This is a genomic window from Blastococcus sp. VKM Ac-2987 (assembly GCF_026967805.1).
Classification (GTDB): Bacteria; Actinomycetota; Actinomycetes; order Mycobacteriales; family Geodermatophilaceae; genus Blastococcus.
In genome coordinates this window covers 623556-679785 of record NZ_JAPVBG010000003.1, presented here as the reverse complement: position 1 = coordinate 679785, position 56230 = coordinate 623556, and the positions used below count along the sequence as shown (strand labels likewise).

Below are 56230 nucleotides of genomic sequence, written 5' to 3'. Positions count from 1 at the left end.
CAGGTCGTCCGCGGTGACGGCGGCGGGGTCGGCGGCCAGCCGGGTGGCGACCGCGAGCACCGCGTGCATCCGCGGCGACAGCGGCGCCTTGCGCCAGTCGACGGCGACGTGGTCGGCGATGTGCGGGTCCTTGGTGCGGACGCGGGCCACCGCACCGTGCGCCACGACGCAGTACAGGCAGTCGTTGCCGGCGCTGGTGGCGACCACGATCAGCTCCCGGTCGGCCTTGGACAGCCCCGGGGTGTCCTTGTCCATGAGGGCGTCGTGCATCGCGAAGAACGCACGGGCCTCGTCCGGCCGCCAGGCCAGCGCGGCGAAGACGTTGGGCAGGAAGCCGGACTTCTCCTGGACCTCCGCGTAGCGCTCGGCGAGGTCGGCCGGCAGCTCGTCCGCCGGCCGGAGGGGGAAACGGCTGATCGGGATCTGGGTCACCGCCCCACTCTGGCAGCGACGCCCCCGGTGCGCGACGTCCCCGGGCCCTCGACGTGCGCGCGCCTCCGCCCCGTGGTGACCTTGACGGCAGGAGCGGTACCCGCGCCGGACCCGCCGGTGCGCCGGCGGACCGGGAGGGCGCATGCGACGGGTCCATCTCGTGGCCACGGGTGGCACCATCGCCAGCCGGCAGGGGCCGGACGGCCTCGCCGCCACGACCCCCGCCGTCGAGCTGCTCGCCGCGGCCGGACGCCCGGACGGCGTCGAGGTCACCGTCAGCGACCTGAGCACCGTCGGCAGCTACGCGCTGTCCGGAGCCGACCTCCGGCGGCTGGTCGCGGAGGTGCGCCGGTGCCTGGCCGACGACGTCGACGGCGTCGTGGTCACGCACGGCACCGACACCATGGAGGAGTCGGCCTACCTCGCCGACCTGGTCCACGACGACCCGCGCCCGGTGGTGTTCACCGGCTCCCAGCGCCCGTTCGACTCCCCCGCCCCCGACGGCCCGGGCAACCTGGGCGCCGCCCTGCGGGTGGCCGCCGCACCGGCGGCCCGCGACCTGGGCGTGCTGCTCTGCTTCGACGGGCAGGTCTTCCCCGCCCGGGGGGTGCGCAAGGTCGAGACCCTGCGCAGCGCCGCCTTCGCCGCGCCCGGCCGGGGCCCCGTGCTGCAGGTGGCCGACGGGCCCCCGGTGCCGCTGGCCCGCCCGGTGCGGCCGACGCCGCTGCCGCTGGACCTGGACCGGGAGCTGCCGCGCGTCGACGTCGTCGCCTGCTACCTGGGTGCCGACGCCGCGCTGCTGCGCGCCGCGGTCGCGGCCGGCGCGCAGGGCGTCGTGCTGGAGGCCTTCGGGGCGGGCAACGTCCCGCCCGACGTGGCGGCGGAGGCCGGCCGGCTCGTCGCCCGCGGCATCCCGGTGCTGGTCTGCTCCCGGGTGCCCTCGGGACCGGTCGCGCCGCTCTACGCCGGTGGCGGCGCCGGGCTGGCCAGGGCCGGGGCGCTGTTCGCCGGTGACCTGAGCCCGTGGCAGGGCCGGCTGCTGCTGGCCGCGGCGCTCTCCCTCGACCCGACCGAGCCGCACCGGTGGCTGGCCGACCGGCTGCCCCCCGGCCCCCCGACCCCGCCCGAGGCCGCGCGCGGCCACCCGGAGAGGAACGAACAGGCATGAGCAAGGAGATCTACGTGGCCTTCGGCGTCGACATCGACGCGGTGGCCGGCTGGCTCGGGTCCTACGGCGGCGAGGACTCGCCCGACGACATCTCCCGCGGGCTCTTCGCCGGTGAGGTCGGCGTGCCCCGCATCCTCGAGCTGTTCCGGCGCCACGGGCTCACCCAGACCTTCTTCTGGCCGGGGCACTCCATCGAGACGTTCCCGGAGCAGTTCGACGCCTGCGTCGCGGCCGGCCACGAGATCGGGGTGCACGGCTACAGCCACGAGAACCCGATCGCGATGAGCCGGGAGCAGGAGCAGGCGGTGCTCGACCGCTGCATCGACCTCATCGAGCAGCGCACCGGGCGGCGCCCCACCGGCTACGTCGCGCCGTGGTGGGAGTTCAGCCAGGTCACCAACGAGCTGCTGCTCGAACGCGGCATCACCTACGACCACTCGCTCATGCACCGGGACTTCGAGCCCTACTACGTGCGGGTGGGCGACAGCTGGACGAAGATCGACTACTCGCAGCCGGCGGAGAGCTGGATGAAGCCCCTGGTGCGCGGCGAGGAGACCGACCTGGTCGAGATCCCGGCGAACTGGTACCTCGACGACCTGCCGCCGATGATGTTCATCAAGTCCAGCCCCAACAGCCACGGGTTCGTCAGCCCCCGGGACATCGAGCAGTCGTGGCGCGACCAGTTCGACTGGGTGTACCGCGAGCAGGACTACGCCGTCTACACGATGACGATCCACCCCGACGTGGCCGGTCGGCCCCAGGTGCTCCTCGCGCTGGAGCGGCTCATCGAGCACATCAACACCCACGACGGCGTCACCTGGGCCACGTTCGACCAGATCGCGCAGGACTTCCTCCGGCGCCGCCCCCGGCCGGGCGGGGGTTCGTGAGGTCAGGGCGCGCCTGATGTGCGGCGCCTGCGGCACCGCCGCGGTCACGTCCGCGGAGGACCTGCTCGCCGGGGCCGGCCCGGCGCAGCGGGCCGCGCGCGCGGCGGCGGCCGGCCGGCTGCTGACCGGCCGGCCGGTGCGGGTCTCGACCTGGCGCGGCGGTTACCTGGTCACGGCCGCGACCGGGCGGGCCCGGGTGGCCGCGGACCTCGACCAGCTGTGGGACGCCGCCGGGCTGCCGCGCGCGGCGCCCGGCCGTGCCTGCGCCCGCGCGGGGTGGGCCTGGTCCGCGCGCCCGGCCGGGTGGGATCTCCAGGCGGCCGTCGTCTGGCTCTCCGCGGCCGTCCGCCGCGGCGACGTGATCGGCTCCGCCCTGCCCGACGGGCCGACCGACCGGATCGGCGTCCGCGCGCCCGATCCCGGCCGGGCGCTCGCCGGCCTGCTCGCCTTCGCGTCCGGGGCCGACCCGGCTTGCCCGCCCGCGCCGCCGTCCGTCGCGTCGGACGCGTCCGGCCGGAACGGCGCCTAGCCTCGCAGACGTGGGTTTCACCGTTCCCGACGCGCACCTGCTCGCGCTCGACGCGCACGACGGGCAGGTCGACCAGCACGGGGACGACCACTACCTCGCCCACCTGCGGCCGCTCGGCGCCGCCCTGCGCCGGTACGGTCCGGACGCCGAGATGGCCGGCCTGCTCTCCGACATCGTCGCGACCACCCGCGACCACCCCGATCCCGAGCGCCGCTACGACCTCGACCGGCTGCGCGGCCTCGGCGTCCCCGAGGTCGTCGTCGAGGCGGTCGACGCGGTGACCCAGCGCCCCGGCGAGGCCTACATGTCCGGCCTCGTCCGGCGGGCGGCCGCCCATCCCCTCGGCCGCCTGGTCATGCTGGTCGGCAACAGCCGTGATCTTGCCGCCGGCGCCGCCCTGGCCGCCACCGACCCGGACAAGGCCCGCACCCTGCGCGAGGGCCGCTACCGACCGGCGCGCCGGATCCTGCTCGCCGCCGAGGCCGCCGACCGCCGGTACGGGTGCCGCGTCCTCGTCTGAGGTCGCGGGGCGGCCGGGCCCCCGGGGGCCGGCCGGGATCAGCCCGGGAGGACGTCCAGCCGGATGGTCTCGGGCAGCCCGCGCAGCCGGTCGGCCACGTCCGCGCCGAGCGTCCCCCGCACGTCGGTGACCGCGTACCCGACCGTGCCGGTGGTGGTGAGCAGCTGCTGCTCGACGTTCATCCCGCCCTCGGCGAGCACCCCGGCCAGGTGGGCCAGGGCACCGGGCTGGTTCCGGTGCAGCAGCAGCAGCCGGGTGGCGCCGTCCAGCCGCGGCAGCTGCACCTCGGGGAGGTTCACCGACAGCCCGGTCACCCCGGCCCGCAGGTAGCCGACCAGCTTGCCGGCGACGAAGTCGCCGATGTCCTGCTGCGCCTCCTCGGTGGAGCCGCCGATGTGCGGGGTGAGGATGACGTTCGGCAGCCCGCGCAGCTCGGACTCGAACGGGTCACCCGCGCCGGCCGGCTCCTTCGGGAAGACGTCGACGGCCGCGCCCGCCAGGTGACCGCTGACGATGCGCTCCCGCAGCGCCCCGTGGTCGACCAGGAACCCGCGGGAGAGGTTGAGGAAGATCGCGCCCTGCGGCATCAGCCCGAACTGGGCGTCGCCGAACATCCCGCTGTTGCCCGGGCGGCCGTCGACGTGCAGCGAGACGACGTCGGAGTCGCCGAGGAGCTCCTCGAGGGTGGCGCACCGGCGGGCGTTGCCGAGCGCCAGCCGGTCGGCGGTGTCGAAGAAGCGCACGTGCATGCCGAGCGCCTCGGCGAGCACCGAGAGCTGGCTGCCGATCTTCCCGTAGCCCACGATGCCCAGCCGCCGGCCGCGCAGCTCGTGGCTGCCCTTGGCCGACTTGCGCCACTCCCCGGCGTGCATGGCGTCGTCCTGGACGGTGAGCCGGCGGGTCAGCGCGATGATCTCGGCGACGGCGAGCTCGACGACGCTGCGGGTGTTGGAGAAGGGCGCGTTGAACACCGCGATCCCGCGCTCGGTGGCGGCCTGCAGGTCGATCTGGTTGGTGCCGATGCAGAAGGCGCCGATCACCCGGAGGTCGGGGGCCTGCTCGAGCACCTCGGCGGTGACGTGCGTGCCCGAGCGCAGACCCAGCACCTGCACGCCCGCCAGGCGGGCGGCCAGCTCTCCGCCGCCCAGGGCCCGGTTCTCCCGCTCGACCTCGATGCCGGAGAGGTCGAGCACCTCGGCCGCCACCGGGTGGATCCCCTCGACCAACAGTGCCTTCAGGTCGTTCACGCGCTCTCCCCTGCTCCTCCGCACCGACGTCGACGGCGCCGCCCCGCCGTCCGTGCGGGACGGGCACCAGCATGCCTGCCCGCCTCCGCCGCCGACCGGCCGGGGATCAGCCCAGCAGCGGACGGACGTTCTCCGTCCACACGTCCCAGCCGACCCGGCCGATCAGCGCGGTGACCACCACGAGGAAGACCACCCGGATGAAGCCGCTCCCCCGGGCGGTCGCCGTCCGGGAGCCGATGTAGCCGCCGAGCATGTTCGCCGCGCCCAGGACCAGCCCCAGCCCCCAGAAGACCGCCCCGGCGGGGGCGAAGAACAGCAGCGCGCCCAGGTTCGTGGCGACGTTGACGATCTTGGCCTTGGCGCTGGCGTTGAGGAAGTCGTAGCCGAGCAGGGAGACCATGGCGAAGACGAGGAACGACCCGGTCCCCGGGCCGAGGATGCCGTCGTAGAACCCGATCACCGCCCCCACTCCCCCGGCGACGACGTGGTGCCGCCGCCCGGTGTGCCGCAGCGCCGTCACCTCGCCCAGGTCCGGCCGCAGCACGGTGAACGCGGCGATGGCGATCAGCGCGACCACGATGACCGGCTTGAACACCGCGGCCGGCAGCGCGGCGGCGACCGACGCCCCGGCGAAGCTGCCGCCCAGCGCGATCGCGGCCATGGGCAGCGCGGTCCGCAGGTCGGGGTGCACCCGGCGGTAGAAGGTGACCGCGCTGGTGGTGGTGCCGAAGATCGAGGCCAGCTTGTTGGTGGCCAGCGCCTGCACCGGGCTCATCCCCGGGACGAGGAGGAGCGCGGGGAGCTGGACGAGCCCGCCCCCGCCCACGACGGCGTCGATCCACCCGGCGGTGAGGGCGGCGAGCAGGAGCAGCAGCAGGATCCCCGGGGTCACCCCCTCGGGCAGCAGGTCGGCCGGGACGGCGTCCAGCATTCCGCCGTCGACCTCCTCGTACCCCGCCCCCTCGTCCCCGGGCGCCTGACGCAGAACGGTAGGGCCCGTCCCCCGCCGACCCGACCGCGGGGTGCCGACGGCGGTCCCGCGCGCGGACCGGCGGGCGCGCGGACCGGGATCAGGTGCGCGGGGAGCCGGCTCCGCGGGACGCCGCGAGGCGCCGGTTCACCACGGCCACCTGCTCCGGGGAGCCGATCAGCCCACCGATGGCCTCCTGCTCGGCCTGCAGCCCCTCGGCGAGGCCGACCCGGCCGGCGAGGTCGACCAGGCGCTTCACGTGCCGGGTGGCGGTCCGGCTGTGCCCGGCGATCTCGCGGGCCAGCGCGCCGGCGGCCTCGAGCGGGTCGTCGGCCAGCCGGGTGGCCAGGCCGAGGCGCACCGCCTCCGCGCCGTCGACCTGCCGGCCGGTCAGCGCCAGGTCCTTGGCGACGTCGCGGCCCACGAGCTCGGGCAGGAGCTGGGTGCCCATCATGTCCGGCACCAACCCCCAGTGGACCTCCATCACCGCCAGCCGGGTGTCCGGGGCGACGATTCGGATGTCGGCCCCGAGGGCGATCTGCAGCCCCCCGCCGAGCGCCACGCCGTGCACCGCGGCGATCACCGGGGCCGGCACGAGCGACCACACGTGCACCGCCTGCTGCGCCAGGGCACGCGCCGCCCCGAGCGGCTCCCGGGGCGCCGCGGCACCCGACCGGCGGCCGTCGCCCATCGCGGCGAACTGGGCGAAGTCCAGCCCGGCGCAGAAGGCGCGGCCGTTCCCGGCGAGCACCACGGCACCGACGTCGTCGCGCGTCATCAGCTCGGTCCCCGCGGCGACCAGCGCCTCGAACATGGCGGGGTCCAGCGCGTTGAGCTTCTCCGGCCGGTCGAGCCGCACGGAGGCGACCCCGTCGGTCACGTCGAGGGTCACGCGTCGGTCCTGGTCGCTCACGGCTGCCTCCGGGAGGTCGTCGGCCGCACCGTCGCGGCCGGGACGGATGCTAGTGAGCGCCTGGCCGCGCCCGCCGCCGTCCCTGGCCGGTCAGCCGGTGAACGCGCGGATCTCCGCCAGCCGGGCGGGGGTCACGGTCTTGAGCCGGGCGACGGCGCGGGCCAGCGGCACCAGCTCGATCTCCGTCCCGCGCAGCGCGACCATCTGCCCGGTGTGCCCCTCGTGCGCGGCGATCGTGGCGTGCAGGCCGAAGCGGGTGGCCAGCACCCGGTCGAAGGAGGTCGGCGTCCCGCCGCGCTGCACGTGGCCCAGCACGGTGGCCCGCACCTCCTTGCCGGTCCGCCGCTCCAGCTCCTCCCCGAGCTGCTGGGTCACGCCGGTGAAGCGGCGGTGCCCGAACTCGTCGACGCCGCCCCGCCGGAAGGCCATCTGCCCCGGCAGCGGCTCCGCCCCCTCGGCGACGACGCCGATGACGTGCGAGTCGCCGCGGGCGAAGCGCTCGCAGACCAGCCGGACGACCTCGTCGACGTCGAAGGGCTCCTCGGGCACCAGGGTGAGGTGCGCGCCGGCGGCCAGGCCCGCGTGCAGCGCGATCCACCCGGCGTGCCGGCCCATCACCTCGACCAGCAGCACCCGCTGGTGGGACTCGGCGGTCGTGTGCAGCCGGTCGATGAGCTCGGTGGCGATGCTCACCGCGGTGTCGAAGCCGAAGGTCAGGTCGGTGCCGTCGATGTCGTTGTCGATGGTCTTGGGGATGCCCACCACCGGCACGCCCGCCTCCGACAGCAGGTGGGCCGCGGTCAGGGTGCCCTCGCCGCCGATCGGGATGAGCACGTCGATCCGGTGCTCGTCGAGGGTGCCGATCATCTCGTCGATGCCGGCGTTCAGCTTCTCCGGCGCCACCCGGGCCGAGCCGAGGGTGGTGCCGCCGCGGGTCAGCAACCCGTCGACGGCGGCGACGTCCAGCGGCGTCGTCCGGTTCTCCAGCAGCCCGCGCCAGCCGTCGCGGAAACCGACCACCTCGCTGCCGTAGTGGGTGCCCGCGGTGCGGACCACCGAGCGGATCACGGCGTTGAGGCCGGGGCAGTCCCCGCCTCCGGTCAGTACTCCGATGCGCACCGGCTGGCTCCTCGCGGTCGTGGGCCGGGACACGACCGACCATACGTCATGACGTCTAGACGACACGGCGACGCGCGGGCCCGCCCGCCGCCGTCGCCGCGTGCCGGGACCGGGCCGTCAGCGGCCGGGGCGGAAGGGGTTGCGGCCCGGGCGGAACAGCGTCTCCTGCGTGAAGCTGGCCGCCAGCACCCCGCCCGGCGTGGTGATCGAGCCGGTGTACCAGCCGCGGCCGCCGGAGACGGTGCGCGGGACCATGTCCATGAGCACCCAGTCGTCGAGCCGGGCGTGCCGGTGGAACCAGACCGCGTGGTCCAGGCTCGGCCCGGGCGCGGCCTCGTCCTCGGGCAGCGCGGAGAGCCCGGTGCCGATGTCGGACAGGTAGGCCAGGACGCAGGCGTGCACCAGCGGGTCGTCGGGCAGCGCGACGGTGGCCCGCGCCCAGAAGCGGGTGGGCAGGTGCGCCGACGGGAACGGCTGCGCGGGCCGGCGGGCGGCCATGGAGAACAACCGGGGCAGGTCGAACGACGGCAGCGTGCCGGGCACCTCGACCGTGGGCGTCTCCTGCACCTGCTGGTCGGGCCCGGGCCCGGGCACCGCGAAGGAGGAGGACATGCTGAAGATGACCTCGCCGCCCTGGATGGCGACCACCCGGCGGGCCGAGAAAGAGCCGCCGTCCCGGTCCCGGTCGACCCGGAAGATCGTCGGGCGGGCGGCGTCGCCGCTGCGCAGGAAGTACCCGTGCAGCGAGTGCGGCAGCCGGTCGGCGGCCACCGTGCGGCCCGCGGCGAGCAGCGCCTGCGCGGCCACCTGGCCGCCGTAGAGCGGGAACGGGTCGGTGAACAGCAGCGTGCTGCGGTACAGGTCCCGGTCGAGCTCCTCCAGGGCCAGGACGTCGAGCACGCTCGGCTCGGCTCCGGATCGGTCCTCGCCGGTGCCGGCCGCCACGGTTCCCACGCCGGGACAGTAGCCGCCGCCCCCTGGTCCGCCCGACGGGTTCCCGGTACGCCCACCGGCCGCCCCGACCGGGCCGGGAGGTGCACCGAGGGCGCGCGGTGGCCGCGGAACGCGCCACGGGCGCACACCGCCCGACGGGAGCGCCGCCCGGGGCGGGCCGACCGGGGGCGGTGATCACCGGGCTCTGTAGCGTCGTCCGCCAGGTGGTGAGCGGCCGCCGGCGCGACCAGGAGCGGAGCAGCGATGAGCGAGCCACGGCGGAACGGCGACGGGCGCCCGGGTCGCAGGCGGACCCCGTGGATCGGCGAGGTCGTCCGGACCTCGTGGACCACCCCGCACATGGTCCGCGTCGTGCTCGGCGGCGAGGGCCTGGCCGGGTTCCCCGAGGGCGAGTTCACCGACCGCTACGTGAAGCTGCTGTTCCCGCCCCGAGACGCCGCCTACGCCGTCCCCTACGACGTCGAGCAGGTGCGCGCCGAGCTGCCGGCCGACCGGTGGCCGGTCACCCGCACCTACACCGTGCGCGCCTGGGACGCCGGCGCCGGTGAGCTGACCATCGACTTCGTGCACCACGGCGACGAGGGGCTCGCCGGGCCCTGGGCCGCCGCGGCGCGCCCCGGCGACCGGATCCAGTTCATGGGCCCGGGCGGCGCGTACGCGCCCCGGCCGGACGCCGACTGGCACCTGCTGGCCGGCGACGAGGCCGCGCTGCCCGCGATCGCGGCGACCCTCGACCGGCTGCCCACCGGCGCACCGGCGCGGGTGCTCGTCGAGGTGGCCGGGCCCGAGGAGGAGCAGCCCGACCTGGCGGTGCGGCCCGGCGTGGAGCTGCGCTGGCTGCACCGCCACGGCGCCGAGCCCGGCGAACTGCTGGTCGACGCCGTGCGGGCTGTCCCGCTGCCACCGGGGTGCGGGCACGTCTTCGTGCACGGCGAGGCCTACGCCGTCCGGGAGCTGCGCCGGCACCTGCGGGCCGAGCGGGGCCTCGACCCGGCGTGGACGTCGATCTCCGGCTACTGGCGGCGGGGCGACACCGAGGACCGCTGGCAGTCGGGCAAGCGCGAGTGGAACGCCGCCATCGAGGCCGAGGACGCCGTCGGCCGCTGACCGTCAGCCCCCCAGCGGCGGGGCGAGCTCCCCCGCGCCGGGCGCCTCCGGGCCGACGACGGGGTGCACCACCCCGGCGCTCCCGCCGCCGCGGCGCTCCACCTCCGCGGCGGCCAGCACCAGCCCGCCCGGCAGGTACTCGATGCCCGTGGCCGCCCCGAGCTCCTCCACCACGGTGAACTCGTGCCCGAGCGCGGTCAGCGCCTCGCCGTACGCGTCGACGAACGCCGGCTCCGCGCTGACCGCGGACGTGTTGCGCTGGCTGGCCCGCGGAGCGCCGATCGCCTCCGCGAGGTCCATGTTCCGGTCGATGCGGTTCACCAGCGTCTGCAGGACCGTGGTGATGATCGTGCTGCCGCCCGGGGAGCCGAGGGCGAGGACCGGCTCGCCGTCGTCCAGCACGATCGTCGGCGCCATGCTGCTGCGCGGGCGCTTGCCCGGAGCCGGCAGGTTCGGCTCGGGACGGGTGGGGTCGGCGGCCTGGAAGGTGAAGTCGGTCAGCTCGTTGTTGAGCAGGAACCCGCGGCCGGGCACCGTGATCCCGCTGCCACCGGTCTGCTCGATGGTCAGCGTGTAGCTGGCGATGTTGCCGGCGGCGTCGCCGACCGTGAGGTGGGTGGTGGACGGCCCTTCCGTGCCCTCCTCCGCCGTGGGCCCCTCGCCGGCCGGGCACGGGGCGTACTCGCCGTCCGGGCTGCCCGCGGGGACCGGCTTGGGCAGCGCGGTGTCCGGGGCGACGAGGCAGGCCCGCTCCCGGGCGAACTCGTCCGAGAGCAGCTCGGCCAGCGGCACCTGGTTGTACGCCGGGTCGCCCACGTAGGCGTTCCGGTCGGCGAACGCCAGCGCGCTGGCCTCCAGGTAGGCGTGCAGCACCGGCACGTCGGGCAGCGAGGCGAGCGGGAAGGGCTCCAGGATGTTCAGCGACTCCCCGACGGTCGAGCCGCCGCTGGACGGCGGGGCCATCCCGTAGACCTCGAGCCCCCGGTAGTCGACCCGGGTCGGCTCCCGCAGCGGCGCCTCGTACAGCGCCAGGTCGACGGCCTCCAGCAGACCCGGCCGGACCTCCGCGACGCCCTCCGCCTCGGGTGGGTCCTGCACCGTCGCCACGATCTCCTCGGCCAGCTCCCCGGTGTAGAGCGGGTCCACCCCCTTGCCCGCCAGCAGCCGGTAGGTCTCGGCGAGGTCGGGGTTGCGGAACACCGAGCCCACCTCGGGCAGCGCGCCGCCGGGGAGGAACAGCTCGATGGTGGGCGCGAACAGGCGGAACCTCTCCTCGTTCTCCGCCGTCTGCTGCCGGAACGTCTCGTCCACGACGAAGCCCTCGTCGGCGAGCCGGGTCGCGCCGCCGAGCGCGTCGGCCAGCGACCAGGTGCCGAACTCCTCCAGCGCCGTCACCCAGGTGGCCGGGGTGCCCGGCGTGCCCACCGACAGGCCGCTCGAGACGGCCTCGGCGAACGGGATCGGGTCACCCGCCTCGTCGAGGAAGGCGTCCGCCCCCATGGCCAGCGGTGCGGTCTCCCGGCCGTCGATCGTGGTGACCTCTCCGGTGGCGGCGTCGTAGTAGACGAAGAAGCCGCCCCCGCCGATGCCGGCCGAGTAGGGCTCGGTCACCCCCAGCGCGGCGGCCGCGGCCACCGCGGCGTCGGCGGCGTTGCCGCCGGCGGCCAGGACGTCCAGCCCCACCTGCGTCGCGTCGGGGTCGACGGTGGCGACCGCACCTCCGGTGCCCACGGCCAGCGCGCGCCGCTCCGGTGGAGCGGCCCCCGGGGCATCGCCCGGCGCTGCGCTGGCGGGGCCACCGGCCACCAGGGAGCCGCCGGCGAGCACGGTCAGGGCCAGGAGGGTGGTACGCGGACGCGGCATGGGAACTCCTCGGGGGTGCTCGCTGCGCAGGGGTACATGGGACACCCGCGGGGACGGGCGCGCCAGCCGTCCGGGCACCCCGGTCCGGGCGGGCCGCCGTAACACAACCGTCGTGCCTGCTCAGGCCGCCGGCGGGTAGCCGGGAAGGCATGGACCCCTCCGCGCAGCTGCGCACCGCCGACCGCGACGAGCTCCTGCGCCTGGCCCGGGCACAGGGCATCCCCGGCCGGAGCAGGATGACCAAGGACCAGCTGGTCGCCGAGCTGCGGCAGCGGGAGCGGCAGACGCCGCTGCACGAGACCGACGAGCCCGGGACGGGCCGGCCGCAGATCAGCTCCCGGGTCGACGCGTTCCGCCAGCTCGCCGAGGCACGCGCGGCCGGCGAGATGGTGCTGATCCCCCGCATGCTCACCGGCAACGACCGCCGGGTGCACGTGCGGGAGACCGTGCGCGAGGACCACGAGACCCGCATCGCGACCGGCGACCTGGAGGCGCGGGCCAAGTTCGACAAGCTCGCCGGCTCGGTCTTCCACTTCTTCCGCGGCACCAACCTGCTCTTCTACCGGGACCTGGTCGGCGAGGACGCCCGGCTGCCCACGGTGCTCGCGCTCGGCGACGTCCACCCCGGCAACTTCGGCGTCATGCCCAGCTCCGACAACGTGCCGATCTTCGGCGTCAACGACTTCGACGACGCCTACTACGCGCCGTTCACCTGGGACCTCAAGCGGGGCGCTGTCGGCTTCATGCTCGGCGCGGCCGAGAAGTCCGGGCACGGCCGGAAGAAGCAGCGGGCCATCGCGGAGCGGTTCGTGCGCGGCTACGCGGCCGGCATCGCCTCCTACGCCGCGGATGGCCAGGAGCAGACCGAGCAGCTCCGGATGGACAACGCGCCGCCGCTGATCCGGCAGCTGATCGCCGGCACGCTCGAGACCAGCCGCGCCGACTGGCTGGCCGGTCTGCTGGACGAGACCCGCAGCGGCTTCCGGACCGACGAGGAGCTGGTACCGGTCAGCAGCCGCCGGAAGGAGTTCCAGGAGCTGGTCGACCGCTACGTCGCCGAGAACGGGGTGCCGGTGCCCGAGCGGGCCGGCCGGATGCGGGTCAAGGACGTCGCCGAGCGGCGCGGCGCCGGCACCGCCTCGCTCGGGCTGACCCGGTACTACGTGCTGATCGCGGGCGTGCGCGACGACGGGACCGACGACCTGCTGCTGGAGTTCAAGCGCGCCCGCCGCTCGGCGCTCGCCGGGCTGGTGCCGCCGTCCGGCTACGAGGTGGACGGCCAGGCCGACCGGATAAGACACGCCCAGCGGGTGCACCTGGTCAGCGGGGATGTCTTCTACGGCAGCGTCGACATCGACGGCGAGAGCTTCATGGTGCGCGAGCGGGCGCCCTACCGGGACGACATCGGCCTGGGCTCCCTCTCCCCGCGGGAGTGGAAGCAGTACGCCGGCATCTGCGGCCGGGTGCTGGCGCACACCCACGCGATGTCCGACGAGACCGGGAACGTCGACTACGACGTCGAGCCCGCGATCCTGGATGCCATCGGCAACCGGGACCTGTTCGTGGACGACGTCCTGCGGTTCGCCGAGGAGGCAGCCGACCGGGTGCGCCGGGACCACGGCTACTTCACCGCCGACCACGCGCTCGGCGCCTTCCGCAGCGTGGACGTCGTCTACCGCTGAGCCGGCGCCGTCGCACCCTCCTCCCGGGTGAGATCGCGTCACCGTGCCTCCTCAAGCTCCGCCACCGAAGGCCGATGGAGGAGGCAGAGCCAGAGGAGGCACGGTGACGATCGGTGCACGGAGCAGGACCACGGCGGGGCGGCGGCGCTGGGGGCCCCTCGTGGTCTCCGGGGTGCTCGTCGCCGTCATGGGTGCGCTCGGGCTGCTGTCCACGCAGCAGGCCGGCGAGCTGGCCGTCGACCAGCACCGGGCGGACCGCGTCCAGAACACCAGCTTCGCCGGCCAGCTCACGGCGCAGGTCGTCCGCGACGGTCTCGGCCAGCTGGCCTCCGTACTCGCGGCGCAGGAGGGCGCGGGCGTGCCCGCGTTCGGCGCCACGCCGGGGACCGACGCCGCCGGCCAGGACGAGGAGCGCATCCGCAGCCTGGTGGTGAGCGCGGGCGACGCGATGAACCGCGGCGCGGCCGTCGTCAACCCGCTCGGCCAGGTCGTGGCGTCCTACGCGCCGACGGGAGAGACGGCCTCGCCCTCCGACCCCGGGTTCAGCCCCCTCCTCGCGGCGCTCACCGACGCCGGCGCGGACCGCCTCCCGCTGTCCGGCATCGTCCGGATCGCCGACGAGCCGGCTCTGGCGCTGGGTGTCCCCGTGGCGCTGTCCGACGGGTCCACCGGGCTGTTCATGTGCGCCTGGGCCGCCCGGGAGGCCTCCGGCGACTACGTCACCGGCGGTGCGGGCGAGGGCTGGATCGTCGACGGGGCGGGCCTCGTGGTCGGGACGGCCGACCGGCAGGCGATCGGCTCGCCGTTCCCGTACCCCCGCGCCCTCGCCGCGGTGCGGTCCGGCGGCGACCAGGGCATCGCGGACACGACCGACGACGGGACCGACCACGTCGTCAGCTGGCAGCGGGTCCCCGGGACGACGTGGCTGGCCGTGAACGTCCAGACGAAGGACGCCTTCCAGGGCCACCTGGACCGCGCCTCCCTGCGCACCGGGGCGCTGGTCCTCGCCATGCTGCTCATCACCGGCACCGCGCTCGTCGTCCTGAGCCGCCGCCGCGAACGGGCCATGGCCGTCATCGCCTCGACCGACGAGCTGACCAGGATCCACAACCGTCGGGGCTGGTTCGAGCTGGCCGAGCAGGAGCTGGCCCGGGCCGCCCGGAACGGCGAGCGCCGCCTGGCCGTGTTCATCGACCTCGACGGCCTCAAGCAGGTCAACGACGTCCTCGGGCACGAGGAGGGCGACCGCGCCATCGCGTCCGCCGCGTCGGTCCTGCGGGCCGCATGCCGGTCCGGCGACGTGGTCGGCCGGCTCGGCGGTGACGAGTTCGTCGTCCTGCTCGGCGACGGCACCGACGAGGCGGAGGTCCGGCGGCGGCTGGCCGCGGCCCTCGACGACTTCAACTCCGCGTCCAGCGCCGCCTTCGAGCTCCGGTTCTCCATCGGCGCCGAGTCGTGGGACCCGCACCGGCCGTGCTCGGTGGAGGACCTGGTCCGCCGCGCCGACGAGCGGATGTACGCCGACAAGCAGTCCCGCACCGACCGCTACGTCAACCTGATCCGGATCCCGGCGAAGGCCTGATCCCGGCGGCCTCGGCGTCGTCCTGCGCGACGTCGCCGGGGAAACCCTCGGCGTCGGCCGGCCGCGGCCGCGCCCCCTTCCGGAACGAGGCCTCCACGCGCTGGAAGCCCTTGTAGCGCTCGCTGCGGGCGTAGCCGGTGTAGGCCCGGACGTCGGCCGGGGTCAGCTCGACGTCGTCGGTGAACGGCGTGAGCAGCGACCGGGGGTACAGCCGCCGGTGCCGGACGACGTTGATCTCCGCGGCCAGCACGACGACCAGCGCCTGCAGGTAGATCCAGACCACCAGGCCGAGGATCACGCCGAAGATCCCGTAGACGTCGCTGGACCGCGTCACGTACGTGCCGAAGTAGTACGTGCCCAGCACGTGCAGCAGTTCCCAGAGGACCGCCGCGATGACGGCGCCGACGGCGACGTTGCGCCAGTCCAGCCGGCGCGCGGTGAGCACCTGGTAGACCACCAGGAAGATCGCGACGTTGATCGCCAGGCTGGTCAGCGTGGCCGTGACCGCGACCACCGGCCCCGAGACCGGCAGGGCGCCGGAGAAGGTCTGCACGAAGGCGGTCAGCGCCGTCGAGACCACCGCCCCGAGCCCGAGGGCCAGCACGAGCAGCAGGCTGCGCAGCCGGGACAGCAGCGGGTTGGGCTGGGCGAAGCGCGGCACGGCGTAGATGCGGTTCAGCGCCGCCTGCGCCGCCTGCATGACGCCCAGCCCGCCGTAGAGGCTGCCCAGGATGCCGATGCCCAGCGCGAGGCCGCTCCCCCGGAAGGTGCCGATGTTGTCGACCAGCACCGGGCCGAGCAGCGGGAAGTCCGACAGCGCGGACTCCAGGATCCGCTGCTGCAGCCCCGGGTCGTCCTGCAGCACGAAGCCGAGCACGGAGGTCAGCATCAGCAGCAGCGGGAACAGCGAGACGAAGCCGTAGTAGGTGATCAGCGCGGCGAGGTGCGGCCCGCGGTCGTCGGCGAACTTGTAGACCACCGCCAGCGGGAAGGCCACCGAGGGGTGCCGGGCCTGGAAGGCGTCGAGCCGGTCGGTGACCCCCATCCGTGCCCCCCTCCCTCGTCGGCGGCTACCCGGCCGTCGTCAGTGCGCTCACCACCGCCGGGTAGATCTGCTCGGCGACCGCCTGCAGCTCGGCGTCCGTGCGGTCCTGGACCGGGTGCGGCACCAGGACGTAGGGCGCCGGGAACCCGAGCGCCTCGCCCTGCAGCCGGGAGGCGTCGGCGAACGCCTCGCTGGCGAGGAAGACCCCCACCACGCCGCGCCGCTCCAGGTCTGCGATGTCGTGCACACTGCACGACGTGCAGGAGCCCTAATCGGCGAGGGCCTCGATGACCACCTCGCACTGCTCGGCGATCTCGTGGCGCAGGTCGACCGGGGCGGTCCGGGCGAACGTTGGCTTGCGGTACCGGCGCACCAGCGCGCCGTCCGCGGTCAGCAGCTGCTCGAGCCGGTCCAGGACGACGTCGCCGCGGGCCTTGCTGATGTCGAGCAGCCCGACGCTGCGGCCGCGCAGCGACTCGGGGCGGGGCAGCAGCTCCCGGGCGGCCGCCTGCCGCTCGCCGGTCGGGTCCAGGACGGTTCTCATGCGCGCACCTCTCGTGTCACGGGGACGCTTCCCGTCGCACCGGCCACCCAGCCGCCGACGATCGCGCTGAACAACCCGGCGTCGCCGCCCGCGGAGGCGACGAGCAGCCCGCCGGGGCGGAACTTCGGGAGGGTGCCCTCGAACGGGGCGGGCAGGCCTTCGGCCATGCCGCCGGCGCCGCGCAGCAGCTCGTCGGCCGGCAGCGCGAGCAGCTGCTCCAGCTCGGCCAGCAGGCGGGCCCGGTCCCAGCCCGCCTCGCGGAACACCCGGCCGTGCTCCGGGGAGACGACGAGCATCGCGTCGAAGGCCATCGGCAGCTTGGGGTGCGCGTTGACCCGCAGGCACGCGGCGAACGTCCGGGACAGCGACTCCGGGTCACGGCTGAGCTGGTCCACCACCGGCTGCACGCCCGATCCGGCGAAGACCGTGACGGCGTCGCCCGGGACGCCGCGGTCGGCGGCCAGCGGCGCGAAGGGGCTGGTCTCCTCCCGCTCGGCGAAGCAGAAGGTGTACTTGCCGGGGTTGCCCAGCGTCGCGCGGTCGACCCCGCCCGGTACTCCCCCGCCCACGTTGCGCACCACCAGTTGCAGCGCGCGGCCGATCGTGGCGTTCGCGCGGTTGCCCTGCCCGAGCGCGTTGACGCCGCTGTTCATCCCGATCCGGGCCGCCACCGGGCCGTTGACCACGACGACGGGGCCGGCGAAGTACGTCGTCGCCAGGAGACCGTGCAGCGCGAACTCCTCCGCGGAGGCGGCCTCCAGCGCGGCCAGCACGACCGGCAGGTGCTCCGGCAGGCAGCCGGCCATCACCGCGTTGACGGCGACCTTCTCGACCGTGCACTCCACCAGGTCCGGCGGCACGAGCGCGACCACCTCGGCCGGGTCGCGGGTGGTGCCGCGCAGCATCCGCACCACCCGCTCCGGCGTCGGCGGGACGACGGGCAGCCCGTCGGTCCAGCCGCGGTCGAACAACGCCTCGTGCTCGTCCTCGAGGTCGGCCAGCTCCACCCGCCGGCTGGCCAGGCCGCTGCCGCCGTAGCGCGCCTCCAGGGCGTCGACCCGGAACGGGTCCACCGACAGCGAGCCGCAGCCCGGCCGGTGCTCGGGCAGCTCGGGGCCGAGCCCGGCCACGCCGGTCAGCTCCTCCCACTGCTCCCGGCTCCAGCCCACGACCCGGGCGGTCTCCTCGCCGTCGGTCACCCGCAGGAGCGTGGGGACGGTCTCGATGCCGAGCCGGTAGGACAGCTCCAGCTCGGTGTCGTCCCCGGGGAACCAGCCGGCGTCGTCCTGGCACCACACGGCCGCGCCCAGCCCCCGCAGCACCGGCTCGACCAGCACGCAGGTCGGGCAGTCGCGCTTGACCACGGCGACGAGACCGTCAGGGAGGCGCACTCCCGGACCGTACCGAGGTGCCGCTCCCCCGGCCACCGGCGCTCGGGGGGATCGCTACCGCTCGGCGCGCAGGTCCTCCGGGTCGTGGGGGACGCGTGACCGCGCGGCCAGCAGCTGCTGCCACTCCGCGCGACCGCTCGCCCCGGGGCGGGCCGACAGGGCGAACAGCGCCACCACCGCCAGGACCGCCACCAGACCGACGACGGAGGCGAGGACGTCCCAGTCGAACAGCGGCGGGACCGTCAGGTTGCCGGGGGCCGGCGAGTCGGGAGGCGAGGTCATGACCAAGGGTGTGCCCCCGGCTCGCGGGAGTCGATCCGGCGCGCGCCGTCACTCACCCGCAGGTGGCAGATCACCCAGGGCGATGGCCGGCGACCGCGCCGACCGGACCGGGTGCCCGCCCCACCCGGCCGGGTGAGCCCGGGCTCCGGAGGCGGGCGGGGCGCCGCACCAGCCCCCTACCGTCGGTGCGATGGCAACCAGGCGGGGACACGAGGCGACCTGATGAGCACTGCGACGCAGCACGAGATCCCGACCCGGCTCACCGGCGGCGACCTGCCGGCCGAGCGCGGCCGGCCGAACGTCACGGGCGACCTGCCCACCCTCTTCCGGGCCGAGCCGATGTTCGCCCGGGCGCTGGCCGGTTACGACCGCTTCCAGGTCGACACCTACGTCCAGTGGGCGGAGGACGAGCTGGCGACGGCGGAGCGGGAGCGCGAGCACCTGCTGGCCCGCTGCCTGGACACCCAGGCCGCCCTCACCGAGGCCCGGGAGCTGCTCGACCACTCGGCCGGCGGCGGCGAGTTCCTCCGCCTGTCGGACCGGATGGGGTCAATGCTCGCCGCCGCGGCCGACCAGGCCGCGGGCATCACCGCCGAGGCCGAGGCCGTGCTCGCCGCGGCGCAGGCGGACGCGGAGGAGCTGACCGCCCGTGCCGCCGTGGAGCTGGCCGACGCCGGGCTCCGCGCCCGGCAGACCGTGGCCGCCGCGACCGAGCAGGCCGACGGGATCCTCGCCGCGGCCCGCCGGGCGCTCGCGGACGCCGAGCAGGCCCGCCGGGACGCCGCCGAGGAGGCAGCAGCCCGCGTCGCGCAGGCGCGCGCGGTGGAGCAGGCCGCCGCCGAGCACGCCGCCCTGCTCGCGGAGCAGGCCGCGGCCGACGTCGCGCACCTCCGGCTGCAGGGCCGGGACGAGGTCGTCCGGATGCTGGCGACCGGCCGCGAGGAGCGCCGGCGCGCGGACGCCGCGGCGGAGGCGGAGCGGGAGCGCCTTGACGCCGTGGCCACCGGGCGCCGTGCCGCGCTGCTGGCGGACCTGGCAGCCCTCGAGCACCGGCGGTCCGCGCTCGAGGCGGAGCTCCGGCGCACGGCCGGCTCGATCGCGCTGCCGACGGAGGGCCCTCGGGTTCCGGCGCGCGGGCGCCTCCTCAGCCGCCTCCGCTGACGGCCGACCCGGCGGCGACGCCGGGCCAGGGGGCGGCCGCTACTCGAAGTAGCGCCGCGGGGTGTCGACCAGCATCTGCCTGATCTGCTCCTCGGTCACCCCCCGCTCGCGGAGCATCGGCAGCACGTCCTTGCTGATGTGGGTGTAGTTCCAGTTCGGCGCGATCTGCTGCTTGGCCGCCTGCCCGTCGGCGCCCGGGAAGTAGTCGATGTAGCAGCTCGCGTCGTGGGCCAGCACCATCCGGTCGGCGTAGCCGCGCCCGGCCAGGGCGGCGATCGTGTCGACGCGCGACGAGGTGGGGTTGTAGATGTCGAGGCCGAACCGGTCCATGCCGAGCAGGCAGCCGGCGTCGGCGAGCTCGCTGAGGTAATCCAGGTCGTTGCTGTCGCCGGCGTGGCCGATGACCACCTTGGACAGGTCGACGCCCTCCTCGCCGAACACCTGGACGGCCAGCCGGCCCGCGCCGGTGTGCGAGGAGGTGTGCACGGTGATCGGCGCGCCGGTCTCCCGGTGCGTAGCGGCGACGGCGCGCACGGTGCGCTCGACGCCGGGCGTCAGGCCCTTCGCCTCGATGACGCACTTGAGGAACGCGGCCTTCACGCCGGTGCCGGCGATGCCGTCGCGGATGTCGCCGGTGAAGTCGTCGACCATCGGGTCGCGCGGCAGGTCGAGCAGCAGGCCGGGGCCGCGGTGCTCGTACTGGTGCGGGATCTCGTCGTAGGTGTAGAGCCCGGTGGCCACGATGATGTTGATGTCGGTCTGCTCGGCGACCCGCTGCACCCGCGGGATGTAGCGCCCGAGCCCCCACACGGTCGGGTCGACGATCGTGTCGATGCCCAGCGCCTTGAGCTGGTCCAGCTGGTCGACGGCGTCGGCGACCCGCTCGTCCTCGTCCCACCAGTCGCCGGTGCCGTAGTTCTGCACGTGCTCGGTGGAGAGCACGAACACGTGCTCGTGCATGAGCGTCGCGCCGAGATCGGCGGTGTCGACGGGGCCACGGACGGTCTCGACGGTGGGCACTGCGGGGCCTCCAGGGGTCGGTCGGGGTCGTGCGTCGGTCGGGCGGGGAGGGGAGCCGGGTCAGCGGACGGGCTGCCAGTCGGTCCCCTGGCGCAGCGACGGCTTGAGGACCTTGCCGCCGGGGTTGCGCGGTAGCGGCTCGGCGCGGACCGAGACGAACTGCGGGACCTTGAAGTCGGCGAGCTGCTCCCGGGCGAAGGCCAGCAGGTCCGCCGGGTCGAGCGTGCGCCCGGGCAGCGGGACCACGACGGCGCCGACCTTCTCGCCCATCATCGGGTCGGGCACGCCGACGACCGCCACCTCGCCGACGGCGGGGTGCGCGGCGAGCGCATTCTCGACCTCGACGCAGTACACGTTCTCGCCGCCGCGGTTGATCATGTCCTTCTTCCGGTCGACGACGGACACCAGGCCCTCGTCGTCGATGCGCGCGAGGTCGCCGGTGTGCAGCCAGCCGTCGACGAAGGTCTCCGCTGTCTGCTCGGGCTTGCGCCAGTAGCCGGCGACCACGTTGGGGCCGCGGATCAGCAGCTCGCCGACGCCCGTCGCCGGGTCCGGGTCGGCCACCTCCAGGTTGACGACCGGCGCGGCGAACCCGACCGAGTCGGCGTGCTCGGCGGCGTACTCGTCGGGGAGGAAGGTCGACACCGACGAGGTCTCGGTGAGCCCGAAGCCGTTGCCGACCCGCGCCGTCGGGAAGGCCGCCTGCAACCGGTGGACCAGGTCCGGCGCGATCGGCGCACCCCCGTAGCTGAGCGCCCGCACAGAGGAGGTGTCGACGTCGGCGAAGCCGGGCTGCTGGAGCGCCAGCCAGTAGATGGCCGGCACGGTGGTGAGCACCGAGATGCGCTCGTCCTCGATGGCCCGCAGGAACGCGCCCACCTCGAACGCCGGCATGACCACCGCCGTCCCGGCCACCGCGGTCACGACCAGCAGCTGCGAGTTGCACCCGGTCACGTGGAAGAGCGGCACCGAGATCAGCGTCGACAGCGGCTCGTCGCGGGGCAGCCCGAGGCAGCGCAGGCACGTCTCGACGTTGGACAGGAAGTTCTCGTGGGTGGTCATCGCCCCCTTGGGGAACCCGGTCGTCCCGCTCGTGTAGAAGATCCCGGCCAGGTCGGTGTGCGCCTGGTCGGTGACCGCGAGGGGCTCGCCGTCCGGCAGCGGCGTGCCGGGCTCGAGGACGTGGGCGGCGCCGGAGTCCTCGACGACGTAGCGCAGCTCCGGCTCGGCGAACCGGGTGTTCACCGGGACGACGACGGCGCCGGCGAGCAGGGTCCCCCAGAAGGCGAGGACCCAGTCGTTCCCGTTGGGCAGCCGGTTGGCCACCCGGTCGCCCGGTGCGACGCCGGCGACCCGGAGCCCGCCGGCCACCCGGGTCGCGCGGTCCCACAGCTGCCGGTAGGTGAGCCGGTCGCCGCCCAGCTCGACCAGCGCCTCGGCGTCGGGGCGGGCGTCGACCGCCGTGCGCAGCAGCTGGACCAGGTTCTGCGGCAGGCCGGTGTAGCGGCGGATGCCGTCGGGCCCGACCTCGGTCCCGCTCCGGTCGAAGGGGTAGGGCACTGGCGACCTCCCGCTGACGGCGCTGTCGGCGTTGTCCCGGCAGTCTGTCGGCGCGCGGGTGCGGTGTCCATCAGCGGCATCCGCCGCACCCGGCGCGCGGTGCGCGGTCCTTGCCCCCGCGGCGGCCGGTCGGGAGGGTGGGGGCGTGCAGAGACGGACCTTCCTCGCCGCCGCCGGGACCGCCCTGCTCGCGGCCTGCTCCCGCCCGGCCGACGACGCCGCGCCGACCCCGGCCGGCCGCAGCCCCCGCACCTCCGGGCCGGCGCCGACGTCCGCCGCACCGACGACGTCCAGCGCACCGCCGACCCCCGCGACGGCCGCGGAGGTGCTGGCCCGCGCCACCGTGCCGGTGCTCTGCTTCCACCAGCTGCGCGACTTCCGCCCGGACGACAGCGCCTACGCCCGCACGCTCATCACCCCGCCGCCGGTGTTCCGGGCGCAGCTGCAGGCGCTGCGCGACGGCGGGCGGACGCCGATCGGCGTCCCCGACCTGCTGGACCACCTGCAGTTCGGCGCGCCCCTCCCCGACCGGCCGGTCGTGCTCACCTTCGACGACGGCTCGGTGACCCACCACTCGGTGGCGCTCCCCGTGCTGCAGGAGTTCGGCTTCCCGGCGGCGTTCTTCCCGATGACCGTGGTCCTCGGCAAGACCGACTGGCTGAGCGCCGACCAGCTGCGCGACCTGGACCGGGCCGGCATGACCATCGGCGCCCACTCCTGGGACCACCAGCGGGTCGACCGGCTCACCGGCGACCAGTGGGCGGTCCAGCTGGACCAGCCGCGGGCCGAGCTGGCCGGGATCCTCGGGCACCCGGTCGACGTGATGGCCTACCCGCACGGCATGTGGTCGCCCGAGGCGCTGCCCCGGGTCGAGGCGGCGGGCTACCGGGCGGCCTTCCAGCTCGCCGATCCGCTGGACCCGACGTACCCCCTGCTGACCCTCCGCCGGATCATGCCGCCGCCGACCTGGGACGGCCCGACGCTGCTCGCCCGGGTGGAGGCGTTCTGACCGCCCGGCCCGCTCCGGTGCGGCCGGACGGTAGGAAGGGGGCATGCCTGACGCGTTCCCGTCGCTCGCCGACCTCGCCGCGGAGGAGGCCGAGCTGCAGCTCACCTCCTTCACCAACGACGACGCCTGGGAGCTCGGCTCCGCGCTGGTCGCCGCCGCCCGCCGGGCCGCCGCACCGGTCGCCGTCGAGATCTCCCGCAACTCCCACCGGCTGTTCTCCGCCGCGCTGACCGGCGCAACCCCGGACAACGCGTCCTGGATCGAGCGCAAGTCGCGGGTGGTGCACCGGTTCGGGCACAGCTCGCTGCACGTCCGCCAGGACAGCATCGAGCGGGGCACCACCTTCGAAGCCGAGTTCGGGCTGGACCCGGCCCGCTACGCCGCCCACGGCGGCGCGTTCCCGCTGCTGGTGCGCGACGTCGGCCCGGTCGGCGTCGTCGCGGTCTCCGGGCTGCCGCAGGTGGCCGACCACCGCATGGTCGTCGCGGCGCTCCGGGAGCACCTGGGCCGCTGAGCCGCGCTGCTCCGGTCGCCGGGCGGAGCTCCGTCCGGTTCCCGGGCCTGCGCCGGTGGTATGTCTTGCCGAGGCGCTCGTACCGGATGCCCACAGCCGCGCCCCGCGGCACCGCCGGGCGCCGTGGCGACACGGAGGAGTACGCATGACCGTCCTGGTCGGATACCTGCCCACCCCCGCGGGCGAGGCCGCCTTCACCGCCGGGCTGCAGGAGGCGCGGCGGCGCTCGGAACCGCTGGTGGTGGTCAACACCGCCCGGAGCGGCGCGCCGGTGAGCACCGAGGTCGCCCCCGACGACGCGGTGGGGCAGATGACCCAGCGCGCGGCGGCCGACGACGTGGCGCTGGACCTGCGCCAGACCTCGCACGACGGCGACGCCGGCGACGAGGTGCTCCGGGTCGCGCGTGAGGTCGACGCCTCGGTGATCGTGATCGGGCTGCGCCGCCGCTCCCCCGTCGGCAAGCTCCTGATGGGCAGCAGCGCCCAGCGGATCCTGCTGGAGGCCGACCGCCCTGTGCTCGCCGTCAAGCCCTGACCCGTCGCCGGCCGGCTGCCCCGTCGGCAGCCGGCCGGGAGCGGGGGGCGAGGTCGACCGACGGTCCCGACTGGTGTGACGAAGATCCACCGACCGATCCGGTCGGCTAACCTACCGATCCGGTCGGGCGCGGCCGTACCCTGGTCGCCATGGCGCGACCGTTCCGGCAGCAGGCCGACGACGACATCCTCGACCGCGCCGCCGCGCTCTTCGCCCGCCGCGGGTTCACCAAGACCTCCCTGCAGGACATCGCCGACGCCGTCGGGCTCTCCAAGGCCGGCCTGCTGCACCACTTCCCGAGCAAGGAAGCGCTGTACGACGCAGTGCTCGCCCAGGCGGGCACGCTCGGGCAGCGCGTCCTGGCCCAGGTGCGCGACCTCCCCCTCGGCGCGGACCGCGACCGGCGCGCCATCGACGTCCTGGTCGACATCGCCTTCGACCACCCCGGCGTGGTCGCCCTGCTGCTCACCCCGCTGACCCAGGGCGGCTCCGGCTCAGGCTGCGACGAGTCCGCGATGGACGCCGCCGGCGCCGCGGCGCTCGAGGCGTTCGGCGTCCCGCCGGGGGCGCCGGTCTCCGAGCGGGCCATCCGCGCCATCGGGGCGCTGTCCGCGCTCGCCGTCCTCACCCTGGCGGCGCACGCCCAGGACGAGCCGGCCACCTGGCGGGCCGCCATCGTCGCCACCTGCTTCGACGCACTCGGCCACTCCCGGCCCGGCGCTGCTCTTCCCGTCCCCCACCAGGTAGAGGTCTGATCCCGCATGGCTGTGCTGTTGTCCCGGATCGGTGCCTTCTCGCACCGGCACCGGCTGTCCGTGGTGGCCGTCTGGCTGGTCCTCCTCGTCGGCGGCGGCGTGGGTGCGGTCACCCTGGGCGGGGAGACGTCGAGCAGCTTCTCCATCCCGGGCCAGGAGTCCACCATCGCCCTGGACCGGATCGGCGAGGAGTTCGGCGCCGGCGGTGAGGGCGCCTCCGCCCGCGTGGTCGTGCAGGCCCCGGACGGCCAGACCCTGACCACCCCGGAGAACGCCGGCGCGCTGGGGCAGCTGGTCGCCGAGCTGGCCGAGCTGCCCGGCGTGGTCTCGGCCACGAACCCGCTCGACCCGGCCGCCCCGTCGGTCAACGCGCAGCAGACGACGGCCTACAGCACCGTCACCTACGACGCCGCACCCGGCGAGGTGACCCCCGAGCAGCAGGAGGCGCTGCTCGACGCCGTCGCCGAGGCCCGCGACGGCGGGTGGACGGTCGAGGCCGCCGGCGAGGCGACGCAGGAGGCGCCGCACGTCGGCGGGCCCACGGAGGCCATCGGCGTCGTCGTCGCCCTGGTCGTCCTCGCCGTCACCTACGGCGCGCTGGCGGTCGCCGGCCTGAACCTGCTGACCGCGCTCGTCGGGGTGGGCATCGGCGTCCTGGGCGTCACCATCGCCACCGGGTTCATCGAGCTCTCCTCGACCACCCCGACCCTGGCCGCGATGCTCGGCCTCGCCGTCGGCATCGACTACGCGCTCTTCATCGTCACGCGGTACCGCCAGGAGCTGCGGCACGGCTCCGACGTCGGCACGGCCATCGCCACCGCCGTGGGCACCGCGGGCTCCGCCGTCGTCACCGCGGGCCTGACCGTGGTCATCGCCCTGGCCGGCCTCTTCGTCGTCGGCATCCCGTTCCTGACGCAGATGGGTGTCGCCGCCGCGCTGACCATCGTCGTCGCGGTCCTCGTGGCGCTCACCCTGGTGCCGGCCGTCCTGGGCTTCCTCGGCCACCGCGCCCTCCCCCGCAAGCACCGCGCCGAGGCCCGGTCGGCGACCGCGGCCACCGCCGCGCCGGCCGGCGGGCGGGGCTTCCTCGCCGGGTGGGCCACCACGGTCACCCACCGCCGCGTGCTCTCCCTGCTCCTGACCGTCGTCGTCCTCGGCGTGATCGCCATCCCGTTCTTCTCGATGCAGACGACGCTGGTGCAGACCCCGCCCGAGGACTCCACCCAGGCCCGCGCGCAGGAGCTGCTGTCCGACGGCTTCGGGCCGGGCTTCAACGGCCCGATCACCATCCTGTTCGAGGGCGAGGGTGCCTCCGGCGCCGCCGGCCAGGCCGCCGGCCCGATCGGCGACCTCGGCGACGTCGCGCTGGTCACCCCGCCGGTGCCGAACGCCGACGACACGGCGGCGCTGCTCACCGTCATCCCCGGCTCGGGCCCGACCGACCCGGCGACCGAGCAGCTCGTCGCCGACCTGCGCGGCCAGCTCGCCGGCGTGGACGGCATCGACGCCTACGTCACCGGCCAGACGGCGGTGAGCGTGGACGTCGCCCAGAGCCTGGACGAGGCGCTGCCGGTCTACCTGGCGCTCGTGGTGGGCCTGGCGCTGGTGCTGCTCGTGCTGGTGTTCCGCTCGCTGCTGGTGCCGCTGGTCGGCGTGCTGGGCTTCCTGCTCACCATCGGCGCCGCGCTCGGCGCCACCGTCGCGGTGTTCCAGTGGGGCTGGCTGGCCGACGCGGTCAACCTGGACAGCACCGGCCCGTTGATCAGCCTCACCCCGATCCTGGTGATCGGCATCCTGTTCGGCCTGGCGATGGACTACCAGATCTTCCTGGTGTCCCGGATGCACGAGGCGCACAGCCACGGCACCCGCCCGCTGCAGTCGATCCGCACCGGCTTCGGCCACGCGGCCCCGGTCGTCGTCGCCGCGGCGCTGATCATGTTCTCGGTGTTCGCCGGCTTCGTGCCCGCGGGTGAGGCCACGATCAAGTCGATCGCGTTCGCGCTCGCGGCGGGCATCCTGTTCGACGCCTTCGTCGTCCGGATGGTGCTCGTGCCGGCCGCGCTCGCGCTGCTCGGCGAGCGGGCCTGGTGGCTGCCGCGCTGGCTGCGGTGGCTGCCCGTGCTGGACGTCGAGGGTGCCGCCCTGGAGAAGGGCGCCACCCCCGCCCGGGACCGCGAGCCGGTGGGCGCCACCCGCGCCTGACCGCACCGCACCGGCGCACGGCCCGTCCCCCCGGGGGGCGGGGCGTGCGCCGTCCGTCCGGTGACACCTCAGCGCTCGCCGCTCCCGTCCCCCTCCGGGGCGCCGGCGTCGCGGTCGGGCGGGAACCAGAGCACCCGCTGCGGGAAGGGGATCTCGATCCCGGCCGCGTCCAGCGCCCCCTTGAGCGAGACGGCGACCGCGCTGCGCACCCGCCAGCGGCTGGCGATGTCGGCCGGGTGCCAGTAGCGCACCGCCACGTTGATGGAGGACTCGCCGAACTCCTCCACCCAGACCTCCGGCGGCGGGCTCGACTCGACGCCCTCGGCCTCCGCGCAGGCCTGCAGGAGCACCTGCCGGGCCCGCTCCAGGTCCGCGTCGTAGGGCAGCCCCACGGTGAGCGACGTCCGGCTCACCGGCGTCCGCGTGTAGTTGGTGATCGGGTTCTTCAGCACCTCGGCGTTGGGCAGGTAGACGACGAGGCCGTCGTAGGTGCTGAGCACCGTGGTGCGCAGGTTGACGTCCGCGACCACCCCCTCGTGGTCGCCGCTGCCGATCTGCTCCCCGACGCGGAACGGGCGCCGCACCTGGAGCAGCACGCCGGCGACGAAGTTCTGCAGGATGTCCTGGGCGGCGAAGGCGATGGCGATGCCGCCCACGCCCAGCGCACCCACCAGCGGTCCGATGCTCACGCCGAGCAGGTCCAGGGCGTAGACCGCCGCGACCGCCGCGACGACCACGCTGACGAAGCGCCCGACCACGAGGCCGACGTGGCGGCTGCCCTCGCGGTCGATCGCCCGGACCATCACGCGGCGCACCACGACCGCCGCCACCAGGCCCAGGAGGAAGACCGACAGCGCCAGCACGGCTTCCTGCCAGGTGATGGGGTCGGTCACCAGCGGGGCGTCGTCGGCCGCGAGGACGGTCGGGAACGGCGCTCCGGGCACCTCCGGAGGCTAGGCAGTGTCGGCCGCTCACGCAGGCCGGGCAGCCCCCGGGCGACGCGCGGGCGACCCCGGGGGCATGGATCGACGGCCGTCGGTGTTGGCTGTGCGACGGTCCGTCCACAGGGACGTCGACCGAGCACGCCAGCCTTTCCCCACCGAAGGACGTCGTTTGTCCCAGCAGGACCCGCAGCCCGCCGCCACCTCGCGACGCCGGGAGCGCTCGGCCACCCGCCGTCCGGAGGACCGCCGGCCCGACCGCGCCGCTGCCCGCGAGGAGCGGCGGGCCCAGGAGAGCTGGGTCGAGGGCGCTGCCCCGGCGCTGCCGATCCGCGCCACCCGGCCGGCCGAGGTCGTGTTCCACCTCGGGCCGACCAACTCGGGCAAGACCTACGAGTCGCTGCAGGCCCTCGCGGCGAACGGGTCCGGCGTCTACGCGGCCCCGCTCCGCCAGCTCGCCCACGAGGCCTACGCCAAGCTCTCCGCGGTGCTGCCGCCGGGCACGGTGGGCCTGTCCACCGGCGAGGAGGAGATCGACCCCTTCGCCCCCATCGTCTGCTGCACGGTCGAGAAGGCCCCGATGCGCGGGGAGCTGCTCGTCCTGGACGAGTCGCACTGGATCGCCGATCCCGACCGGGGCCACCACTGGGCGCGGCTGCTGCTCACCGGCGAGTACCGGGAGATGCACCTGATCTCGGCGGCCGAGGCCTACCTGCTCCTCAAGCCGCTGGTCTCCGACGCCGAGCACGTCACGGTCGTCAACCACAAGCGGCTCTCCCGCCTCGACGTCCTGCGCACGCCGGTGCGCCCGGCCGACGTCCGGCCGCAGACGCTGGTCGTCGCGTTCTCCCGCAAGACCGTCTACGCCGCCGCGGCCGAGCTGGACCAGCACCGGCCGGGCAAGGTCGGCGTGCTGTACGGCGCGCTGCCCCCGGCCACCCGGCGCGAGGTCATCGAGCGGTTCACCCAGGGCGAGGTGGACGTGCTGGTCACCACCGACGTCATCGGGCACGGGATCAACGTGCCGGCCACCACCGTGCTGTTCGCCGAGACCACGAAGTTCGACGGCGCCCAGGTGCGGCCGCTGCGGAGCTGGGAGACCGCCCAGATCGCCGGCCGGGCCGGGCGCTACGGGCTCACCGGGCACGGCACCGTCGGGGTCCTCACCGGCGTCACCGGCCTGCGGCCCGATCCGGGCGTCCTGGCCACCGGTGCGGCGGTCGCCCGCGGCGACGCGATGAGCGACCTGCCCAAGCGCGCGCCGCGGCTGCGGCCGGAGCTGGCCGACCTGGGCGCCATGGAGGCCGTCGACCTGCCCGAGGCGCTGACCCGCTGGATGGCGTGGGCGCGCGCCGCCACCCGCGACCACGCGATGACCCCCGATGACGTGACCAGCCTGATCCTGCGGGTGCACGCCCTGCTGCCCCTGCTGCGCGGACCGCTCGGCGCGGCCGGCGACCTGGACACCGTCTGGCGGCTGGTCAACCTGGCCATCGACTACAACCCGCCGCGCCGCACCCGCTGGCTCACCCTCGCCCAGGCGGCGCTCCGGCACTCCGTCGGCCTGCCCGTGCTGCCGGAGACCGTGCTGCCCGACGTCCCGCGCGGCGGCGGGGTCGAGGAGTTCGAGCAGGCAGCCGCCGCCGCCCGCGACGCGCAGACGCTGCTCCGCCAGTTCCCCGGGGTCGCCGGTCTGGACAGCGACGACGCCGCGTGGGTCGAGGAGGAGTGCGCCGAGATGATCACCGAGCTGCTGCCCGACGCCATCTCCCTGGGCAGGTCGGGCAAGTGCGTGGAGTGCGGCAGCGCGATCGCGCCCTGGTTCACCACCTGCCGGCCGTGCAGCGCCCCCGCCGGCCGGCCCGGCGGCGACCGGGACCGCCGCCCCGGTGGCCGGCGGACGGCGGGCCGGGCGGCCGGGCGCGCGCCGGGGAGCCGGCAGGGCGGGCCGCGGGGACGCACCCGCCGGGGCTGACTCCCCCGCCCGGCGGCCGGGTCAGCCGCGCCGGGGGCGGCGCAGCCAGCCGCCACCGAACAGCGCCCAGAGCACGAGCACCGGCTGGAAGAACAACCGGGCCAGGCGCTCGCGATCGGTGTCGAGGCCGAAGGCATCGGTGCCCTCGAGGTACTGGGCGACGTTGCCCGGGAAGACCACCACGAAGAACGCCGCCAGCAGCGCACCGACGGTCCGGCGCCGTCCCGGCAGCGCGATGAACGCCGCCCCCAGCACGATCTCGACGACGCCCGAGACGAGCACCGTCAGGTCCGCGTCGACCGGGAACCATCCCGGCACCTGGGCCTGGAACTCCTGCCGCTGGACCGTCAGGTGCAGCACGCCCGCCCCCACCATGGCCGCGCCGAGCAGCAGGCGGGCAGCGGTCCGGGCGGCCGACGTCATGCCGGCACGGTAGACGGCCGATCCGGTCGGTCGACCCGGTGGACGAGCCGTCCGGCAGAGTGAGCCGACCGCGACCCCGCGGTCCCCGGCAGGGAGGAACGACGCGCCACGTGCCCACCACGGTGCTGCTGGTCCTCGACCTCGTGGGCACGTTCGCCTTCGCCCTCAACGGAGCGCTGATCGCCGTCCGCTCGACCCGGCTGGACATCGTCGGCGTGGTCACGCTCGGCATGACCACCGCGCTCGGTGGCGGCACGATCCGCGACGTCCTCCTCGGCGCCCTCCCACCGGCCACCTTCGTCGACTGGCGGTACCTCGCGGTGGCTGCGGCCGGCGGGTTGATCGCCTTCTCCACCGGCCACTACCTGGAGCGGATCTACGGCGCGATCAACGTGCTCGACGCCGCCGGCCTGAGCCTCTTCGCCGTCACCGGCGCCCTCAAGGCGCTCGACCTCGGCTTCGGCCCGGCCCAGGCGGTCGTCGTCGGCGGGATCACCGCCGTGGGTGGCGGCACGCTGCGCGACGTGCTCATCCGCCAGGTGCCGTCGGTGCTCAGCAGCGGGCTGTACGCGGTACCGGCGATCGTCGGGGCGACCGCCGTCGTCGTTCCGGAGCTGCTCGACGTCCGGGGACCCGCGGCCACCGTGGGAGCGGCCCTGCTGTGCTTCACCATCCGGATGCTCGGGGTCCACTTCGACGTGAACGCGCCGTTCCCGCCAGGCCGCCGGTGGCGCGAGGAGGAGTGACCGGGTGCCGCGCCGACGCCGGCCCCGGCCGTCGACCCGGGCAGATGTCACCAACGAACCGGGCCTGTTTCGTCCGGTTGTTGCCGGTGCCGACCCGCCCGCCGGGTCCGTAACGTCACCCACAGCAGTCGGCCCGTACCGGTCCGTCACCCGTCGTGTCCCACGACCCCCGAGGAGCTTCCCGTGCCTTCCTTCTCCCGCCCCGCCCTGACCCTCGTCCACGACGCCACCGAGCCGTCTCCCGGCTGGGGCGCGCACCCCGCGCCCGAGTGGGCCGCCGCTCCGGAGTGGGAGATCGCGCCGCAGCGGGGCGCCGGCTCCCCGTGGCCCGAGGCGCCCGCCTGGACCGAGGAGGCGGCGGGCGAGGCCGCCTGGCGGCAGGACGCGCTGTGCGCCGAGACCGACCCCGAGGCGTTCTTCCCCGACAAGGGCGGCTCCACCCGGGAGGCCAAGCGGGTGTGCACCGGCTGCCCCGTGCGTGCCGAGTGCCTGGAGTTCGCCCTCGCCAACGACGAGCGGTTCGGCATCTGGGGCGGCCTCTCCGAGCGCGAGCGCCGCCGCCTGCGGCTGCAGCGCCGCAGCTCGATCAGCGCCTGACGCCCCTGCCCGGGCGCCCGGCTCCCGCCGAGACCGTGAGGGCCCGGATCCGCGCATGATTCGATCGACCCGTTACGGGCCCCGGCGGGAAGAGGCAGACGACGAGATGCGGATCGACGACGATCCGCCGGCACCCCTGGGCCGCACCGCCACAGGGACCAGCGGGTTGGTGGACCTGCTCGACCTGGCCGTCGTCGGGCCGGAGCGGTTCCGCGCCGGTCCCCGCAGCGCCGTCCCCGGCCACGCCTTCGGGGGCGCCGTGGCAGCGCAGGCCCTGCACGCCGCCGGGCGCACCGTGCCGCCCGAGCGGGCCGTCCACTCCCTGCACGGCCACTTCCTGCGCCCCGGCGACGTCACCGCGCCCACCGACCTCACCGTCACCCCGGTGCGGGACGGCGGGAGCTACACGACGCGCTCCGTGGTCGCCGAGCAGCACGGCCGGGCGGTCTTCACGCTCACCGCGTCGTTCCAGGTGGCCGAGGAGGGCTGGCAGCACCAGCTGCCGGAGCTCGACGCACCGGCGCCCGAGGACCTCCCGACGCTGGAGGAGGTGACGGACTCGACCGACGGCCCGGCGCAGGAGTGGCTCCGCTGGCTCGCCGCGCGGCACGCGTTCGACTTCCGCTTCGTCGGCGAGCTCCCCCGGCTGACCGCGGTGCGCGGGGAGCGCGCGGCACCGCACCAGCAGATGTGGCTGCGCAGCCGTGCTCCCCTCCCGGACGACCCGCTGACGCACAGCTGCGGGCTCGCCTACGCCTCGGACATGCTCCTCCTCGGCACCGCGCTGGCCCCGCACGGCACCATGATCGGCTCGCCGGGCGTCGCCGCGGCCAGCCTGGACCACGCGGTGTGGTTCCACGAGCCGGCCCGCGTCGACGAGTGGCTCCTCTACGACCAGGAGAGCACCTGGGCCGGCGGTGGCCGGACGCTCTGCCGCGGCCGGCTGTTCGACCGGGCGGGCCGGCTGGTCGCCACCGTCGCGCAGGAGGGCATGATCCGCCGCCGGGTCGGCTGAACCCGGGCGCCGGGTGCGGGGCCCACGTACCCTCGAGCGGGTGAGCGTCGCCCCCCTCCCGACCGTCGTCCTCGGGGACCGCTTCGCCCGCGAGCTCGGCGAGCTGGCCCTCCCCTGGCAGGCGGAGGAGGCACCGGACCCCCGCCTGCTCGTGCTCAACGAGCCGCTCGCCGCCGAGCTCGGTCTCGACCCGGACTCGCTGCGCACGCCCGAGGGTCTCCGGCTGCTGGTGGGGACGTCCGTCCCCGAGGGCGCCACCCCGGTGGCGCAGGCCTACTCCGGGCACCAGTTCGGCAACTTCAGCCCGCGCCTCGGCGACGGGCGCGCGCTGCTGCTCGGCGAGCTCGCCGGAACCGACGGGGTGCCCCGCGACCTCCACCTCAAGGGCTCCGGCCGGACGCCGTTCGCCCGCGGCGGCGACGGTCTGGCCGCGGTCGGCCCGATGCTGCGCGAGTACGTGATCAGCGAGGCGATGCACGCTCTCGGCATCCCGACCACCCGCTCGCTGGCCGTGGTCGCCACCGGGCGCGCGGTGCGCCGGGAGACCCTGCTGCCCGGCGCCGTCCTCGCGCGGGTGGCCAGCAGCCACCTGCGCGTCGGCAGCTTCCAGTACGCACGGGCCACCGGCGACGTCGCCCTGCTGCGCCGGCTGGCCGACCACGCGATCGACCGGCACCACCCCGCCGCCGCCGCGACCGAGCAGCCCTACCTCGCCCTGTTCGACGCGGTCGTGTCGGCCCAGGCGTCGCTGGTCGCGCGGTGGATGCTCGTCGGCTTCGTCCACGGGGTCATGAACACCGACAACACGACGATCTCCGGCGAGACCATCGACTACGGCCCGTGCGCCTTCCTCGACGCCTACGACCCCGCCACGGTCTACAGCTCCATCGACTCCGGCGGGCGCTACGCCTACGGCAACCAGCCCGCGGTGGCCCAGTGGAACCTGGCCCGGCTCGCCGAGGCCCTCCTCCCCCTCCTCGCCGACGACGAGGAGCAGGCCGTCGCCCTGGCGGTGGAGTCCCTGAACCGGTTCGCGCCGCAGTACCAGGCCGCCTGGACCGCCGGGGTCCGGGGCAAGCTCGGGCTGCCCGAGGGGTTGGACGACGCGGTGGTCCGCGCCCTGGCCGAGGACGCCCTGACCCTGCTCCGGCAGGACCACGTCGACCTGACGACGTTCTTCCGCGCCCTCGGTGGCGCCGCGCGCGGCGACGTGGAGCCGGTGCGGCTGCTCTTCCTCGACCTGGCCGGGATCGACGGCTGGCTGGAGCGCTGGCGGGCCCTGGCCCCCGACGCCGCGGGGATGGACCGGGTCAACCCCGTGTACATCCCCCGCAACCACCTGGTCGAGGAGGCCCTCGACGCCGCGACCGAGGGCGATCTCGCTCCCCTGCGCCGGCTCCTGGAGGCCGTGACCGCGCCGTTCGACGAGCGGCCGGGGCTGGAGCGGTACGCCGCGCCGGCGCCGCAGGACTTCGGCGCCTACCGCACCTTCTGCGGCACCTGAGCCGCGCCCGCGCGATCAGCCGGCGGGTCGGTGCCGGCCGGTGCCGGGTTGGGGCCGGCCCGCCCGGGTAGTGCGGGCTGGTGCCGCGCGAGATGGATCCCAAGGACCCCGACACCCTCTACGCCGAGGGGCCGGTGGCCGCCGAGCCCCCGGACGACGACGTCCCCGACGCCTCTCCCCTGGCCGACTCCGGCGGCACCGGTCCGGGTCCCGACGACCTCGACCGGCTGCTCTGAGCCGTCCGGCCCGCCTCCCCGCCGCCACCGCCGCACCCGTCTGAGAGGCTCGCGGCACCCGGTCGTCGTGGCGCCGCGCCGCGCCGGCCTTCCGTCCCCACCGAGCAGGAGGACCTGTGCGCGCCGCCCAGATCAGCTCCCTCGACGGCCCCCGTGCGCTGCGGGCCGTCGACGTCCCCGAGCCAGCCGCCGACGGGAAGGTCCTCGTCGACGTGCACGTCGCCGGGGTGACCTTCCCGGAGGTGCTCCTCAGCCGCGGCCAGTACCAGCTCAAGCCGGAGCTGCCGTTCGTCCCCGGCAGCGAGGTCGCCGGCACGGTGCGCAGCGCCCCCGAGGGCAGCGGGCTGCGGCCCGGGCAGCGGGTGGCCGCCTTCCCGGGCTTCGGCGGCTTCGCCGAGGTCGTCGCCGTCGACCCGTCGCTGGTCTTCCCGCTGCCCGACCGCACGAGCTTCGAGCAGGGCGCCGCGCTGCCGATGAACTACCTGACCATGCACTTCGCGCTGCACCGCCGGGGCCGGCTGGCCGAGGGCGAGACCGTGCTGGTGCAGGGCGCGGCCGGCGGCCTCGGGACGGCGGGGATCCAGCTCGCCCACGCCGCCGGGGCCCGCGTCCTCGCCGTGGTCTCGACCGAGGCCAAGGGCGAGGTCGCCCGGGCCGCCGGCGCCGACGAGGTCGTCCTGGCCGAGGGCTTCCGCGACCGGGTCAAGGAGCTCACCGGTGGCCGCGGGGTGGACGTCGTCGTCGACCCGGTCGGCGGGGACCGCTTCACCGACTCGCTGCGCAGCCTGGGCCGGGAGGGCCGGCTGCTCGTGCTCGGCTTCACCGGCGGGGAGATCCCGACGGTCAAGGTGAACCGGCTGCTGCTCAACAACGTGTCGGTGGTCGGTGTCGGCTGGGGCGCGTTCTGGTCGGGCAGCGAGCGGGGCTACCCCGCGGAGCAGTGGCAGGAGCTGGCCCCGCTGCTCGAGCAGGGCCGGCTGGACCCGCCCCTGGGTTCGGTCCACGACCTGGCCGACGCCGCCGAGGCCGTCGTCGAGCTCGAGGAGCGCCGCGCCACCGGGAAGGTGCTGATCCGGGTCCGCGGCTGAGCGGTGGGGCGGCTGGGGCCTCAGACCCGGGGGTCGGTCCCGCCGTCGTCCTCGCCGTCCTCGTCGCTCTCCCCCGTGCCGTCCTCGTCGCCGTCACCCGTGCCGTCCTCGGGCTCCGGGGTCGTCGGGGCCTCCGTCGTCGCGGTGGGCGGGGTCGTCGGCTCGTCGGTGGGCGTCGGCTCGGTCGGGGTGGTCGGCTCGGTCGCGGTGGGCTCGGTGGGGGTGGTCGGCTCGGCCGGCTCCTCGCCGTCCTCCGTCGGGGTGGTCGGCTCGGCCGGGTCCTCCGTCGGCTCGGCCGGGTCCTCCGTCGGCTCGGTCGGGTCCTCCGTCGGCTCCGTCGGGGGCGTCGGCTCGGCCGGCTCCTCCGTCGGCGTCGGCGTGCCGGTGGCCCCGTCGACCGGGGTGCTGGGGGTCGCGGTCCCGGCTCCGCCGGCCTCGTCCGCCGGGCTGCTGGGTGCGGGCGTCCCCGGTTCCGGCTGCTCGGGGGCCGGGGGCACCGGCCTGGTCGCCGCCGGCTCGGGGCGGGGCACCGGCGCCGGCGCCGGCGCGGGGGCGTCGCCGCCGTCGGCCGGGGTCGGCGTGCTCGGTGCCTCCGGCGGGGCCGCGACCAGGACGACGACCTCGTCGCCCGGCGAGAGCCGCGCACCCGCGCCCTGCACCCCGGTCACGGTCCCCGCGACGCCACCCGGTGCGGGATCCTCTGCCAGCCGCACCGTCAGGCCCAGCGCGCTGAGCTCGGCGACGACCTCCTCGACCGGCCGCCCGACGTAGTCCGCGGCGACCAGGTCGACGACGTCGGTCGGCTGCGACTCCACGGCGCCGGCCGATCCGCCGGGATCGGAGCCGGCGGCACCGATCAGCGCGGCCACGCCCCCGCCGAGCAGGAGGACGGCCAGCAGCGGGAGCGCGACCAGCAGCGCCCGACGGCGCGCCGCGGGCTGCTCCGCCGGTCCGGCCACCCGACGGGCACCGGGGCCCTTCGGGATGGCGACCCCGGGGTGGCCGGCCCCCCGGTGCGCGCCCGTACCGCGCCGCGGCGCCACCCCGTGGCCCGTTGCCACGACGGCCACCGGCCGGGTGAGCGACGCCGTGTCGGGCGGCCCGTGCATCGTCTCCTCGACCGCGTGCAGGAACGCGTTGCCGTCGGGCAGGCGGTCGTCCGGGTTCTTGACCAGCGCGGCGTCGATCAGGGCGCGGACGTCCTGCGGCAGATCGGCGGGCAGCGGCTCGGGGTGCTCCTGCACCTGCTTGAGCGCGACGGTCACCGGGTTGTCGCCGTCGAAGGCGGCGTGCCCGGCCAGCGACTCGTAGCCGACCAGACCCAGAGCGTAGACGTCGCTCGCCGGGCCGACGTGCTCGCCCATGGCCTGCTCGGGCGACATGTACTGCGCGGTGCCGATGACCTGGCCGGTCTGGGTCAGGGGCACGCTCCCCGCCGACCAGGAGATGCCGAAGTCGGTGAGCTTCACGGTGCCGTCGGGGGTGAGCAGGATGTTGGCCGGCTTCACGTCGCGGTGCACCACGCCGGCGGTGTGGGCCGCGGCGAGCCCGGCGGCGGCCTGCTGGAGGACCGCGAGCGCGGCGCTGGTGCCGAGCGAGCCGTCCTCGGCCAGCCGGGCCGACAGCGGCGGCCCGTCGACCAGCTCCATCACCAGGTACGCCAGGTGCTCGCCGGTGCGCTCCGCCGTCGACTCGCCGTAGTCGAGCACGGCGGCGATGTTGGGGTGGCTCAGGCTGGCCGCGTTCCGGGCCTCGGTGCGGAACCGGGCCACGAACACCGGGTTGTCGGCGTACTCGCTGCGGAGCACCTTCACGGCCACCGGGCGGTCCAGCAGCACGTCGCGCGCGCGCCACACCTCGCCCATCCCGCCGACGGCGATCAGATCGCGCAGTTCGTAGCGATCGCCGAGGATCTGCCGGCTGGTGTCGGCCGTGGTCACTCCCGATCCCCTCGTTCTCGTCCCCGCGAGCTGCTCCCCGCCCGTCGCCCCGCGCTCCCCTGGGTGCCCGTTCGCGGCGGACCTGAACCCCCGCCGCGCCCGGGGACGTCAGACTGGACCCGTGCTCGCACCCCCTTCCCGGCCGTTCGCACAGGTCCGCGGCGTGGTCCGGCTGCTCAACACCGCCGGTGGCCGGGTGCTGTGCCTGGCCGGAGAGGTCGACGACGACGCCGTCGCCGCGTTCCTGCACCGCTACGGGGGTGAGCCGGTGCGGGTCGACGCCGTCGACGCGGGATCGGTGACCGGGCTGTCGTCCGCCGGGCGGCAGCTGCTGGTCGACCACCTGGACGCCGCGGCGGCGCGCACCGGCCGCCCGCTGCCGGTGCGCCGCTCGCCGGAGCTGGCGCGGGCGCTGGCCGAGGACGGGACCCGCCGCGCCACCCGTCCCGGCTGATCGGGCGGGTCGGCGCCCCGACCGGCGTGCGCGCCGTGGCCGTGCCGGTGCCGGCGCGCCCGGTCGTCCGCAGGCCGGCGGGACGACGTCCAGGACCCTGACGGGCCCCGGGCCCGACGGGCCCGGGGCCACGTCGCTCAGCCCAGGTAGTTCACGTGCACGTGGTCGAAGTGGTTGGCCGTGGCGCTGCCGCGGTTCTCCATCGCCTTCCAGGACCCTCCGGCGGAGGACAGCATCCGCTGCTGCCAGATCAGGTAGTCCACGCCGAGCTCGTCCCAGTGCGCCCGGTGGTAGGCGACGATCGCGTCGCCGAGAGCGGCGTTCGACATCACCATGTAGTCCAGCGCCAGGCCGGACGGGTGGCCGCCCGGGTCGGCCGCGCTCGCCCGCGTGCCGCCGAGGGTGATGCCGGCGGCGCCGGGCACGTTGCTGACCACGGCGTCGGCCGCCGCCTGCACCTGCGGCCGGTGGCTCCCGGCGGTGTTGGTGATCTTGGCGACCGCCGAGGCGGCCACCGAGGCGGCGGCCGTGGCGGCGGCCGTGGTGGCGGCGCGGGCCTGCTGGCTCGGGCTGGCGGCCGCGGCCGCGGGCGCCGGAGCGGCAGCTGCAGCGGACGCCGCAGCGGCTGCGGCGGCGGCCTTCGCCTCCTCCTCCGCCTTGGCCTTCGCCTCGGCCTCGGCCCGTGCGGCGGCCTCCGCCTCGGCCTTCTGCCGGTCGAGCTCCGCCTGGTCGGCGGCGGCCTGGGCCTGCTGCGCCGCGGCCTGCTCGGCGTCGCGGGTGCTGCGGCTGGCGGTGAGGTCCTGCAGCGGCGCGAGGTCCTCGGTCACGTCGATCGGGCCGGACTGCGCGGTGAGCCCGAGCTCCTGCGCGACGCTCAGCGACTGCGGCGCGTCCGCCTCGGCCTGCGCGGCCGGTTCGACGCCGACGAGGAGGTTGACCAGCAGGGCGCCGGCCGCGGCCACGCCCAGGTAGACGGCGGGGCGACGGACGTTCGCGGGCGACCGGCGACGGCCGGAGGTGGTGGTGCGGGGATTCATGGGTACGGGGGCTCCGAGGGTGTCACGCGGCCGGCCGGAGGGCGGGCCGCGGCGGGGTGCGGGCAGCAGTGCGCCGACGTCGGGCCGGCTGGGTGGGCCACCGGGGGACGGCGAGGAGCCGGTCGAGCGGGAGGTGCTCGGAGGTGGCCGGTCAGCGGGGCGGGACGCCGGGTGCGCGGGCGATCAGCTCAGCGGGCGCACCTGGCTGCGGTGGTGCCGGCGGGCGCTGGGGCGTGCGGCGGTGCAAGGGCGCGCCATGCGGCGGCTCTCCGTTTCTTCCGATGCCGCCTACCGGGTTAGCTGACGGATTCGGGCGTGGAAGTCGCCCTACCCGCGCCGCGACGTGCGCGGCGCGCGATTCACCCCAGTGCTGCGGTGGGTCCCCGGCTCCCCCTCAGCGCGATGGCTGCGGGCGACTCGGCGGCGCCGATCGGACTCCCCGGATGGGGACGTGGCGACCGATCGGACCCGGCCACGGTAACCGCCGTTATGCATACGTGACAATCGATCGGCGGCTAATTCCACGGCGTGACGTGTGTCGCGTGCCGGATCCGGCCCGGTCGGAGGTGTAGGGGCCGCCCCCGCTCAGCCGGCGTCGGCCCACGACCGGACGACGGCGACGTCGAGCGGGAAGTCCACCGGGAAGGCGCCGAACAGCAGGCGCCCGGCGGTGGACGCCGACGCCCGCACCGCCGCCACCACGTCGTCGGCGAGGGCCTCGGGGGCGTGCACGACGACCTCGTCGTGCAGGAAGAACGCCAGGTGCGGCCGGCGCCCCAGCGGACCGTCGCCACCCAGCCGCCAGAGCCGGTTGCGCAGGTCGGCCATCCAGCACAGCGCCCACTCCGCGCCGGTGCCCTGGACCACGAAGTTGCGGGTGAACCGGCCCCAGGCGCGGCGGGCGCGGTCGCGGTCCTCCCGCGTACCCGCCTGCTCCGCCGGCTCGCCGAGGTCCACCGCCCGCTCCGCCCACGACCCGGTGGGCGTCGGCGACCCCCGGCCCAGCAGGGTGTGCACCACCTCGCCGCGCTCGCCGGCCCGGGCGGCCTCCTCGACCAGGCCGATGGCGCGCGGGTAGCGGCGGGTCAGCCGGGGCATCATGCGGCCGCTCTCCCCGCGCGTGCCGCCGTACATCGCCCCGAGGATGCCGAGCTTCGCCTCCGCCCGCGTGGCCACCGCCCCACCGGCGACCATGCCCTCGTAGAGATCCGAGGCGCGCGCCGCCTCGGCCATCGCGGTGTCGCCGCTCATCCCGGCGAGCACCCGGGGCTCCAGCTGGGCCACGTCCGCGACCACGAACCGCCAGCCGTCGTCCGCGACGGCGGCCGGCCGGATCAACGTGGGGACCGAGAGCGCGCCGCCGCCGTTGGACGCCCACCGCCCGGTGACGACCCCGCCGGGCAGGAAGGAGGAGCGGAACCGCCCGTCCCGCACCCAGGCCTCCAGCCAGCTCCAGCCGTTGGCCGTGAGCAGCCGCATCAGCTTCTTGTACTCGAGCAGCGGCGGGACGCCCGGGTGGTCGAGCTGCTCGAGGGTCCACGAGCGGGTGTCGGCGACCGGGAGGCCGGCCTGCTGGAGCGCCCGCAGCAGCTCGGCCGGCGAGTCCGGGTTCAGCCCCGGGGCGCCCAGGGCGGCGCGGATCTCCCCGAGCAGCCGCTCGAGCACCGCGGGGCGCCCGCCGGCCGCCGGGCGCGGGCCGAGCAGCCCGGTCAGCAGGCGCTCGTGCACGTCGGCCCGCCACGGCAGGCCGGTGTGCGTCATCTCGGCGGCCACCAGGGCACCGGAGGACTCCGCCGCGAGCAGCAGCGCGAGCCCGTCGCCCCGCGGGGAGGCGGCGAGGGCCGCCTGCTGCCGGCGGTGCTCGGCCGCCGGGTCGAGCAGGTCGGCCGGGTCGGCGGGCGGGAAGAGCGCCGGGTCGGCCGCCGCGACCGGCTGCAGCGCATCCCACCCGGCGGTGTCGGCACCGGCGAGCAGCGCCTGGTCGGCGAACGGGGACCGCCGGAGGACGGCGTGGGTCAGCCGCAGGTCGGTGCAGCGCTCCACCCGCACCCCGGCCGCCAGCAGCGCCGGGTACCAGCGGGTGGTGTCGTCCCACACCCAGCGGACGGCCGCGGGGGCGGCCTCCCGCGCCGCGACGAGGGCGGGCAGCGCGTCGGCCGGGATCCCGGTGAGCGCCGACGTCGTCCCGTCGTCGGCGAGCTCCGCGACCTCGACCGCGGACTCGCGGCGCCGGAGCACGACCCGCTGCACCCTCGCAGTGTCGCCGACGGCACCGACGCCTACGGGGCCGGTCCCTAGCCGAGCAGCCGGCGAAGGCAGCGGGCCGGCGCGGTGAGGACCGCCCGCACGACGTGCACGCCCAGCCCCAGGAGATCGGCGTACTCGGGCGGCCGCACCGGTGCCGCGGCGACCGGCCCGGCCGACGTCGTCCGCGCGGACGCCGGTCGGGTCGCCGGCCCGCCGGCCGCCGGCGGCTCGGACTCCGCGGGGGCCGGAAGCGGCTCCGGCACGGTCGGGGCATCCGGCAGCAGCAGGTCGACCGCCGACCGGCGGCGCGGCCCGCGCAGCGAGGCGAACGACGGGATGGCCGGCGCGGCCGGGGACTCCGCCTCGTCCGGCGCGGGCGCCTCGGCGGGCGCACCGGCGTGGCCGGCGTCCGCGGTCGGGCCGGCGGCCCCGGGCAGCTGCGCGGGGGGTTCCGGCACGACGGCCCGGATCGCGGCCACCAGGCCCGGGCCGAGCCCGGCGACGGCGGTCAGCTCCCGCCGGGTGAGGGCGGCCAGCGCCGCGACGTCGGTGATCCCCGCGCGGGTCAGCGCGGTCACCGCCCGTCCGGGCAGGCCGAGATCCTGGATCGTCCCCACGGGCAGGTCCGGCGAGCTGGTCGGCATGTCGGCCAACCCTAGCGACGCCGTTCCGGGGCCGCCGACGCGGCGGCCGCTCAGCGGACGGTCACCTCGTAGGTGTGCCCGGCCGCACGCAGCCGCTCGACCAGCACCTCGCCCATCGCCGTGGCCGGCGTGAGGGAGCCGGCGCGGTCGGGCAGCCGGTCGCCGTCCAGGGCGAGCGCGAGGGCGCTCTCGCCGAGCATCACCGCCGTCGCCGCGTAGCCGGGGTCCCCCTTCCCGGCGGCGGTCGCCCGGTACCGGCGGCCGTCCTCGGTGCCGGCGTCGACGATCATGCGGAAGAAGCCCTTCTGCCGGACCGCCTCGCTCGGTCCGCTGCCGGGCGCGGGGAGCACGCGGTCGAGCAGCGCGCGGGTCGGAGCCAGGCTCATGGCGGAGACGGCGGCGACCAGCCCGGCGCTGACCCCGGCCGCGGTCACCGCACCCAGCGGGCCGCGGCCGACGCCCATGACCTCGCCGTAGCGCAGGGACCGCCCGTACGCCCAGTCCTGCAGCGCGTTGCTCCGCCGCACGATGCGGGTGTTGAACGGCGCCATCACGAACGGCGCCGTCCACCGCCCGTCGGGCGTCTGGGACGGCAGGCTCGCGTCCCGCGGCTGAGGTGTGTCCGGCTCGGCCGCCCGGTCCGGGCTCAGCGCGAAGGGGTCGCCGACCACGCGGCGCAGCGCCGGGTCGTCCTGCAGCGCCTCCACCTGGGCGCGCATCGAGTCGATGGTCCCGCCGCTGAACCCGCCCCGGGCGGTGGCGACCAGCTGGACGTCGCGGAGGCCACCCGCGCCGTCGGCCGCGGCCCGCTGCGCCAGCAGGAACACGCTCAGGTCCGAGGGGATGGAGTCGTAGCCGCAGGCGTGGACGATCCGCGCACCGGTCTCCTTCGCGACGGCGTCGCACCGCTCGATCGCGTCCCGGACGAACAGCACCTCGCCGGTCAGGTCGGCGTAGTGCGTCCCGGCGCGGGCGCAGGCCTCGACCACCGGCAGGCCGTACCGGGCGTAGGGGCCGACGGTGGTCGCCAGCACCCGGGTGCTGCCGGCGAGGTCGGCCAGCGACGCCGCGTCGGTGGAGTCCGCCTCCACCAGCGCCCAGCCGCGGCCACCGGCCGGCAGGGCGTCGCGCACCTCCTCCAGGCGCCGCCGGGACCGCCCGGCCAGCGCGATCCGGGTGCCCTCCGGGGCGTGCTCGGCCAGGTAGGCCGCGAGCAGCCGCCCGACGAAGCCGGTGGCCCCGTACACGACCAGGTCGTAGGTCCGTCCGCCATCTGCCATGCCGCCATCCTCACCCGCCCCGGCGGCGTCGGCAGCCCGCGGCCCCCGGGCCCCGCGGTCGCCCGGCGTCCCTCCTCCGGATCTCCGCGGAGAAGCTCCCGCGCTTTCCGCGGAGAAGCTCCTCCCGGTCCGGCGGGGACTCGCACGGCGGCCGGCGCGGGGACGGCGTCGGTGCGGTCGAACCTCTCGAATCGGTCACGGGACGCACCACGCGTCACTGCCCGCCCGGCAGGCACAGGCACCGACGAGCCCGTGCCGATGGAGGTCGCATGGCAGTGCGGCTCGCAACGGTGCGGACCGCGACCCGTCCCCAGGTCGCGGCCCGGACGTCGTCATCCCCCTGGTGGCGGTCGGCGGTGGTCTACCAGGTCTACCTGCGCTCGTTCGCCGACGGGAACGGGGACGGGATCGGCGACCTGGCCGGCCTCCGCTCCCGGCTGCCCTACCTGGCGTGGCTGGGCGTGGACGCGGTGTGGATCAACCCGCACTACCCCTCCGGTGGTGCCGACGGCGGCTACGACATCGTCGACTACCGCGCCGTCGACCCGGAGTACGGGGACGTGGCCGACCTGGAGGCGCTGGTCGCCGAGGCACGCGCGCTCGGCCTGCGCATCGTGCTCGACGTCGTCCCCAACCACACCTCCGACCGGCATCCCTGGTTCCAGGCCGCGCTCGCCGACCCGGACTCCCCCGAGGCGGCCCGCTACCACTTCGCGCCCCCGTCGGAGGAGCCGCCGAACAACTGGCAGTCGCTCTTCGGCGGGCCGGCCTGGTCGCGCACCCCGGACGGCCGCTGGTACCTGCACCTGTTCGCCCCCGAGCAGCCCGACCTCAACTGGCGTGACCCGGCCGTCGCCGCCGACTTCGAGCGGACCCTGCGCTTCTGGCTCGACCGCGGGGTCAGCGGCTTCCGCGTCGACGTCGCCTACGGCCTGTTCAAGGACGCCGGGCTGCGGAACAACCCCGGCGCCTACTCCCCCACGCTCTTCGGCCACGGCCCCGAGCAGGCGATGACCTGGAACCAGCCCGAGGTGCACGACGTCTGGCGGCAGTGGCGGTCGATCTGCGACGAGTACCCGGGCACGATGCTGGTCGGCGAGGTCTGCCTGGCCGACCCGCGCGAGGTCGCCCTCTACTCGCGCCCCGACGAGATGCACCAGTCGTTCTCCTTCCGGCTGCTGAAGTCCCCGTGGTCGGTGGAGTCCTTCGCCGACGGCGTGCGCAGCGCCCTCGACGCGTTCGGCGCGGTCGGCGCCCCGGTGTCCTGGGTCCTCGGCAACCACGACAAGGACCGGCAGGTGACCCGGTTCGGTGGTGGCGCGGTGGGCACCGCCCGCGCCCGGGCGGCGGCGCTGCTGATGCTGGCGCTGCCCGGCTCGGCGTACGTCTACGCCGGCGACGAGCTGGGCCTGCCGCAGGCCGTCGTCCCGGACGAGGCCAAGCGCGACCCGATCTTCTTCCGCAGCGGCGGGGCGCGCCCGGGCCGCGACGGCTGCCGGGTGCCGATGCCCTGGAACCCCTCCCCCGGGGTCGGCTTCTCCACCCGGCCCGCCGAGCCGTGGCTGCCCGTCCCCGACGGGTGGGACCGCTACGCCGTCTCCCGCCAGTCCCGCGACGGCGGCTCGATGCTGATCCTGTACCGCCGCGCGCTCGCCCTGCGCGAGGCCCACCCGGCACTCGGCTCGGGCGAGGCGACGGTGAGCACGCGGGGCGACGTCCTCACCGTGCGGTGCACCGCCGCGGACGGCAGCGCCGTGCGGTGCGTGGTCAACATGGGCTCGGAGACGTCGCTGGTGCGCTCCCGGGGCACCGTGCTGCTGGCCTCCAACACCAGCGTGCGCCGGTCGTCGGCCACCGTGGCGCTGCCGCCGCACACCGCGATCTGGCTCGCCGAGGGCTGACCCCGGCACTGCTCCCGGAGGCGGGCGGCGCCCGTTCAGCCCGCGGCGAGGGCGGCGACCGGGCCGCCGGGCGGGGCCGGCCGCCGGTCCGGCCCGGGTCGGACGACCAGCACCGGGCAGCGCCCGTGCATCACGCAGTGCAGGCTCACCGACCCGAGCAGGAGCCCGCGCAGCGTGCCCCGCCCCCGGCTGCCCACGACGAGCACGTCGGCAGCCCGCGCCCGCGCCACCAGGCCGGCGCCCGCCGCGTCCTCCACGACCACCGTCCGGACGGCGCGCACCGGGTCGGCACCCGCGCGGGCCCGCTCCGCCAGCACGTCGGCGACGACCTGCTCGGTCGCGGCCTGCAGGTCGCGCCGGAGCTCGTCGGCCGGCGGCAGGGCCACCGCCTCGGGCCCCGCCCAGTGGTCGATGGAGGCGAAGGCGGCGACGACCTCCAACTCCGCGCCGCGGCGCGCCGCCTCGTCGAGGGCGACGGCCAGCGCGGCGCGCGAGACGTCCGACCCGTCCACGCCGACCACCACCCGGGGCGGATCGGAGATCCCGACCGGCGGGTGCACCACCAGGACCGGGCAGGCGGCGTGCGTCACGCACTGCAGGGCCACCGAGCCGAGCAGGACGCTGCGGACGGCGCCCCGCCCCCGGCTGCCGACCACCAGCAGCTCGGCCCCGGCGGACAGCTGCACCAGGAGGGGCGCCGCCGGCTCCGCGGACACGACCAGCCGGATGCCGACGTCCCGCACCCCGGGGACGGCGGACACCGCTACCTCCGCTCGCACCTCGTCGAGCAGCGCCCGGGCCTGCGACTCGGTGGCCGCCCGGATCCCGGGCGCGTCCGGGACGGCCAGCGCCCCGGCGCCGGGATCTCCGACCGGCAGCGCGTAGCTCGTGGCGACCTCGACGTCCGCCCCCAGCCGGGCTGCGGCTAGGAGGGCCTCGATCAGCGCGGCCCGTCCGTCGGGCGACCCGTCGACCCCCACCACGACGCGCGGGCGGGCACCGCCGCCCGGCACCTCGACGGGCTCGGCGTCGGGACGGTCGATCGGCACGGTCATGGCACGCCTCCCTCGGCGGCCCGGTCGGCCGGCCACGGAGCCGATCCTGGACGTCCGGGCGGGCGCCGTCAGGGGGCCGACCGTCCCTGGGCGGAGGACCTTCGTCCCCTCCGGTCCGCCGGCCGCCCGTCGCCGGCCGCCCGTCCCCGGCGGCCTGGGACGAGCGGCGCACGGGTCGGGACCTACGGCCCTGCGACACCCGGTCGCGCACGACCGATGGTGGGGTGGCCGGGCCCCGGCCCGCCCGACGACGAGGAGGAGTGATCGTGCCCACCACCGACGAGGACCGCATCGTCGACGTCCTGGACGAGGCGGAGTGTCGCCGCCTGCTCGGCACGGCCGGGATCGGGCGGCTCGGCTTCACCGACGGAGCCCTCCCGGCCATCGTCCCGGTCAGCTTCGCGCTGCACGACGGCAGCGTGCTGATCCCCGGCCGGCTGGGCAACCGCATCGTCGACGCCGTCCGCCGGACGGTGGTCGTCCTCGGGGTGGACGCCTACGACGGCGAGACGCGCACCGGCTGGGGCGTGACCGTGGTCGGGCCGTCCCGGGTGGTCAGCGACCCCGCCCACGTCCTCGCGCACGACCGGCTCGGTCTGCTCTCCCCGCCGTCCGGACCGGGGCGCTGCTACATCGCCGTGCAGATCGGGTTGCTGAGCGGCTGGCGGATGCGGCTGCCGGCCGTCCTCCCGTCCGCCGGTCCCGTGGTCACCGGTTACCCCGCGCAGGCGTGAACCCGGCCGCGCCGGACACCGGTGACCGAGGACCCTGATCGATCCGCCGCCGCCGGTGCTTCGGTGGATCCCGGTGCCCCGACCAGGTCGACCACGCTCTGCACGGCCAGCCCGTGGAAGCCCCAGCGGCGCAGGCCCGCCGCCCGGTCCTCCGCCGGCAGGGGCAGCGTGACCGCCTCGTCGGGCAGGTCGCGGTGGCAGCCGCCGTCGGGGACCAGCACCTCCGCGCAGCGGGGCCAGTGCGCCCGGGCGTCGGCGACGACCTGCAGCTGCCGGGGCAGATGCAGCGGATCGCGATCGGCCTCCGCGCCCAGCCGCTCCAGGAGCGCGTCGTCGGCGACGCGCGCGGAGTCCAGCGCCGGGCTGCCGTGCACGATCCGGTGCGCGACGGCGGTGGGACGCAGGCCGTGCCGCTCGAGGGCGCCGGCGACCTCGTCCAGCGCCCCCGGCCAGCCGCCCGGGCACCGCTCCGCCCGCGGCGGCCCGCCGGGCACGGTGACGCTCAGCCGGGCGTCCGGCCCGTCCGACCCGGCGATGTCGACGTGCAGGCGCAGCGCCGGGTCTCGCACCGCCGCCTTGAGCGACGCGGAGCCGACGTCGGGCGACAGCAGCACGCGGTCCCCGCCCGTCATCCGCGCCCCCTCAGCCGTGTTCGGCGCGCGAGGACCACCGTGCTCGGCAGGTCAGACGGGCTCGACGCCGAAGATCCCGGCCAGGCGCTCGATCTTCCGGGCGCGGCCCAGCCGGGGCAGGTCGCTGCCGTCGCGGATCACCTGGCCGCGGGCGTCGAAGTCGGCGAGGAAGTCGCGCGCCCAGGCGACGTCGGAGGGCGCCGGGCTGATGACCTCGTTGATGACCGGCAGCTGGTCCATGTCCAGGCACAGCTTCCCGGTCAGCCCGAGGGAGACGGTGACGGCGCTCTGCTCCCGCAGCACCGGGAGGCTGCTGCTCACCGTCGGCCCGTCGATCGGTCCGGGGAGGCCACCGATGCGGCTGGCCAGCACCAGGCGGGTCCGCGGGTAGGACATGGCCAGCTCGTCGGCGCTGGTGCCGGTGTCCCGGCGGTAGTCGCCGCTCCCGAACGCGAGCCGGAAGGCCCCGCGGGCGCGAGCGATGTTCACCGCCTCCTCGATGCCGAGGGCCGACTCGACCAGCGCCAGGACCGGCGTGGCGCCACCGAGCCGGTCGAACGTCTCGGTCACGTGCTCGGCGGCCTCGGCCTTGGCGAGCATGACGCCGAGCAGCCCCGGCAGCCCGGCGAGCCCGGCCATGTCGTCGGCCCAGTAGGGCGTGGCGTGGTCGTTGATCCGCACCCAGGCGCTGCGGTCGTCCCGGGCGAGCCACTCGGCGACGCCCTCGCGTGCCTCCCCCTTGCGGGCGGGATCGACGGCGTCCTCGATGTCGAGCACCACCGCATCGGCGCGCGACTCGTGCGCCACGTCGAACAGCTCCGTGCGGGCACCGTTCACCAGCAGCCAGGAGCGCGCGTCCTCGGGACCGACCTTCCGGTTCTTCGCCACGCCGTCCATCCTCGCGCGGATCATGCCGTCGCACCGCTCGGGGGCCCTCCGAGGTACCACGGCGACGTGCACCGGCTCGTCGGCGCGGTCCACTGCCAGGATGGCGGCATGCTGCTCGCCGACGTCGTGGCCGCCTCCACCGCGGTGGCGGCGGCCGGCGGGCGGAAGGCCAAGGCCGCCCTCATCGCCGACGCGCTGCGCCGGGCGGAGGGCGGGGAGGTGCCGGCGGTGACCGCCTGGCTCTCGGGCGAGCCGCTGCAGCGACGGCTCGGGATCGGGTGGCGGTCGCTGGCGGCGCTGACCGGCGGCGCCGCCGCGGCGCCGACCCTGACGGTGGCCGACGTCGATGCCGCGTTCGCCTCGCTCGCCGCCACCTCGGGTGCGGGATCGGCCGCCCGGCGGGAGGCGCTGCTGCGCGGCGTGCTGGCGAAGGCCACCGCCGAGGAGCAGCGGTTCCTGGTCCGGCTCATCACCGGGGAGCTGCGGCAGGGCGCCCTGGAAGGTGTCGTGCTGGAGGCGGTGGCCGCCGCGTCCGGCGTCGCCGCGACCGACGTCCGGCGCGCCTTCATGCTCTCCGGCAGCCTCCCGGCCACGGCGACCACGGCCCTCGACGGCGGAGCCGGCGCCCTGGCGGCGATCACCCTGCAGGTCGGCCGCCCGGTGCGCCCGATGCTCGCCGCGCCCGGGGCCTCGCTCGACGCCGCGCTCACCGACCTGGGGGCGGAGGTGACCGTGGAGTTCAAGCTCGACGGCGCCCGCATCCAGGTGCACCGGGACGGGGACGAGGTCCGCGTCTGGACCCGCACGCTGCGCGAGGTGACCGACGGCGTGCCGGAGCTGGCCGACCGGGTCCGCGCGCTGCCGTGCCGCACCGCCGTCCTCGACGGCGAGACGCTCGCCCTGGACGACGACGGACGCCCGCGGGCGTTCCAGGACACGATGAGCCGCTTCGGCAGCGCGGCGGACGACGCGGGCGTGCTGCTCAGCCCGTTCTTCTTCGACCTGCTGCACCTCGACGGCCGCGACCTGCTCGACGCGCCGCTCGACGTCCGCCTGGACGCCCTCGCCGCGCTGCTCGCCGACGACGCCGCCGCCCCGCTGCGGATGCCCGGGGTCCGGCGGCCGGACCGCGACCAGGCCGCCCAGGTGCTCGAGGACGCGCTCGACGCCGGGCACGAGGGCGTCGTCGTCAAGGACCTGACCGCGCGCTACGCCGCCGGCCGCCGCGGCAAGGCGTGGCAGAAGGTCAAGCCGGTGCACACGCTCGACCTGGTGGTGCTCGGCGCCGAGTGGGGCTACGGCCGCCGCACGGGCAAGCTCTCGAACATCCACCTCGGCGCGCGCGACCCCGACGGCGGGGAGCCGGTGATGGTCGGCAAGACGTTCAAGGGCATGACCGACGAGCTGCTGGACTGGCAGACCCGCACCTTCCCCGAGCACCTGCGGGAGGAGACGCCGGAGGGGGTGTTCCTGCGGCCCGGGCTGGTCGTCGAGATCGCGGTGGACGGCGCCCAGCGCAGCACGCGCTACCCCGGCGGCGTCGCCCTGCGGTTCGCCCGCGTGCTGCGCTACCGGCCCGACAAGACGCCGGCCGAGGCCGACACCCTCCAGGCGGTGCAGGCCCTGGTTGCGGGCGGCTGACCACGCCGGGGTCCCGGCTCAGGCCTCCGCGACGCGCGGCGCGACCTCGGTGCCCAGCAGCTCGATCCCGCGCAGCAGGTCCTCGTGCGCCAGCCTCGGGTTGGTCATCTGGATCGACACGCGGTCGACGCCGCCGAGCTGCCCGGAGATCCGGACCAGCTTCTCGGCGACGCTGTCGGGATCGCCCATGAAGAAGGCGCCGTCGGGCCCGCTGGTGGCGTCGAACTGCGCCCGGGTGGGTGCGGCGAAGCCACGCTCGCGGGAGACCTTGGTGAACAGCTCGTGCCAGCCGGGGAAGATGGTGTCCGCGGCGGCCTGCGTGCTGTCGGCGACGAAGCCGAACACGTGCAGCCCCACCTGCAGCTGCTCCGGCGGGTGGCCGGCGTGCGCACCGGCCCGCCGGTAGAGGTCGATCAGCGGGGCGAACTGCCGGGGCTCGCCGCCGATGATCGCCACCATGAGCGGCAGGCCGAGCAGCCCGGCGCGGGCGAACGACTCCGGCGTCCCGCCCACCCCGACCCAGATCGGCAGCGGGTCCTGCACCGGGCGGGGGTAGACGCCCTGGCCGGTCAGGGCGGGCCGGTGCTTCCCCGACCAGGTGACGTGCTCGGACTCCCGGATGCGCAGCAGCAGGTCGAGCTTCTCGGTGAACAGCTCGTCGTAGTCGCCCAAGCTCAGACCGAACAGCGGGAACGCCTCGGTGAACGAGCCGCGGCCCACCACCAGGTCGATGCGGCCCCCGCTGATCAGGTCGAGGGTGGCGAACTGCTGGAACACCCGCACCGGGTCCGCGGCGCTGAGCACCGCGACCGCGCTGCCCAGCCGGATGCGGGAGGTGCGCGCCGCCGCGGCGGCGAGGATCACCGGCGGCGCGGAGTCGTAGTACTCCGGGCGGTGGTGCTCGCCGATGCCGAAGGAGTACAGCCCCACCCGGTCGGCGAGCTCGATCTCCTCGAGCAGGTGCGCCATGCGCTCCTCCGGGCCGACCACCCGCTCGGTGCGGGGATCGGTGACGGCCGAGACGAAGCTGTCGACGCCGAGGTGCATGGCCGTCCTCCAGGAGTTCGGGTGCGGGCTGGTCGGGCGACCGGTCCTCGCGGCAGTCAACGCCGCGCGGGCCCGGTGATTCCCCGGGCGCCGGCCGGCGGCGGGCGCGTCAGGAGCCGGACGCGCCGAGGACCTCGACGAGGGTGAGCCGGCCCGCCGCCTCCCGGTCGGCCACGGACACCTGCGCGCCCCCCGCGCCGTCGCCGGTGCGGTCGAGGGTGCCCCGCAGCTCGGCCCACCGCGCGACGTGCCGCCGCATGCGGCGGGCGGAGATCCGCCGTCCGCGGGCGTGCTGGCCGCCCACGGCCACCTCCGGGGTCACGTCCAGGAGCACCAGCCGCACCGGCCGGCCGGCGCGACGGGCCGTCCGCAGCACCGTCGCCCGCCAGGTCCGGCTGGTCCAAGGGTCGGTGAGGACGACGACCGGCGCCTCCCCGGCGATCCGCCGCAGCACCCGCCGGCGGTGCGCCAGGTGCACCGCCGGGCGGAGCAGCCGGTAGGGCAGGCGCAGCCCGGCTCCGCGCAGCCGTTCGGCCACCTGCTCGGAGTCCACGCCGGCCAGGCCCGGGTTCCCGGCGGACAGCCGCCGCAGCAGCGTCGTCTTGCCGCTGCCGGGCAGCCCCGCGAGGACGACGAGGACGCGCCCGGTCGCCGGTGCGCTCCCGCGCTCGGTGCCGGGGCGGCCCCGGGTCGGTGCGATCGTCATGCGCTCCGCCTCCGTCGGTCGGTCCCGACGGTGCGCGCCGATCCTCCGGCCGACGTGTGCGCCGGCTGGGGATCTGCTGGATGCCGCCGACGGCCGCATCCCCGGGGCCGTGCGCGGCTCAGCCCGCGGGCGGCACCACCCGGTCCAGCCAGGCCAGCAGGTCGGCGACGACCTCGTCGCGGTTGGTCTCGTTGAAGACCTCGTGCCGCGCGTCCTCGTACACGGCGAGGGTGACGTCGGTCAGCCCGGTGCCGCGCAGCCGCTGGACCAGGCCGTGCACCAGGGCGAGCTGCCCGGTGACCGGGTCCTGGTCGCCGACCGCGACGTAGACCGGCAGGTCGGTGCGCAGCCCGGCCAGCCGCTCGGGGTCGGCCACCTGCCGCGCGGAGACGAACATCTGCCGGCTGTCGGTGGCGGTGAGCCCGAACCCGCAGCGCGGGTCGGCGACGTAGGCGTCGACCTCGGCCTCGTCGCGGGAGAGCCAGTCGTACTCGGTGCGGGCCGGCTCGAACGCGGCGTTGAAGGCGGAGAGGTCCGTCGGCCCGTCGAGGTCCATGGCCGGTTCCAGCAGGTCCAGCGCGGCGGTGCCGGTGAGCACCAGGCCGGCCAGGTCGGCGGAGTGGTCGAGGACGTGCTGCTGGGCGGCGAAGGAGCCCATGCTGTGGCCGAGCAGCACCAGCGGGACATCGGGCAGGTCGGCGCGCACGTGCGCGCTCAGCCGGCCGATGTCGCGCACCAGCTCGTCCCAGCCGCCGGGACCGAGGTCGCCCCAGCGGCCGTCCTGCGCAGTGGCACCGTGCCCCCGGTGGTCCTGCCCCACGACCACCCAGCCCGCGCCGGTCAGCGCCGCGGCCAGGCGCTCGTAGCGGAGCAGGTGCTCGCCCATCCCGTGGGTGAGCTGGAGGATGCCGCGCACCGGGCCGGCGGGGTCCCACCGGTAGGCCGTGACACGGACGTCGGAGGCGGAGTCGATCGAGAGGGTCTGATCCGGCATGCCGGGAGGCTACGGGCGACCCGGTCCCGGGGGGACCCCGGGAACGACGCAGCGGCGCCACCCCCCGCCGACCGGGTGCGGCGCCGCTGCGCGGCCGGCCGGGGTCAGTCGTCCCAGCGGTGCCCCCAGCCGTGGCCGCGGCCGGGATGCGTGCGCTCGATCCACTCGGAGACCCGCGCCTCGACGTCGGCCAGCCGCTCGTCGGCCTCCTCCTGGGTGAGCCGCCCCTCCTCGACGGCCTCGGCGATCCGCTCCTCGGCCGCCTGCACCAGGGCGTCGACGAGCGCGTCGGTGGTCACGCCCTGCTCCTCGGCGACGTCGGCGAGGCTGGTCCCCGCGGGCTCCAGCGCCGTGCGGAGCTCCTCCTCGGTCAGCCCGAGCGCGTCGGCCGCGACCGACAGGCCCGGCCACCCGCCCCCGCGGTGCCAGCTCCCGTGGTGCCAGCCACGGTCGGCGAGACCGCTCTCGGCGAGCGTGCCGGCCACCTCGTCGGCCTGCTCCTGGGTGATCGAGCCGTCGGAGACCAGGCCGGACAGGGCGTCCCGGATGCGGTCGGCGGCGGTGGTGGCCGCCTCGGCCGTCGCGTCCGGGGCGGCGAGCGCCGGGACGGCGACGGCCAGGCAGGACAGGCTCAGCGCACCGGCGGCGACGCCGATGGCGATCTTCTTCCTCACGGTGGTCCTCCTCCGCGGCCGGCCCCTCCGACCGTCGCCGTCAGTGTCCCGCTGACAGCTGTGCGGCGTCTGTGAATCCGCTCCGAAACGGCCGTGCATCCGGCCGCGGCTCCCCACGGACGACGTCCAGCCGCCGTCCAGCCGGGTCACAGCAGACAGGTGGACCGTGGCCGCATGGACGACCACGCCGCCCGCGGCCGGGCACCCGGGTCCCGCGGGCGGGACCGGCAGGCGGCTCCGCGGCGCACCGCCCTCGCGGTGCTCCTGGGCGCGGCCCTGGTCCCGGTGGCCGCGCTGACGCTGGCCCCGGAGGGTGCCGGCTGGTCGTGGGGGTCACCGGCCGTGGAGCTGCGGTGGTACCTCACCGGCCTCGACTCCCCGGCCACGGTGCGGCAGCTGCTGGGCAACCTGGCTCTGCTGGTCGTCCCCGCCGTCCTCGCGGTGCTCCGGTGGCCCGCGCTGGGCCGGCCGGACCGCCTGCTCCTGACCGCCGCGGCCACCGGCACCGGCATCGAGCTGCTCCAGTGGTTGCTCCCGCTCGGCCGCGTGGTGTCCCCGCTGGACGCCGCGCTCAACGCCGCCGGAGCCGTCGCCGCCGGGCTGCTGGTGGCCGCCGGCACCGCCGGCCGGTCGCGCGGCCGGGTCCCCGGGCCCGCCGGCGTGCCGGGGTGAACCGCCCCGGCCGCGGGTTCAGGCGTCGACCGCCTCGTGGGTGTTGACCCCGGGGATCCGGCGCACCGAGCCCCAGCCGAACCGGGCCCACGCCACCAGCAGCGCGGCGCCGGCGAGCGAGCCGAGCGCGTCGCGGACCAGGTCACCGTTGGTGTCGTCGTTGCCCTCGGACAACTCGGTGCCGAACCAGGCGTCGGACCGCCACTCGTAGATCTCCCACAGCGCCCCGATCGTGACGCCGAGCGCCGCCGTCACGACGGCCATGCCGACGTAGTGCCGCAGGTGCGTCTCGTCCCGTGGGTCGGGGACGACGTCGAGCCGGGCCAGCGCGATGTAGACGACCGGCGCGGTGAGCATGGGCAGCGAGAAGTGCACGAGGTCGTCGAACCGGACGAACCGGTCGTAGAGCCCCCACACCTCGCCGAACCCCTGCAGCGCCATGCCGAGGGTCACCGACAGGTCGTAGACCCGCGGCAGGTTCACCAGCCGCGCGACGAGCGTGACCGCCCCCATGACGGCGAGCACCGCGGCCGAGCCGGCGTCCCCGGCGACGGCGTACCAGACGGCCCCGCCCAGCAGCACCAGCCGCAGCACGTCGATGCCGTCCCGGACGACCGGCGTCCAGTCCCCGAGCAGGAGCCTCCGCGTGTCCACGCCGGTACCCGGACCGCTCAGCCGGACTCGGCGATCCGCTTGATCGCCGCGAGCGTGACGGGGATGCCCTCGTGGGCCTGGCGGGTCCGCTCGGCGATCTGCTCCTGGGCCGCGTCGCCGTAGCGCTCGGCGAAGAAGGCCAGCCCGCCGGGGAGGAACTCCCACGACTCGGTGAGCTCCGTCCCGCCGTCGACGGGGGCGAGCGTGAAGCTCCAGTGCACCAGGGAGCCGCCGACGATCCAGCCGAACTCCCGGCCCCGGTCGGCCGCGACCACCTGCGAGCGCGTCTCCCAGGTCCGCTCCGGCGTGACGTTGCGGCCGCTGAACCAGTCGCCGACCTCCCCCGAGGCGCCCTCGTCCCACCAGCAGGCGGCGCAGACCGGGCTCCACTCGCCGGTGCGGGGAACGTCGGAGACCAGGTCGTAGAGGTCCTCCGGGGACGTCGCGACGGTGATCGACCCGGAGTGACGTAGCTCGCGCACGCCCGCAGTGTCGCAGCCACCGCTCCCGACCGGCCCTCCGCCCGGGGACGGCGGCCACCGGGCTTCCCCGGATGCCGCGGGACAGGGAGGTGCTGCGCACGTGGACGGCGGCCCCGAGTCGCCCCGCACGGGTCCCCCGACGCCGGACCTAGCGTCGATGGTCGCCCCCCTTAATGAGAACGATTGTCGTTCCTATACGGTCGGGCTCCCATCGACCTCACGAGGAGCCCCCATGCGTTCCCCCCTGTCCCCCGCGCTGCGAGCCGCCGCGCTGACCACGGTGCTGCCGCTCGCGCTCGCGACCGGATGCGCGGCGTCCGACGGCACCGACGCCACGGCGGCGACCCCCACGAGCTCCACCCCGTCGGCCGGACCGACGGGGACCGCCGAGGAGAGCGAGGCGTCCGCGCCGACCGAGGTCGGGGGCAGCGCGCCCCGGCTGGCGCTCACCTACGACGGCGGCGTCCAGGTCCTCGATGCGACGACGCTCGAGGTGCTGGCCGACGAGCCGCTGGAGGGCTTCAACCGGCTCAACCCCGCCGGCGACGGCCGGCACTTCCTGGTGTCCACCTCGGGCGGCTTCCGCCTGCTCGACGGCGGGGCCTGGGGCGAGCCGCACGGCGACCACGACCACTACTACACCGCCGATCCCGAGCTGACCGACGTGCTGTTCGCGGCGGAGAAGCCGGCGCACGTGGTGGCGCACGCCGGCCGGACGGTCCTCTTCGACGACGGGACCGGCGACGTGACCGCGTTCGACAGCGCCGACATCGCCGACCCCGACCGGGAGGTGCTCGAGTTCTCCACGTCCGCTCCGCACCACGGCGTGGCCGTCGAGCTCGCGGACGGCCGGATGCTCGTCTCCGACGGCACCGAGGAGGAGCGCAGCGGCATCCGCATCCTGGATGCCGACGGCGAGGAGATCACCGCCCGCGACGACTGCCCCTCCGTGCACGGCGAGGCCGTGGCTGCAGACGAGGCCGTCGTGATCGGCTGCCAGGACGGCGCCGTCCTCTACGCCGACGGCGAGCT

At 76.0% G+C, this 56230-nt stretch carries 54 protein-coding genes, 1 pseudogene and 1 riboswitch (2 of these 56 only partly in view); of the genes and pseudogenes, 26 read left to right on the top strand and 29 right to left on the bottom strand.

What is annotated here, in order from left to right; translation table 11 throughout:
• Positions 1-432, bottom strand: partial view of a peroxidase-related enzyme gene (locus O2W17_RS18520; RefSeq protein WP_269193920.1) — the 5' portion only. It extends 183 nt beyond the left edge of the window; 432 of the gene's 615 nt are visible here — the first part of the coding sequence; its start codon is at positions 430-432; the stop codon falls past the left edge of the window.
• Positions 433-574: 142 nt separating this feature from the next.
• On the opposite strand from O2W17_RS18520, the gene O2W17_RS18515 reads away from it, so the two are divergent.
• Genes O2W17_RS18515 through O2W17_RS18500 form a run of 4 tightly spaced genes read left to right on the top strand, consistent with a single transcriptional unit; the run spans position 575 to position 3536 of the window.
• Positions 575-1600 (top strand): asparaginase, encoded by a 1026-nt coding sequence (locus tag O2W17_RS18515; RefSeq protein WP_269193919.1) that lies wholly within the window; start codon positions 575-577, stop codon positions 1598-1600.
• Positions 1597-2487, top strand: a complete 891-nt coding sequence (locus O2W17_RS18510) for a polysaccharide deacetylase family protein (protein ID WP_269193918.1) — start codon at positions 1597-1599, stop codon at positions 2485-2487. Before O2W17_RS18515 ends, O2W17_RS18510 begins: the two co-directional genes overlap by 4 nt.
• A gap of 16 nt (positions 2488-2503) precedes the next feature.
• Positions 2504-3016 (top strand): hypothetical protein, encoded by a 513-nt coding sequence (locus O2W17_RS18505; protein WP_269193917.1) that lies wholly within the window; start codon positions 2504-2506, stop codon positions 3014-3016.
• A gap of 10 nt (positions 3017-3026) precedes the next feature.
• Positions 3027-3536, top strand: coding sequence for a phosphohydrolase (locus O2W17_RS18500; protein ID WP_269193916.1), 510 nt, complete (start codon positions 3027-3029; stop codon positions 3534-3536).
• Between the two features lie 38 nt (positions 3537-3574).
• On the opposite strand, the gene serA is transcribed toward O2W17_RS18500, so the two are convergent.
• The 5 genes from serA to O2W17_RS18475 all read right to left on the bottom strand — a co-directional run bounded on the left by serA (position 3575) and on the right by O2W17_RS18475 (position 8739).
• Entirely contained in the window at positions 3575-4783 is a 1209-nt protein-coding gene (gene serA / locus O2W17_RS18495; RefSeq protein WP_269193915.1) for a phosphoglycerate dehydrogenase, read from the bottom strand.
• 106 nt (positions 4784-4889) lie between these two features.
• Entirely contained in the window at positions 4890-5714 is an 825-nt protein-coding gene (locus O2W17_RS18490) for a TSUP family transporter (protein WP_269193914.1), read from the bottom strand.
• A 139-nt stretch (positions 5715-5853) separates the two neighbouring features.
• Positions 5854-6645 carry a crotonase/enoyl-CoA hydratase family protein gene (locus tag O2W17_RS18485; protein ID WP_269193913.1) on the bottom strand — a complete coding sequence of 264 codons (792 nt, stop codon included), beginning with the start codon at positions 6643-6645 and terminating at the stop codon, positions 5854-5856.
• Positions 6646-6756: 111 nt separating this feature from the next.
• Complete coding sequence (locus tag O2W17_RS18480) at positions 6757-7785, bottom strand: ATP-dependent 6-phosphofructokinase (RefSeq protein ID WP_269193912.1); 1029 nt, start codon at positions 7783-7785, stop codon at positions 6757-6759.
• Positions 7786-7902: 117 nt separating this feature from the next.
• Positions 7903-8739: an acyl-CoA thioesterase gene (locus O2W17_RS18475; RefSeq protein WP_269193911.1), complete on the bottom strand. Its 837-nt coding sequence runs from the start codon at positions 8737-8739 to the stop codon at positions 7903-7905.
• Positions 8740-8982: 243 nt separating this feature from the next.
• Between O2W17_RS18475 and O2W17_RS18470 the strand changes: the two genes are divergently transcribed.
• A complete protein-coding gene (locus tag O2W17_RS18470) occupies positions 8983-9846 on the top strand; it encodes a siderophore-interacting protein (RefSeq protein ID WP_269193910.1) in 864 nt (287 codons plus the stop codon).
• Between the two features lie 3 nt (positions 9847-9849).
• On the opposite strand, the gene ggt is transcribed toward O2W17_RS18470, so the two are convergent.
• Positions 9850-11709 (bottom strand): gamma-glutamyltransferase, encoded by a 1860-nt coding sequence (ggt, locus tag O2W17_RS18465; RefSeq protein ID WP_269193909.1) that lies wholly within the window; start codon positions 11707-11709, stop codon positions 9850-9852.
• Positions 11710-11858: 149 nt separating this feature from the next.
• Between ggt and O2W17_RS18460 the strand changes: the two genes are divergently transcribed.
• Both O2W17_RS18460 and O2W17_RS18455 read left to right on the top strand, forming a co-directional pair.
• The gene (locus O2W17_RS18460; protein WP_269193908.1) at positions 11859-13391 is read left to right on the top strand and encodes a DUF2252 family protein; all 1533 of its coding nucleotides are present in this window, start codon (positions 11859-11861) and stop codon (positions 13389-13391) included.
• A gap of 103 nt (positions 13392-13494) precedes the next feature.
• Complete coding sequence (locus O2W17_RS18455; RefSeq protein ID WP_269193907.1) at positions 13495-14973, top strand: GGDEF domain-containing protein; 1479 nt, start codon at positions 13495-13497, stop codon at positions 14971-14973.
• On the opposite strand, the gene O2W17_RS18450 is transcribed toward O2W17_RS18455, so the two are convergent.
• The 4 genes and pseudogenes from O2W17_RS18450 to O2W17_RS18430 all read right to left on the bottom strand — a co-directional run bounded on the left by O2W17_RS18450 (position 14942) and on the right by O2W17_RS18430 (position 18235).
• Positions 14942-16018, bottom strand: a complete 1077-nt coding sequence (locus O2W17_RS18450) for a YihY/virulence factor BrkB family protein (protein ID WP_269193906.1) — start codon at positions 16016-16018, stop codon at positions 14942-14944. The two genes, O2W17_RS18455 and O2W17_RS18450, sit on opposite strands and share 32 nt — an antisense overlap.
• 25 nt (positions 16019-16043) lie before the next feature.
• Positions 16044-16562 (bottom strand): annotated as a pseudogene (locus tag O2W17_RS22220) (UGSC family (seleno)protein).
• A complete protein-coding gene (locus O2W17_RS18435) occupies positions 16559-17953 on the bottom strand; it encodes a thioredoxin family protein (RefSeq protein ID WP_269193903.1) in 1395 nt (464 codons plus the stop codon). The pseudogene O2W17_RS22220 and the gene O2W17_RS18435 overlap by 4 nt, the downstream one beginning before the upstream one ends.
• A gap of 54 nt (positions 17954-18007) precedes the next feature.
• Positions 18008-18235, bottom strand: coding sequence for a hypothetical protein (locus O2W17_RS18430; RefSeq protein WP_269193902.1), 228 nt, complete (start codon positions 18233-18235; stop codon positions 18008-18010).
• A 222-nt stretch (positions 18236-18457) separates the two neighbouring features.
• Here O2W17_RS18430 and O2W17_RS18425 point away from each other — a divergent pair, with 222 nt between their 5' ends.
• Positions 18458-19396 carry a hypothetical protein gene (locus tag O2W17_RS18425; RefSeq protein ID WP_269193901.1) on the top strand — a complete coding sequence of 313 codons (939 nt, stop codon included), beginning with the start codon at positions 18458-18460 and terminating at the stop codon, positions 19394-19396.
• A 39-nt stretch (positions 19397-19435) separates the two neighbouring features.
• Here O2W17_RS18425 and O2W17_RS18420 read toward each other — a convergent pair whose 3' ends face one another.
• Together O2W17_RS18420 and O2W17_RS18415 are read right to left on the bottom strand one after the other, a co-directional pair.
• A complete protein-coding gene (locus O2W17_RS18420; protein WP_269193900.1) occupies positions 19436-20416 on the bottom strand; it encodes a phosphotriesterase family protein in 981 nt (326 codons plus the stop codon).
• Between the two features lie 60 nt (positions 20417-20476).
• Entirely contained in the window at positions 20477-21976 is a 1500-nt protein-coding gene (locus tag O2W17_RS18415) for a class I adenylate-forming enzyme family protein (RefSeq protein ID WP_269193899.1), read from the bottom strand.
• Positions 21977-22121: 145 nt separating this feature from the next.
• Here O2W17_RS18415 and O2W17_RS18410 point away from each other — a divergent pair, with 145 nt between their 5' ends.
• From O2W17_RS18410 to O2W17_RS18390, 5 genes are all read left to right on the top strand, one after another.
• On the top strand, positions 22122-22985 hold the full coding sequence (locus tag O2W17_RS18410) for a polysaccharide deacetylase family protein (RefSeq protein WP_269193898.1): 864 nt from the start codon (positions 22122-22124) through the stop codon (positions 22983-22985).
• A 43-nt stretch (positions 22986-23028) separates the two neighbouring features.
• Entirely contained in the window at positions 23029-23499 is a 471-nt protein-coding gene (locus tag O2W17_RS18405) for a heme-degrading domain-containing protein (protein ID WP_269193897.1), read from the top strand.
• A 145-nt stretch (positions 23500-23644) separates the two neighbouring features.
• Complete coding sequence (locus O2W17_RS18400; protein ID WP_269193896.1) at positions 23645-24034, top strand: universal stress protein; 390 nt, start codon at positions 23645-23647, stop codon at positions 24032-24034.
• A gap of 149 nt (positions 24035-24183) precedes the next feature.
• Positions 24184-24789 (top strand): TetR/AcrR family transcriptional regulator, encoded by a 606-nt coding sequence (locus O2W17_RS18395; protein ID WP_269193895.1) that lies wholly within the window; start codon positions 24184-24186, stop codon positions 24787-24789.
• Positions 24790-24795: 6 nt separating this feature from the next.
• Positions 24796-26991, top strand: a complete 2196-nt coding sequence (locus O2W17_RS18390) for an MMPL family transporter (RefSeq protein WP_269193894.1) — start codon at positions 24796-24798, stop codon at positions 26989-26991.
• 68 nt (positions 26992-27059) lie between these two features.
• Here O2W17_RS18390 and O2W17_RS18385 read toward each other — a convergent pair whose 3' ends face one another.
• On the bottom strand, positions 27060-27935 hold the full coding sequence (locus O2W17_RS18385; protein WP_269193893.1) for a mechanosensitive ion channel family protein: 876 nt from the start codon (positions 27933-27935) through the stop codon (positions 27060-27062).
• A gap of 169 nt (positions 27936-28104) precedes the next feature.
• On the opposite strand from O2W17_RS18385, the gene O2W17_RS18380 reads away from it, so the two are divergent.
• Entirely contained in the window at positions 28105-29907 is a 1803-nt protein-coding gene (locus O2W17_RS18380) for a helicase-related protein (protein ID WP_269193892.1), read from the top strand.
• 21 nt (positions 29908-29928) lie between these two features.
• Here O2W17_RS18380 and O2W17_RS18375 read toward each other — a convergent pair whose 3' ends face one another.
• Entirely contained in the window at positions 29929-30330 is a 402-nt protein-coding gene (locus O2W17_RS18375) for a DoxX family protein (RefSeq protein WP_269193891.1), read from the bottom strand.
• 110 nt (positions 30331-30440) lie between these two features.
• Here O2W17_RS18375 and O2W17_RS18370 point away from each other — a divergent pair, with 110 nt between their 5' ends.
• From O2W17_RS18370 to O2W17_RS18345, 6 genes are all read left to right on the top strand, one after another.
• Complete coding sequence (locus O2W17_RS18370) at positions 30441-31076, top strand: trimeric intracellular cation channel family protein (RefSeq protein ID WP_269193890.1); 636 nt, start codon at positions 30441-30443, stop codon at positions 31074-31076.
• Between the two features lie 183 nt (positions 31077-31259).
• Entirely contained in the window at positions 31260-31673 is a 414-nt protein-coding gene (locus tag O2W17_RS18365; protein ID WP_442864584.1) for a WhiB family transcriptional regulator, read from the top strand.
• Positions 31674-31728: 55 nt separating this feature from the next.
• Complete coding sequence (locus O2W17_RS18360; protein ID WP_269193889.1) at positions 31729-32688, top strand: acyl-CoA thioesterase; 960 nt, start codon at positions 31729-31731, stop codon at positions 32686-32688.
• 40 nt (positions 32689-32728) lie between these two features.
• Positions 32729-34192 (top strand): protein adenylyltransferase SelO, encoded by a 1464-nt coding sequence (locus O2W17_RS18355; RefSeq protein ID WP_269193888.1) that lies wholly within the window; start codon positions 32729-32731, stop codon positions 34190-34192.
• A 92-nt stretch (positions 34193-34284) separates the two neighbouring features.
• The gene (locus O2W17_RS18350; RefSeq protein ID WP_269193887.1) at positions 34285-34428 is read left to right on the top strand and encodes a hypothetical protein; all 144 of its coding nucleotides are present in this window, start codon (positions 34285-34287) and stop codon (positions 34426-34428) included.
• 116 nt (positions 34429-34544) lie between these two features.
• Positions 34545-35516, top strand: a complete 972-nt coding sequence (locus O2W17_RS18345) for an NADPH:quinone oxidoreductase family protein (RefSeq protein ID WP_269193886.1) — start codon at positions 34545-34547, stop codon at positions 35514-35516.
• A gap of 20 nt (positions 35517-35536) precedes the next feature.
• Here the strand turns inward: O2W17_RS18345 and O2W17_RS18340 are convergent, their stop codons facing one another.
• Positions 35537-37456, bottom strand: a complete 1920-nt coding sequence (locus O2W17_RS18340) for a protein kinase domain-containing protein (protein ID WP_269193885.1) — start codon at positions 37454-37456, stop codon at positions 35537-35539.
• A 121-nt stretch (positions 37457-37577) separates the two neighbouring features.
• Here O2W17_RS18340 and O2W17_RS18335 point away from each other — a divergent pair, with 121 nt between their 5' ends.
• Positions 37578-37910: a hypothetical protein gene (locus O2W17_RS18335; protein WP_269193884.1), complete on the top strand. Its 333-nt coding sequence runs from the start codon at positions 37578-37580 to the stop codon at positions 37908-37910.
• Positions 37911-38047: 137 nt separating this feature from the next.
• Here the strand turns inward: O2W17_RS18335 and O2W17_RS18330 are convergent, their stop codons facing one another.
• The 4 genes from O2W17_RS18330 to O2W17_RS18315 all read right to left on the bottom strand — a co-directional run bounded on the left by O2W17_RS18330 (position 38048) and on the right by O2W17_RS18315 (position 43118).
• Positions 38048-38947 carry a hypothetical protein gene (locus tag O2W17_RS18330; RefSeq protein WP_269193883.1) on the bottom strand — a complete coding sequence of 300 codons (900 nt, stop codon included), beginning with the start codon at positions 38945-38947 and terminating at the stop codon, positions 38048-38050.
• Positions 38948-39217: 270 nt separating this feature from the next.
• Positions 39218-39357: riboswitch (cyclic di-AMP (ydaO/yuaA leader) on the bottom strand.
• A gap of 175 nt (positions 39358-39532) precedes the next feature.
• Positions 39533-41197, bottom strand: coding sequence for a bifunctional 3'-5' exonuclease/DNA polymerase (locus O2W17_RS18325; protein ID WP_269193882.1), 1665 nt, complete (start codon positions 41195-41197; stop codon positions 39533-39535).
• Positions 41198-41241: 44 nt separating this feature from the next.
• A complete protein-coding gene (locus O2W17_RS18320; RefSeq protein WP_269193881.1) occupies positions 41242-41838 on the bottom strand; it encodes a DNA-directed RNA polymerase subunit alpha C-terminal domain-containing protein in 597 nt (198 codons plus the stop codon).
• Between the two features lie 50 nt (positions 41839-41888).
• A complete protein-coding gene (locus O2W17_RS18315) occupies positions 41889-43118 on the bottom strand; it encodes a saccharopine dehydrogenase family protein (protein WP_269193880.1) in 1230 nt (409 codons plus the stop codon).
• Positions 43119-43387: 269 nt separating this feature from the next.
• Between O2W17_RS18315 and O2W17_RS18310 the strand changes: the two genes are divergently transcribed.
• Positions 43388-45019, top strand: coding sequence for a glycoside hydrolase family 13 protein (locus tag O2W17_RS18310; protein ID WP_269193879.1), 1632 nt, complete (start codon positions 43388-43390; stop codon positions 45017-45019).
• 35 nt (positions 45020-45054) lie between these two features.
• Here the strand turns inward: O2W17_RS18310 and O2W17_RS18305 are convergent, their stop codons facing one another.
• A complete protein-coding gene (locus tag O2W17_RS18305; protein WP_269193878.1) occupies positions 45055-46074 on the bottom strand; it encodes a universal stress protein in 1020 nt (339 codons plus the stop codon).
• A 266-nt stretch (positions 46075-46340) separates the two neighbouring features.
• Here O2W17_RS18305 and O2W17_RS18300 point away from each other — a divergent pair, with 266 nt between their 5' ends.
• Entirely contained in the window at positions 46341-46808 is a 468-nt protein-coding gene (locus tag O2W17_RS18300) for a pyridoxamine 5'-phosphate oxidase family protein (protein WP_269193877.1), read from the top strand.
• On the opposite strand, the gene O2W17_RS18295 is transcribed toward O2W17_RS18300, so the two are convergent.
• Positions 46790-47440, bottom strand: a complete 651-nt coding sequence (locus O2W17_RS18295) for a hypothetical protein (RefSeq protein WP_269193876.1) — start codon at positions 47438-47440, stop codon at positions 46790-46792. The two genes, O2W17_RS18300 and O2W17_RS18295, sit on opposite strands and share 19 nt — an antisense overlap.
• Positions 47441-47491: 51 nt before the next feature.
• Positions 47492-48352: an HpcH/HpaI aldolase/citrate lyase family protein gene (locus O2W17_RS18290; RefSeq protein WP_269193875.1), complete on the bottom strand. Its 861-nt coding sequence runs from the start codon at positions 48350-48352 to the stop codon at positions 47492-47494.
• A gap of 84 nt (positions 48353-48436) precedes the next feature.
• Between O2W17_RS18290 and O2W17_RS18285 the strand changes: the two genes are divergently transcribed.
• A complete protein-coding gene (locus O2W17_RS18285; protein WP_269193874.1) occupies positions 48437-49969 on the top strand; it encodes an ATP-dependent DNA ligase in 1533 nt (510 codons plus the stop codon).
• Between the two features lie 18 nt (positions 49970-49987).
• Here O2W17_RS18285 and O2W17_RS18280 read toward each other — a convergent pair whose 3' ends face one another.
• The 4 genes from O2W17_RS18280 to O2W17_RS18265 form a co-directional block, all read right to left on the bottom strand.
• A complete protein-coding gene (locus O2W17_RS18280) occupies positions 49988-51016 on the bottom strand; it encodes an LLM class flavin-dependent oxidoreductase (protein WP_269193873.1) in 1029 nt (342 codons plus the stop codon).
• Positions 51017-51125: 109 nt separating this feature from the next.
• Positions 51126-51722 carry an AAA family ATPase gene (locus O2W17_RS18275; RefSeq protein WP_269193872.1) on the bottom strand — a complete coding sequence of 199 codons (597 nt, stop codon included), beginning with the start codon at positions 51720-51722 and terminating at the stop codon, positions 51126-51128.
• A gap of 118 nt (positions 51723-51840) precedes the next feature.
• Positions 51841-52716, bottom strand: coding sequence for an alpha/beta fold hydrolase (locus O2W17_RS18270; protein ID WP_269193871.1), 876 nt, complete (start codon positions 52714-52716; stop codon positions 51841-51843).
• Between the two features lie 104 nt (positions 52717-52820).
• Entirely contained in the window at positions 52821-53390 is a 570-nt protein-coding gene (locus O2W17_RS18265) for a hypothetical protein (RefSeq protein WP_269193870.1), read from the bottom strand.
• Positions 53391-53564: 174 nt separating this feature from the next.
• Here O2W17_RS18265 and O2W17_RS18260 point away from each other — a divergent pair, with 174 nt between their 5' ends.
• Positions 53565-54062: a VanZ family protein gene (locus O2W17_RS18260; RefSeq protein WP_269193869.1), complete on the top strand. Its 498-nt coding sequence runs from the start codon at positions 53565-53567 to the stop codon at positions 54060-54062.
• A gap of 18 nt (positions 54063-54080) precedes the next feature.
• Here the strand turns inward: O2W17_RS18260 and O2W17_RS18255 are convergent, their stop codons facing one another.
• Complete coding sequence (locus O2W17_RS18255; protein ID WP_269193868.1) at positions 54081-54716, bottom strand: hypothetical protein; 636 nt, start codon at positions 54714-54716, stop codon at positions 54081-54083.
• Between the two features lie 17 nt (positions 54717-54733).
• Positions 54734-55198, bottom strand: coding sequence for an SRPBCC family protein (locus tag O2W17_RS18250; RefSeq protein ID WP_269193867.1), 465 nt, complete (start codon positions 55196-55198; stop codon positions 54734-54736).
• A 232-nt stretch (positions 55199-55430) separates the two neighbouring features.
• On the opposite strand from O2W17_RS18250, the gene aztD reads away from it, so the two are divergent.
• Positions 55431-56230, top strand: partial view of a zinc metallochaperone AztD gene (aztD, locus tag O2W17_RS18245; RefSeq protein WP_269193866.1) — the 5' portion only. Its footprint extends 550 nt past the window's final position; 800 of the gene's 1350 nt are visible here — the first part of the coding sequence; it begins with the start codon at positions 55431-55433; its stop codon lies beyond the right edge, outside the window.

Coding starts and splice junctions, on each gene's coding strand:
- O2W17_RS18515 (WP_269193919.1), top strand. CDS start 575: ATGCGACGGGTCCATCTCGTGGCCACGGGTGGCACCATCGCCAGCCGG.
- O2W17_RS18510 (WP_269193918.1), top strand. CDS start 1,597: ATGAGCAAGGAGATCTACGTGGCCTTCGGCGTCGACATCGACGCGGTG.
- O2W17_RS18505 (WP_269193917.1), top strand. CDS start 2,504: ATGTGCGGCGCCTGCGGCACCGCCGCGGTCACGTCCGCGGAGGACCTG.
- O2W17_RS18490 (WP_269193914.1), bottom strand. CDS start 5,714: ATGCTGGACGCCGTCCCGGCCGACCTGCTGCCCGAGGGGGTGACCCCG.
- O2W17_RS18470 (WP_269193910.1), top strand. CDS start 8,983: ATGAGCGAGCCACGGCGGAACGGCGACGGGCGCCCGGGTCGCAGGCGG.
- ggt (WP_269193909.1), bottom strand. CDS start 11,709: ATGCCGCGTCCGCGTACCACCCTCCTGGCCCTGACCGTGCTCGCCGGC.
- O2W17_RS18460 (WP_269193908.1), top strand. CDS start 11,859: ATGGACCCCTCCGCGCAGCTGCGCACCGCCGACCGCGACGAGCTCCTG.
- O2W17_RS18450 (WP_269193906.1), bottom strand. CDS start 16,018: ATGGGGGTCACCGACCGGCTCGACGCCTTCCAGGCCCGGCACCCCTCG.
- O2W17_RS18430 (WP_269193902.1), bottom strand. CDS start 18,235: ATGACCTCGCCTCCCGACTCGCCGGCCCCCGGCAACCTGACGGTCCCG.
- O2W17_RS18425 (WP_269193901.1), top strand. CDS start 18,458: ATGAGCACTGCGACGCAGCACGAGATCCCGACCCGGCTCACCGGCGGC.
- O2W17_RS18405 (WP_269193897.1), top strand. CDS start 23,029: ATGCCTGACGCGTTCCCGTCGCTCGCCGACCTCGCCGCGGAGGAGGCC.
- O2W17_RS18400 (WP_269193896.1), top strand. CDS start 23,645: ATGACCGTCCTGGTCGGATACCTGCCCACCCCCGCGGGCGAGGCCGCC.
- O2W17_RS18395 (WP_269193895.1), top strand. CDS start 24,184: ATGGCGCGACCGTTCCGGCAGCAGGCCGACGACGACATCCTCGACCGC.
- O2W17_RS18390 (WP_269193894.1), top strand. CDS start 24,796: ATGGCTGTGCTGTTGTCCCGGATCGGTGCCTTCTCGCACCGGCACCGG.
- O2W17_RS18375 (WP_269193891.1), bottom strand. CDS start 30,330: ATGACGTCGGCCGCCCGGACCGCTGCCCGCCTGCTGCTCGGCGCGGCC.
- O2W17_RS18360 (WP_269193889.1), top strand. CDS start 31,729: ATGATTCGATCGACCCGTTACGGGCCCCGGCGGGAAGAGGCAGACGAC.
- O2W17_RS18350 (WP_269193887.1), top strand. CDS start 34,285: ATGGATCCCAAGGACCCCGACACCCTCTACGCCGAGGGGCCGGTGGCC.
- O2W17_RS18330 (WP_269193883.1), bottom strand. CDS start 38,947: ATGAATCCCCGCACCACCACCTCCGGCCGTCGCCGGTCGCCCGCGAAC.
- O2W17_RS18320 (WP_269193881.1), bottom strand. CDS start 41,838: ATGCCGACCAGCTCGCCGGACCTGCCCGTGGGGACGATCCAGGATCTC.
- O2W17_RS18315 (WP_269193880.1), bottom strand. CDS start 43,118: ATGGCAGATGGCGGACGGACCTACGACCTGGTCGTGTACGGGGCCACC.
- O2W17_RS18310 (WP_269193879.1), top strand. CDS start 43,388: ATGGCAGTGCGGCTCGCAACGGTGCGGACCGCGACCCGTCCCCAGGTC.
- O2W17_RS18305 (WP_269193878.1), bottom strand. CDS start 46,074: ATGACCGTGCCGATCGACCGTCCCGACGCCGAGCCCGTCGAGGTGCCG.
- O2W17_RS18295 (WP_269193876.1), bottom strand. CDS start 47,440: ATGACGGGCGGGGACCGCGTGCTGCTGTCGCCCGACGTCGGCTCCGCG.
- O2W17_RS18290 (WP_269193875.1), bottom strand. CDS start 48,352: ATGATCCGCGCGAGGATGGACGGCGTGGCGAAGAACCGGAAGGTCGGT.
- O2W17_RS18285 (WP_269193874.1), top strand. CDS start 48,437: ATGCTGCTCGCCGACGTCGTGGCCGCCTCCACCGCGGTGGCGGCGGCC.
- O2W17_RS18280 (WP_269193873.1), bottom strand. CDS start 51,016: ATGCACCTCGGCGTCGACAGCTTCGTCTCGGCCGTCACCGATCCCCGC.
- O2W17_RS18275 (WP_269193872.1), bottom strand. CDS start 51,722: ATGACGATCGCACCGACCCGGGGCCGCCCCGGCACCGAGCGCGGGAGC.
- O2W17_RS18270 (WP_269193871.1), bottom strand. CDS start 52,716: ATGCCGGATCAGACCCTCTCGATCGACTCCGCCTCCGACGTCCGTGTC.
- O2W17_RS18260 (WP_269193869.1), top strand. CDS start 53,565: ATGGACGACCACGCCGCCCGCGGCCGGGCACCCGGGTCCCGCGGGCGG.